At 41.6% G+C, this 57671-nt stretch carries 56 protein-coding genes (1 of these 56 running past the window's edge); 13 read left to right on the forward strand and 43 right to left on the reverse strand.

Going from position 1 to position 57671, the window contains the following annotated elements:
- Window positions 1–104 precede the first annotated feature (104 nt).
- The 5 genes from Q0E03_RS08095 to greA form a co-directional block, all read right to left on the reverse strand.
- Window positions 105–389 carry a transcriptional regulator gene (locus Q0E03_RS08095; RefSeq protein WP_367270258.1) on the reverse strand — a complete coding sequence of 95 codons (285 nt, stop codon included), beginning with the start codon at window positions 387–389 and terminating at the stop codon, window positions 105–107.
- A 479-nt stretch (window positions 390–868) separates the two neighbouring features.
- Window positions 869–1294 (reverse strand): N-acetyltransferase, encoded by a 426-nt coding sequence (locus Q0E03_RS08100; RefSeq protein WP_297131455.1) that lies wholly within the window; start codon window positions 1292–1294, stop codon window positions 869–871.
- Between the two features lie 184 nt (window positions 1295–1478).
- Complete coding sequence (locus Q0E03_RS08105) at window positions 1479–2243, reverse strand: zinc ribbon domain-containing protein (protein WP_297131458.1); 765 nt, start codon at window positions 2241–2243, stop codon at window positions 1479–1481.
- Between the two features lie 337 nt (window positions 2244–2580).
- Window positions 2581–4065: a lysine--tRNA ligase gene (gene lysS / locus Q0E03_RS08110; protein ID WP_367270259.1), complete on the reverse strand. Its 1485-nt coding sequence runs from the start codon at window positions 4063–4065 to the stop codon at window positions 2581–2583.
- A 372-nt stretch (window positions 4066–4437) separates the two neighbouring features.
- Window positions 4438–4905 (reverse strand): transcription elongation factor GreA, encoded by a 468-nt coding sequence (greA, locus tag Q0E03_RS08115; RefSeq protein WP_297131461.1) that lies wholly within the window; start codon window positions 4903–4905, stop codon window positions 4438–4440.
- Between the two features lie 330 nt (window positions 4906–5235).
- On the opposite strand from greA, the gene Q0E03_RS08120 reads away from it, so the two are divergent.
- Window positions 5236–6444, forward strand: coding sequence for a DUF4417 domain-containing protein (locus Q0E03_RS08120; protein WP_297131464.1), 1209 nt, complete (start codon window positions 5236–5238; stop codon window positions 6442–6444).
- A 108-nt stretch (window positions 6445–6552) separates the two neighbouring features.
- A complete protein-coding gene (locus Q0E03_RS08125; RefSeq protein ID WP_297131468.1) occupies window positions 6553–6879 on the forward strand; it encodes a hypothetical protein in 327 nt (108 codons plus the stop codon).
- Window positions 6880–6948: 69 nt separating this feature from the next.
- Here Q0E03_RS08125 and Q0E03_RS08130 read toward each other — a convergent pair whose 3' ends face one another.
- From Q0E03_RS08130 to Q0E03_RS08160, 7 genes are all read right to left on the reverse strand, one after another.
- The gene (locus tag Q0E03_RS08130) at window positions 6949–7200 is read right to left on the reverse strand and encodes a PspC domain-containing protein (RefSeq protein ID WP_367270255.1); all 252 of its coding nucleotides are present in this window, start codon (window positions 7198–7200) and stop codon (window positions 6949–6951) included.
- A gap of 24 nt (window positions 7201–7224) precedes the next feature.
- Window positions 7225–7938: a LiaF transmembrane domain-containing protein gene (locus Q0E03_RS08135; RefSeq protein ID WP_297131471.1), complete on the reverse strand. Its 714-nt coding sequence runs from the start codon at window positions 7936–7938 to the stop codon at window positions 7225–7227.
- Between the two features lie 519 nt (window positions 7939–8457).
- Window positions 8458–9666, reverse strand: coding sequence for an aspartate kinase (locus Q0E03_RS08140; protein WP_297131474.1), 1209 nt, complete (start codon window positions 9664–9666; stop codon window positions 8458–8460).
- 55 nt (window positions 9667–9721) lie between these two features.
- On the reverse strand, window positions 9722–10939 hold the full coding sequence (locus Q0E03_RS08145; protein ID WP_297131477.1) for a homoserine dehydrogenase: 1218 nt from the start codon (window positions 10937–10939) through the stop codon (window positions 9722–9724).
- Window positions 10940–10950: 11 nt separating this feature from the next.
- Complete coding sequence (locus tag Q0E03_RS08150) at window positions 10951–11379, reverse strand: ACT domain-containing protein (RefSeq protein WP_294837368.1); 429 nt, start codon at window positions 11377–11379, stop codon at window positions 10951–10953.
- A gap of 172 nt (window positions 11380–11551) precedes the next feature.
- Entirely contained in the window at window positions 11552–12700 is a 1149-nt protein-coding gene (locus Q0E03_RS08155; protein ID WP_297131481.1) for an ATP-binding protein, read from the reverse strand.
- Window positions 12697–13371, reverse strand: coding sequence for a response regulator transcription factor (locus Q0E03_RS08160; RefSeq protein WP_297131484.1), 675 nt, complete (start codon window positions 13369–13371; stop codon window positions 12697–12699). The genes Q0E03_RS08155 and Q0E03_RS08160 overlap by 4 nt, the downstream gene beginning before the upstream one ends.
- Before the next feature lie 141 nt (window positions 13372–13512).
- Here Q0E03_RS08160 and Q0E03_RS08165 point away from each other — a divergent pair, with 141 nt between their 5' ends.
- The 3 genes from Q0E03_RS08165 to Q0E03_RS08175 are packed head-to-tail and all read left to right on the forward strand — an operon-like array spanning window position 13513 to window position 15602.
- Window positions 13513–13659: a CD1871A family CXXC motif-containing protein gene (locus tag Q0E03_RS08165; protein ID WP_297131486.1), complete on the forward strand. Its 147-nt coding sequence runs from the start codon at window positions 13513–13515 to the stop codon at window positions 13657–13659.
- A gap of 16 nt (window positions 13660–13675) precedes the next feature.
- Window positions 13676–14620, forward strand: a complete 945-nt coding sequence (locus Q0E03_RS08170; protein WP_297131617.1) for a 4Fe-4S binding protein — start codon at window positions 13676–13678, stop codon at window positions 14618–14620.
- 13 nt (window positions 14621–14633) lie between these two features.
- Window positions 14634–15602: a TlpA disulfide reductase family protein gene (locus Q0E03_RS08175; RefSeq protein ID WP_297131489.1), complete on the forward strand. Its 969-nt coding sequence runs from the start codon at window positions 14634–14636 to the stop codon at window positions 15600–15602.
- Between the two features lie 61 nt (window positions 15603–15663).
- Here Q0E03_RS08175 and ytvI read toward each other — a convergent pair whose 3' ends face one another.
- From ytvI to Q0E03_RS08205, 6 genes are all read right to left on the reverse strand, one after another.
- Complete coding sequence (gene ytvI / locus Q0E03_RS08180) at window positions 15664–16944, reverse strand: sporulation integral membrane protein YtvI (RefSeq protein WP_297131491.1); 1281 nt, start codon at window positions 16942–16944, stop codon at window positions 15664–15666.
- Between the two features lie 61 nt (window positions 16945–17005).
- Window positions 17006–18901, reverse strand: coding sequence for a heavy metal translocating P-type ATPase (locus Q0E03_RS08185; RefSeq protein WP_297131494.1), 1896 nt, complete (start codon window positions 18899–18901; stop codon window positions 17006–17008).
- 21 nt (window positions 18902–18922) lie between these two features.
- Window positions 18923–19141, reverse strand: coding sequence for a cation transporter (locus Q0E03_RS08190; RefSeq protein WP_297131497.1), 219 nt, complete (start codon window positions 19139–19141; stop codon window positions 18923–18925).
- Between the two features lie 154 nt (window positions 19142–19295).
- Window positions 19296–19481 (reverse strand): DUF6472 family protein, encoded by a 186-nt coding sequence (locus Q0E03_RS08195; RefSeq protein ID WP_078768247.1) that lies wholly within the window; start codon window positions 19479–19481, stop codon window positions 19296–19298.
- Window positions 19481–19888, reverse strand: coding sequence for a protein-export chaperone SecB (locus Q0E03_RS08200; RefSeq protein ID WP_294837352.1), 408 nt, complete (start codon window positions 19886–19888; stop codon window positions 19481–19483). Before Q0E03_RS08200 ends, Q0E03_RS08195 begins: the two co-directional genes overlap by 1 nt.
- A 16-nt stretch (window positions 19889–19904) precedes the next feature.
- On the reverse strand, window positions 19905–21281 hold the full coding sequence (locus tag Q0E03_RS08205; protein WP_297131500.1) for a glycoside hydrolase family 28 protein: 1377 nt from the start codon (window positions 21279–21281) through the stop codon (window positions 19905–19907).
- 111 nt (window positions 21282–21392) lie between these two features.
- Here Q0E03_RS08205 and Q0E03_RS08210 point away from each other — a divergent pair, with 111 nt between their 5' ends.
- From Q0E03_RS08210 to Q0E03_RS08220, 3 genes are read left to right on the forward strand one after another with little or no spacing between them, the layout of a single operon-like run.
- Entirely contained in the window at window positions 21393–22172 is a 780-nt protein-coding gene (locus Q0E03_RS08210) for a heparan-alpha-glucosaminide N-acetyltransferase (RefSeq protein WP_297131502.1), read from the forward strand.
- 25 nt (window positions 22173–22197) lie between these two features.
- Window positions 22198–22866: a tRNA (guanosine(46)-N7)-methyltransferase TrmB gene (gene trmB / locus Q0E03_RS08215; RefSeq protein WP_297131504.1), complete on the forward strand. Its 669-nt coding sequence runs from the start codon at window positions 22198–22200 to the stop codon at window positions 22864–22866.
- Window positions 22867–22882: 16 nt separating this feature from the next.
- On the forward strand, window positions 22883–25069 hold the full coding sequence (locus Q0E03_RS08220; RefSeq protein ID WP_297131507.1) for a SulP family inorganic anion transporter: 2187 nt from the start codon (window positions 22883–22885) through the stop codon (window positions 25067–25069).
- Window positions 25070–25133: 64 nt separating this feature from the next.
- On the opposite strand, the gene Q0E03_RS08225 is transcribed toward Q0E03_RS08220, so the two are convergent.
- On the reverse strand, window positions 25134–26294 hold the full coding sequence (locus tag Q0E03_RS08225; RefSeq protein WP_297131510.1) for a phosphoglycerate dehydrogenase: 1161 nt from the start codon (window positions 26292–26294) through the stop codon (window positions 25134–25136).
- A gap of 27 nt (window positions 26295–26321) precedes the next feature.
- Window positions 26322–27407: a 3-phosphoserine/phosphohydroxythreonine transaminase gene (gene serC / locus Q0E03_RS08230; RefSeq protein WP_297131513.1), complete on the reverse strand. Its 1086-nt coding sequence runs from the start codon at window positions 27405–27407 to the stop codon at window positions 26322–26324.
- Between the two features lie 277 nt (window positions 27408–27684).
- Here serC and Q0E03_RS08235 point away from each other — a divergent pair, with 277 nt between their 5' ends.
- Complete coding sequence (locus Q0E03_RS08235; RefSeq protein WP_297131515.1) at window positions 27685–28089, forward strand: Fur family transcriptional regulator; 405 nt, start codon at window positions 27685–27687, stop codon at window positions 28087–28089.
- A gap of 26 nt (window positions 28090–28115) precedes the next feature.
- Window positions 28116–28652, forward strand: a complete 537-nt coding sequence (locus tag Q0E03_RS08240; RefSeq protein ID WP_297131518.1) for a ferritin family protein — start codon at window positions 28116–28118, stop codon at window positions 28650–28652.
- A gap of 85 nt (window positions 28653–28737) precedes the next feature.
- On the opposite strand, the gene Q0E03_RS08245 is transcribed toward Q0E03_RS08240, so the two are convergent.
- The 17 genes from Q0E03_RS08245 to Q0E03_RS08325 all read right to left on the reverse strand — a co-directional run bounded on the left by Q0E03_RS08245 (window position 28738) and on the right by Q0E03_RS08325 (window position 49315).
- Complete coding sequence (locus Q0E03_RS08245) at window positions 28738–30642, reverse strand: beta-propeller domain-containing protein (protein WP_297131521.1); 1905 nt, start codon at window positions 30640–30642, stop codon at window positions 28738–28740.
- Window positions 30629–31153: an RNA polymerase sigma factor gene (locus Q0E03_RS08250; RefSeq protein WP_297131524.1), complete on the reverse strand. Its 525-nt coding sequence runs from the start codon at window positions 31151–31153 to the stop codon at window positions 30629–30631. Before Q0E03_RS08250 ends, Q0E03_RS08245 begins: the two co-directional genes overlap by 14 nt.
- Window positions 31154–31307: 154 nt before the next feature.
- Window positions 31308–33716 carry a leucine--tRNA ligase gene (gene leuS / locus Q0E03_RS08255; RefSeq protein WP_297131527.1) on the reverse strand — a complete coding sequence of 803 codons (2409 nt, stop codon included), beginning with the start codon at window positions 33714–33716 and terminating at the stop codon, window positions 31308–31310.
- Between the two features lie 31 nt (window positions 33717–33747).
- Entirely contained in the window at window positions 33748–34113 is a 366-nt protein-coding gene (rsfS, locus tag Q0E03_RS08260; protein WP_297131530.1) for a ribosome silencing factor, read from the reverse strand.
- Between the two features lie 66 nt (window positions 34114–34179).
- The gene (yqeK, locus tag Q0E03_RS08265; RefSeq protein WP_297131533.1) at window positions 34180–34764 is read right to left on the reverse strand and encodes a bis(5'-nucleosyl)-tetraphosphatase (symmetrical) YqeK; all 585 of its coding nucleotides are present in this window, start codon (window positions 34762–34764) and stop codon (window positions 34180–34182) included.
- The gene (gene nadD / locus Q0E03_RS08270; protein WP_297131534.1) at window positions 34757–35344 is read right to left on the reverse strand and encodes a nicotinate (nicotinamide) nucleotide adenylyltransferase; all 588 of its coding nucleotides are present in this window, start codon (window positions 35342–35344) and stop codon (window positions 34757–34759) included. The genes yqeK and nadD overlap by 8 nt, the downstream gene beginning before the upstream one ends.
- Entirely contained in the window at window positions 35341–35793 is a 453-nt protein-coding gene (locus Q0E03_RS08275; RefSeq protein WP_297131535.1) for a YhbY family RNA-binding protein, read from the reverse strand. The genes nadD and Q0E03_RS08275 overlap by 4 nt, the downstream gene beginning before the upstream one ends.
- Window positions 35790–36413 carry an RdgB/HAM1 family non-canonical purine NTP pyrophosphatase gene (rdgB, locus tag Q0E03_RS08280; protein WP_297131536.1) on the reverse strand — a complete coding sequence of 208 codons (624 nt, stop codon included), beginning with the start codon at window positions 36411–36413 and terminating at the stop codon, window positions 35790–35792. Before rdgB ends, Q0E03_RS08275 begins: the two co-directional genes overlap by 4 nt.
- Window positions 36413–37414 (reverse strand): signal recognition particle-docking protein FtsY, encoded by a 1002-nt coding sequence (gene ftsY / locus Q0E03_RS08285; RefSeq protein ID WP_297131537.1) that lies wholly within the window; start codon window positions 37412–37414, stop codon window positions 36413–36415. The genes rdgB and ftsY overlap by 1 nt, the downstream gene beginning before the upstream one ends.
- A 282-nt stretch (window positions 37415–37696) precedes the next feature.
- Window positions 37697–41269 carry a chromosome segregation protein SMC gene (gene smc / locus Q0E03_RS08290; protein WP_297131538.1) on the reverse strand — a complete coding sequence of 1191 codons (3573 nt, stop codon included), beginning with the start codon at window positions 41267–41269 and terminating at the stop codon, window positions 37697–37699.
- 5 nt (window positions 41270–41274) lie between these two features.
- The gene (locus Q0E03_RS08295) at window positions 41275–42252 is read right to left on the reverse strand and encodes an elongator complex protein 3 (RefSeq protein ID WP_297131539.1); all 978 of its coding nucleotides are present in this window, start codon (window positions 42250–42252) and stop codon (window positions 41275–41277) included.
- On the reverse strand, window positions 42249–42926 hold the full coding sequence (gene rnc, locus Q0E03_RS08300) for a ribonuclease III (RefSeq protein WP_294837319.1): 678 nt from the start codon (window positions 42924–42926) through the stop codon (window positions 42249–42251). The genes Q0E03_RS08295 and rnc overlap by 4 nt, the downstream gene beginning before the upstream one ends.
- Before the next feature lies 1 nt (window position 42927).
- Window positions 42928–43923 carry a phosphate acyltransferase PlsX gene (gene plsX / locus Q0E03_RS08305; RefSeq protein WP_297131543.1) on the reverse strand — a complete coding sequence of 332 codons (996 nt, stop codon included), beginning with the start codon at window positions 43921–43923 and terminating at the stop codon, window positions 42928–42930.
- The gene (trmFO, locus tag Q0E03_RS08310; RefSeq protein WP_297131546.1) at window positions 43920–45200 is read right to left on the reverse strand and encodes a methylenetetrahydrofolate--tRNA-(uracil(54)-C(5))-methyltransferase (FADH(2)-oxidizing) TrmFO; all 1281 of its coding nucleotides are present in this window, start codon (window positions 45198–45200) and stop codon (window positions 43920–43922) included. Before trmFO ends, plsX begins: the two co-directional genes overlap by 4 nt.
- Before the next feature lie 2 nt (window positions 45201–45202).
- Window positions 45203–47311: a type I DNA topoisomerase gene (gene topA, locus Q0E03_RS08315; protein WP_297131550.1), complete on the reverse strand. Its 2109-nt coding sequence runs from the start codon at window positions 47309–47311 to the stop codon at window positions 45203–45205.
- A 25-nt stretch (window positions 47312–47336) separates the two neighbouring features.
- Window positions 47337–48545, reverse strand: coding sequence for a DNA-processing protein DprA (gene dprA / locus Q0E03_RS08320; protein ID WP_297131553.1), 1209 nt, complete (start codon window positions 48543–48545; stop codon window positions 47337–47339).
- Complete coding sequence (locus tag Q0E03_RS08325) at window positions 48542–49315, reverse strand: RNA methyltransferase (RefSeq protein WP_297131556.1); 774 nt, start codon at window positions 49313–49315, stop codon at window positions 48542–48544. The genes dprA and Q0E03_RS08325 overlap by 4 nt, the downstream gene beginning before the upstream one ends.
- A gap of 225 nt (window positions 49316–49540) precedes the next feature.
- Here Q0E03_RS08325 and Q0E03_RS08330 point away from each other — a divergent pair, with 225 nt between their 5' ends.
- Together Q0E03_RS08330 and Q0E03_RS08335 are read left to right on the forward strand one after the other, a co-directional pair.
- Window positions 49541–50269 (forward strand): hypothetical protein, encoded by a 729-nt coding sequence (locus Q0E03_RS08330; RefSeq protein ID WP_297131559.1) that lies wholly within the window; start codon window positions 49541–49543, stop codon window positions 50267–50269.
- Entirely contained in the window at window positions 50262–50936 is a 675-nt protein-coding gene (locus Q0E03_RS08335) for a DUF4430 domain-containing protein (protein ID WP_297131562.1), read from the forward strand. Before Q0E03_RS08330 ends, Q0E03_RS08335 begins: the two co-directional genes overlap by 8 nt.
- A gap of 55 nt (window positions 50937–50991) precedes the next feature.
- Here the strand turns inward: Q0E03_RS08335 and sigK are convergent, their stop codons facing one another.
- Window positions 50992–51675, reverse strand: a complete 684-nt coding sequence (gene sigK / locus Q0E03_RS08340; protein ID WP_294837305.1) for an RNA polymerase sporulation sigma factor SigK — start codon at window positions 51673–51675, stop codon at window positions 50992–50994.
- A 96-nt stretch (window positions 51676–51771) separates the two neighbouring features.
- On the opposite strand from sigK, the gene Q0E03_RS08345 reads away from it, so the two are divergent.
- Window positions 51772–52575, forward strand: coding sequence for an acyltransferase domain-containing protein (locus Q0E03_RS08345; RefSeq protein ID WP_297131566.1), 804 nt, complete (start codon window positions 51772–51774; stop codon window positions 52573–52575).
- A gap of 304 nt (window positions 52576–52879) precedes the next feature.
- Here Q0E03_RS08345 and Q0E03_RS08350 read toward each other — a convergent pair whose 3' ends face one another.
- The 5 genes from Q0E03_RS08350 to Q0E03_RS08370 form a co-directional block, all read right to left on the reverse strand.
- The gene (locus Q0E03_RS08350) at window positions 52880–53803 is read right to left on the reverse strand and encodes a DMT family transporter (protein ID WP_297131570.1); all 924 of its coding nucleotides are present in this window, start codon (window positions 53801–53803) and stop codon (window positions 52880–52882) included.
- A 42-nt stretch (window positions 53804–53845) separates the two neighbouring features.
- Complete coding sequence (locus tag Q0E03_RS08355) at window positions 53846–54592, reverse strand: amino acid ABC transporter ATP-binding protein (protein ID WP_297131573.1); 747 nt, start codon at window positions 54590–54592, stop codon at window positions 53846–53848.
- Window positions 54576–55250, reverse strand: coding sequence for an amino acid ABC transporter permease (locus tag Q0E03_RS08360; protein WP_294837297.1), 675 nt, complete (start codon window positions 55248–55250; stop codon window positions 54576–54578). The genes Q0E03_RS08355 and Q0E03_RS08360 overlap by 17 nt, the downstream gene beginning before the upstream one ends.
- 136 nt (window positions 55251–55386) lie before the next feature.
- Complete coding sequence (locus Q0E03_RS08365) at window positions 55387–56190, reverse strand: transporter substrate-binding domain-containing protein (protein WP_297131575.1); 804 nt, start codon at window positions 56188–56190, stop codon at window positions 55387–55389.
- A 169-nt stretch (window positions 56191–56359) separates the two neighbouring features.
- On the reverse strand, window positions 56360–57671 hold the 3' end of the coding sequence (locus Q0E03_RS08370; RefSeq protein WP_297131578.1) for an insulinase family protein. It continues 1550 nt past the right edge of the window; the window shows 1312 of its 2862 coding nt (coding positions 1551–2862); the start codon falls outside the window, past its right edge; the stop codon is at window positions 56360–56362.

The raw sequence follows: 57671 nt of genomic DNA on the forward strand, positions 1-57671 counted from the left end.
ATTATCAACGGGAGGAAAATTGAACAACACAAAGAGGATTTTGTGTTGAATTCAAAAACTCACAAATTTCGATTTGTATTTCTGTTTGTTTTAAAATCAGCATATCAAAACATCAAGGAATTTACATCAACAAGTTTTTTCTTTTTAGGTGTCGGGAGTTCGTCATACATTGCATTGAAAAGTCCTGTTAAAAGCTCTCTGTTGTCGACATTGTCCACAAAAAGCATTTCTTTTGCACCGTTATACGGCAATTCATAAACTGTTTCGGGCATATACATAATTGCTGATTTAACAGGTTTTACAAGCAATCGGTCATCATAAATACCACCGACAATGTTTGTGACAAGGGTCAAAATCGGAAATTCCGTTTTAACGGGTATCAAACTTATGGCATAGCGTAAAACCGCACCGAGCGCACCGCCAAGTGCTACAAACAAAAAATTCATTTTAGTCTCCTTAATTATTAACAAATATCATTATACCATAAGAAAAAGTTTTATACAACCGTGGCATAATAAGGTTTATCAACAGTCTAAAAGACCTTCGAAAAAAGGATTCAGCATGTCGAAAAAGTATTTTTGACACGCTGTAGGCTGTTGAGAAAGGTTCTGAATTTCGTTTTCTTGCGAACTTTGCTGTACGATGGTACCGCTTGTGAGCAAAAAACGAAAAACGCCAAAAATGCTGTAAGTATCAAACTTACAGCATTTTTAAAACCCCACCGTCAACACTTTGTGTTGCCACCTCCCCTTTTGCTAAAAGAGGAGGCATTAAGCGGTTAGTTTATTTTATTGGCGTGATTCAGGGGCTTTATCGACAGTCTGAAGCCTTTGAGAAAAGGATTTCTCCTCTTTCAAAGGTCAAGTTATTATTTTGATTGCCACATCATTACAAATTCTTTTTCTCCGGTAGCTTCGTCTGATGCTTCACGCCTGATTTCAAAGCCTTCTCTTTGATAAAATGATATTGCACGGATATTTTTCTGATACACATTTAAAGACAATTTAGGTTTCTTATTTTTTATATAATTCAACAGCAAACCGCCTATACCCTGCGACTGATTTTCGGCAGAAACAAAAATACCCTCAATGAATTCGCCGTTCAGTCCTATAAAGCCTTGTATTTTCTGATTATCTTCATAAACATAGACTTCAGCCTGCAACAGCATTTCTTTCACTATTTCAAAATTATTTCTCCAATATTGAGCAAGAACAAAAGAATGCGCCTTTATATTTGTGTCCAACCATATGTCGGCAACCCTGTTTAAATCTGCTTTTTGTAATTTTCTAATCATAACAGAACTCTCCTGTGAATTCTTATTGCTTCCTGCTTATTTTAAAATCAGCTTATCAATACATCAAGAAACTTACATCAACAAGTTGATAACATTATAATCACATATATAAGTTAAGTCAAATAAAAAGCGGACACATATCCGCATACATCAATTTAAAGAGAACTGTGTTCGCCTAAACATTTTACCTTTTCTTATATAAAACAAGTTCGGGATTTGTTCCGTTTTCTTCGTAAGTCGAAATCAAAATAAAATCCATATTGGCAAGAACTCCAAAGCACCTGTCGCCTCCGAATTTACATTCAAGCTGATTGCCGAGATAAGTTGCATTGTCATCCAAAAACTTCACCGATTCGCCGTTTGGAAGCCTGTATTCCAAATTAACATAACTCCCCACAAGTGCATTTAGTTTTGTCAACTTCGGCATACCGTCAATATTAAGAGCATTAATTTCATCAATCAAGGCAGATTTGAATTCATCAAAAGCACCGTCATCACCGAGTTCTTCGTATCGTTTCCAATAATCAAGAGTCGGAAGCATTTGGTGCAAATAAGCACGCACATTATCTGCCGAAAACTCATCATTAGCCATATTTTTCACGCAAACCTCAATCAAGTCATCCATATCGCTGTACATATACTCACCGTCTGCATAACACCACTTGCAATAATTCTCATTCAAAAATCCGTCTTTTTCTCTGCTGATAATTTCGTCTTCCAACGGCATACCGCAACATTGGCAAATCATTTTTCTCGGCGAGCCGAGAAGTGTATTGATTGACACATCAAACAGCTTTGAAAGAAGTTTTAATGTTTCGGTATTAGGAACGGTATCACCGTTTTCCCAGCGAGAAACAGCCTGCCTTGTGACAAACACCTTTTGAGCAAGTTCGTCTTGAGAAAGTCCTGCTTTTGTTCTTAAATCAAAAATAATATTCTTTGTTTCCATAACATTCACCGCCTTTAAGTTCATTATAATATATCAACGGTTCTTACACAAGCAACACGCTGTTGCTATATAAAATTAATAGGCGAACACAGTTCGCCCCTACGGCGTTTTATATCATTCGAACAATTTAAAATGAATCGAATCTCGTAGGGGCGACCTGCGGTCGCCTGACTTTATTACATTTTGATTATAAATATTTAACGGCACGCTTTATCTTGTAACAACAGTTTTTTCTTCTGCATATAACAGCGATGTCAAGCCACCGGCAACTTTGATTTATATTCCTGCTTATTTTAAAAAACAGGCAATCCTATTTGAACTGCCTGTTGAAAAAATATTATTCGTTGATTGGCTTCATTGTCGGGAACAAAAGAACATCACGGATTGAATAGCTGTCGGTGAGGAGCATAACAAGTCTGTCGATGCCGATACCGAGACCGCCTGTCGGAGGCATACCGTATTCAAGAGCCATAACGAAGTCGTTATCAATCATATTTGCCTCGTCATCGCCTGCTTCACGAAGCTTCATTTGAGCCTCAAAACGCTTCATCTGGTCGATTGGGTCGTTAAGCTCGCTGTAAGCGTTACCGTATTCACCGCCGAGAATGAAGAGCTCAAATCTCTCGGTGAGTTCAGGACAATCAGGCTTTCTCTTTGTAAGCGGGCTGACCTCAACAGGATAATCCATAATGAATGTTGGCTGTGTGAGATTTTCCTCAACAAATTCCTCAAAGAATGAATTGAGAATGTCGCCCCAGGTTGCCTTGCCCGGTGCAATTTCAATATCCTTTTCCTTTGCGATGGCAACAGCCTTTTCGTTGTCGCCCATAAATGAAGCAAAGTCTATACCGCTGAATTCCTTAACAGCATCAACCATTGTAAGGCGTCTGAACGGACTTTCAAGGTCGATTTCTGTGCCGTTGAACACAATATGGAGGCTGTCGCAAACCTCGTTAGCTGCGTTGCGGATAAGAGCCTCTGCAATGTCCATCATACCGTGATAATCGGTGAATGCCTGATAAAGTTCAATGCAAGTGAATTCAGGGTTGTGACGAACATCCATACCCTCGTTACGGAAGTTTCTGCCGATTTCATATACTCTTTCCATACCGCCAACAATAAGACGCTTAAGATAAAGCTCTGTTGCGATACGGAGATACATATCCATATCAAGAGTGTTGTGGTGAGTGATGAACGGTCTTGCAGCTGCACCGCCCGGAATAGTGTTGAGGATAGGTGTTTCTACCTCAATAAAGCCGAGATTATCAAGATATGAACGGATTGAAGAAATAATCTTTGAACGCTTGATGAAAGTATCCTTTACATCAGGATTCATAATCATATCAAGATATCTTCTGCGGTATCTTGTGTCTGTGTCGGTAAGACCGTGGAACTTTTCAGGAAGCGGAAGAAGTGACTTTGAAAGAAGTCTGAGTTCCTTTGCGTGAACAGAAATTTCGCCTGTTCTTGTTTTGAAAACAAAACCCTTGATTTCAACAATATCGCCGATGTCCCAAGTTTTGAATTCCTTGAACACTTCCTCGCCGACATCGTTCATTCTTACATAAGCCTGAATTCTGCCGTTTCTGTCTTGAATATCAATGAAGTTTGCCTTGCCCATATCACGCCAAGTCATAATTCTGCCGGCGATAACAACATCTTTTTCCTCAAGCTCGTCAAAGTTCTCAACGATTTCGTTTGAGTGATGTGTTTGGGTTGCGATTGTGATTTCAAACGGGTCGTTGCCTGCGTTTTGAAGAGCAGTGAGCTTGTCAATTCTGATTTGCTTTTGCTCGTTTTCGCTGAGGACAACCTCTGCCATTGTCATCTGTGCGGCATTTGCATTGTTGCCGATTTTTTCAATAATCTCCAAAGCCTCTGCCTCACTGTCGGCACTGCCCTCAAGTGCAACAGCACCTGTCTGCAAGAACAAAGTGAACTTAACCTTGTCGCCGTCAGCCTCTACCAAATACTTTGGATTTGTCTTTTCCTCGTCACCGGCAATAGCGTTTTGAACTTTCATACGAGAGTTCTTCTTTACTGCCTTGACGCCACGCTTGCAAGCATCTTCCTTGTCAAATTCAGGAGAAGTGCCGACAACCTTTTCGTCTACTATAAATTCAAATGTGAAAGCGCTGTCACCGTGCTTGGTGATTTCAAACTTTCCTGCCATAGTTTTTACCTCTTATTTCAATTAGTCGATTGATTTGATTTCAAATTCCAAGTTGCCGATAGGAGCTTCAACAACAACTGTTTCGCCTACGCCTGCACCGAGAAGTGCCTTGCCTACCGGGCTTTCGTCAGAAATTTTGCCTGCTGTCGGGTTGCTCTGTGAGAAACCAACGATTTCGTAAACAAACTCTTGATTGTCTGTTTTGCGAAGAACTGTTACCTTTGAGCCCATCGAAACCTTGTCGCCTGCTGCCGAATCAACGATAACCGCATTTTCAAGCTGATATTCAAGTTCTTGAATTCTTGCTTCAATCTTTGCCTGCTCTGATTTTGCTTCATCATATTCACTGTTTTCACTAAGGTCACCGTATGAGCGGGCAACTTTAAGTTTTTCTGCAATGTCAACTCTGCCTTCTGTTTTAAGTTGTTCAAGCTCTGCCTCAAGTTCTGCCTTACCTGCCGCAGTCATTGTAAATGTTTTTGCTGCCATATTGAAAACTCCTTAAATAAATTTATAAAAATATACTTTTTAACTAAATAATTATATATTATATTATGCACAATGTCAACAACAAAAAATTTGACGGCGAATTTATTTAAAGTAATAAAAAATTAATTTTTCAAAAATTTATCCTATTTTGTTCACTTTATATACTATATAGTGCATGCATTATGACCGATTAAATGTACCTATGGTTGCAGCGGCTGATTTCGTTCACTAATATGGAAATTATCAAACAAAAAAGGAGGAATTTCTATTACAAGTTACGAATTCAGAAACGACGCAATGTTTCTCAGAAATCAATTCAAAAGCGTTGGGATGTTTAAGCTTCCGCTTATAAAAAAACAAGAAATTGGTCTTGAAGATGTAAGCCTAATCGGTTATGATAAAATTAATCAAAGTAATGATTACAAAAGTACAGTACATTTCTTTCTTGACGATTACAGATTTGAAAGCATATATAACAATCCCGAAAATAAAATTGAAACGCTCAAAAAATACAACGCTGTTCTTTCACCCGATTTCAGTATGTTTGTTGAAATGCCGATTACTTTGCAGCTTTTCAGCACATTCAAAAACAGATGGGTCGGTGCTTATCTGCAAGAACAAGGTATAACTGTTATCCCAACCGTTCGGTGGGGTGATCTAACAAGTTTTAATTTCTGCTTTGACGGAATTGAAAAAGGTTGTGCAGTTGCAGTTTCAACAATCGGGGTAAAAAAAGAAAAATCACATTTTATGCTCAGTTATAATGAAATGCTGAACCGCATAAAGCCAAGCAAAATTATTTGTTACGGTAAGCCTTTTGATGAAATGAAAGGCGATATAATCGAAGTTGATTATGCCAAAACAAATAATTTGTCAAAAGGCTACATAAAAAAGTTTTTCGGTTACATTTCCAATAAAGGCGGCGGTTCCGCTGACGGTCAAAGTTCGGGCAATCCGGAGCCGAAAGAAACTTGGGTTCCAAAAGATGAAGAAGCCAAAAGATTTTTAGGCAAGCCAGGAGAAATAATTGAAACGATTGATAAAAACGGTGAACGAAGATTAACTAAAATAGGCAAAGACGGCAAAGCTATCAAAGAAAGACACTATTCTGATCACAGAAAGGGACATAAACATACTAATCCTCATGATCATAATATTGATTGGGTAGATGGACATCCAAAGCCATCTCCACCGATAAATTATCCGAAAGATAACATTCCTGAATTCAAGTCAAAGGAGATATTAAAAATGTATACCAAAAACGACCATATTCTTGAATATCCCAAATACAAAAGCATAAATGATTTTAAGGAAAGTTTAATTTACGGCAGAGAAATTGTGATAAAATGGAACGAAATTGAATATTCGATAGAATACGAAAACGATTCTATGAATGATTTTTCTATATGTGAAGCATACAAGCCGGAAACCGAAATTCACTTTAAATCAATCAACGAACTGCTAAATTCAAAATTAAATTCAAGCACCTGCTTAAAAGATGTGATAACCGAGGCAGAAATCACTTGGAGAAACATTTAAAAAGGATTAATACAGATAAAACGATATGAACAAATTATACAAGATGACTGCAAAAGAATTTGAAGAAAAAAAATTCTTTACAAACACAGCGACACAAAATATATTGTTATGGACGGAAACGGCATAACAACATACGAAGAATATTTTGACAGGCTTTGGCAAGCATTCGGCTTCAGCGATTTGCCCAAAGGATGGAAAAAAGATAATCACAGTGAATATGATTTTATGACTGATGATGATTTTTTACCCAATGATAAATATGTTTTTATTATAAAAAACTATGAACAATTTTTGAAAAGTAATCCAACAGAAAAGAGTAAAATCGAGAAAAGATATAACAATTATCTGTTGCCGTTTTGGGATGAAGAGGTTGAACGGGTTGTTGTCGAAGGCAAAAGAAAAGATTTTGACATCTATCTTGTATCAAATGAATAGTTGTTCCTAAAAAAACGCAATCTGTTAAAAAGAGGTTATCTCAAATTAATGAGACAACCTCTTTTCTTATTAATTGTTTTGGTTATTGCCCGAATCATCGGTCGGAGCGTAATACGGGTCTTGGTAATTTGCGTTGAACGGCTCATCGGGAATAACGAGAGCACACACAACATAGGCAACAACACCTGCACCGCCGACAAAGGTAATAAGTGCCCACAAAAGCCTTACTACTGTTGGGTCAATGTTGAGATAATTTGCAATACCCGCACAAACACCACACAACTTTCTGTCTGTGGTTGATTTATATAATTTTTTACTCATAATTTTATTCTCCTTTTTTACAGTTCATTTTATATCAGTTCCGCCAAAAATATTGGTTGCGTTGACAAAAATTGTTTTTGCGTCAGGCGGAAGATTTTTGTTACTTTCATCCGAAATTCCGCCCAAAAAGCTGTTTGATTTTACAACAACTCTGACATCTTGCGGAACATAAATATCCATTCCGCCAAAGATAGAATTTGCGTTAATTACGCAGTTATGCACTATGTCCGCATTGCGAATATCCAGCTTTATTCCGCCAAAAATCGCACTGAACTTGCCACCTGCAAAGCCGTTTTCAAAACGATAATCTTCGCCCGAAAATACCGCACTGTACTGCTGATTTCCCTGTGGAATATAAACAGGCTCGCCGTATGTATTAGGGTCTTGCACGTCCTGTCCGTCAACCTGCGGATAATCCGTTTTTTTATCAAAAATATTGCCGACAATCACGCTCGCACCGATAATTACAATAATGAGCGGAAGCAAATAATTTTTAAATCTCCAAAGGTCGAAATATTCATTTGCAAACAAAGCCAATCCGACCGCAAGGCAAATCAAACTGCCTTTTTTATTCTTTTCCGTGATAAGACCGATAACCGACGGAATGATGATGAACAAAGTCCACCAGCCGTCAAAATAAAGATTCGAAAGCACAATGACATTCGCTTCTTTAAGTCCCCACAAAATGCCGAGTGCGATGATAAACACGCCCCAAATTATGCCTTTTGTTTTTTTCATAACTATCCCTTCCTTGTAATTTATTAGCATAGCTTCTTTATTACACAATAGCATATTTGTCCATAAAATACAACAATATCCGCTAATAGTTAATATAAAGTTTTTATATTACGGAATTGTGACCTCTTTATTACAATTTATTCACATTATAAACGGCGGTTCATAAAACAAAGCAAAGCAAATATTAAGATTTGGCAAAGAAAAAAATGAGAGTGTATCAAAAAGTATTTACGGCACAATACAGGCTGTTGAGAAAGGTTCTGAATTTCGTTTTCTTGCGAGTGGGAGCTGTACATGGGTACCGCCCCCGAGCAAAAAACGGAAAACGCCAAAATGCCGTAGGTTCAATACCTACGGCATTTTTAAAACCCCACCGTCAACACTTCGTGTTGCCACCTCCCCTTATAAATAAGAGGAGGCAAATCGGTTAAATATATCTGACGTGTTTCAGGAACTTTATCGACAGACTAAACGGCTTCCGAAAAAGACGGAAGCCGTGATAAATCCTATTGATTTTAATTAGTCATTAGGGATAAATGCGTTGTGAACAGCAGTAACTGCTCTGTCTGCATCGTCTGCATCGATGATAACGGAAATCTTGATTTCCGATGTTGAAATCATACGGATGTTGATGTCTCTTTCATAAAGAGCCTCGAACATCTTTGTTGCAGTGCCCGGATGAGATTCCATACCTGCACCAACGATTGAAACCTTGGCAACATTTGTGTCACAAACAATCTTTGCTTCCTGAAGATGTGAAGATTCTTCAAGGAGTTTAACAGCAACAGGACCGTTGTCCTTGCTTACTGTGAAAACGATATCCTTTGTATTATCTCTGCCGAATGACTGAAGAATGATGTCTACGTTGATGTTCTTTTGTGAAAGTTTTGAAAACACATTGAATGCAACACCCGGATTATCCTTAACACCCAAAACTGATACAAGAGCTACATCCTTATCCTTTGTTACGCCTCTGATTAACATTTTTTCCATTTTTGCTACCTCCTTAACGATTGTACCCGGAACCGGGTTAAGTGATGAAAGAACTTCAAGTTCTACTGAATATTTCTTTGCCATTTCTACTGAACGGTTGTTGAGCACCTGCGCACCCAAAGTTGCAAGTTCAAGCATTTCATCATAAGTAATTTCCTTGAGCTTACGAGCATTTTCAACCTTTCTTGGGTCTGCTGTGTAAACGCCCTCAACATCTGTAAAAATCTGGCATTTGTCTGCGTGAAGAGCAGCAGCGATTGCAACAGCCGATGTATCTGAACCGCCTCTGCCGAGAGTTGTGATGTCGTCATATCTGTTAAGCCCCTGAAAGCCTGCCACAACAACAATGTTGTGTCTTGCAAGTTCTGCCTGCAATCTGTTTGTTCTGATATTCTTAATTCTTGCAGAGCTGTATGCGGAATTTGTGTTAAAGCCTGCCTGCCAACCCAAAAGGCTGATTACAGGGAATCCCAATGATTCAATAGCCATTGCAAGAAGTGAAATTGAGATTTGCTCACCTGCAGCAAGAAGCTGATCCATTTCTCTGCTCTTTGCCTTTGGATTAATTTCCTTTGCCTTTTCAATAAGGTCATCTGTTGTGTCGCCCTGTGCGGATACGACAACAACAACTTCGTTGCCTGCCTTATAGGTATCCGTAACAATCCTTGCAACATTCATTACACGCTCGGCATTTGCTACTGATGAGCCACCGAACTTCTGGACAATAAGTGACATAATATTCCTCCTAAAATCAATTTATTGAAATGCGGATAACCGCAATAATTACTTATTAATAATTTGTTACCTTAATCTTGTTGATTACATTTACGCCCTCAAGCTTTTTATCAAGAGCATTTTCGGTCATTGAATCTGTGATAAATGCAACTTCATCTGACGGCTGACCTGTTCTTGTGAGGAACTTGACATTGTGGAACAATGCAACAGCTTCGCTTTCGGTTGCCTTTGCTCTGACATAGAACGGCATTTCGAGAGCAGATTTTTCGTCAACTACATAATCCTCTGCGCCTGCGCCCCAACCGAAGTTCTTTCTTCTGTTAACATGAACGGCACAATCTACCATATCTGCAACAACAGCAGAAGCTGTCGGGAGCTTGCCTGCGCCTGCGCCGTAGAAGCAAACGTCTCCTACTGCGTCGCCACGAACAAGAATAGCGTTGAACACACCGTTTACGCTTGCAAGCTGTGAGCCGTGGAAAACAACTGCAGGGCTTACAAATGCAGTAATCTTGTCGTCATCAATCTTCTTGATTTGACCAAGGAGTTTGATTACACCGTGAGCCGATGAAATATATTCAACATCTTCAAGAGTGATTTTTGTGATACCCTCTGCTCTAACCTGATTTGGATATACATGCTTGCCGAATGCAAGAGAAGCAAGGATACAAACCTTACGACAAGCGTCAAATCCCTCGATATCTGCCGTTGGGTCTTTTTCCGCATAACCGTTATCTTGTGCGAGTTTGAGTGCGTCCTCAAATGTCATACCGTCCTCAATCATCTTTGTGAGGATAAAGTTTGTTGTGCCGTTGAGAATGCCTGCAACGCCCTCGATATTATTTGCCGCAAGACATTGTGCCATAGGTCTGATAATAGGAATACCACCGCCTACGCTTGCCTCGAACAAATAGTTTACACCATGCTTTTCAGCTGCTTCAAGAAGTTCAAGACCTTTTTGAGCAACAAGTTCTTTGTTTGAAGTGACAACGCTTTTGCCTGCTTCAAGAAGTTTCATTGTGAAATCAAATGCAGGATTAACTCCGCCCATTGTTTCTGCAACAACCTTTGTTTCAGGGTCGTTGAGAATATCGTTGAAATCCTTTGTGAACAAATCCGCATGCGGGTCATTCGGAAAATCACGCAAGTCAAGAATATGGCTTACCTCAAGCATTTCGCCTGCTGTGCGGTTTTTGATACTTTTTTCGTGAGTTTCGATTACTTCTACTACGCCCGAGCCTACTGTTCCGTAGCCCATAACTGCAACTTTCATATTTTATCCTCCTATACTAACTCGGCAGACTTAACACCGCCGACTGATTTTATTTTTTCCAAAACATCTTCTGTCATATGACCCGACTGAGCAAAACTTACGGTTATTGACACATCTGCAATATTATTTACAGGTATGCTCTGATTAACCGCCAAAATGTTTGCCCCTGCCAAATATAACTCATTCATAACCGAGCTGAGCACTCCGGCATTGTCCTGAAGTTTGGCGTTGATTGTTGTGACATCGTCGCCCTGTTCGCTGTACTCAAATATTTTATCCTTATATTTATAGTATGCCGAGCGAGATATTCCTGCCATCTTTACAGCCTGCGAAGCATTTGCCGCTTCTCCCGACTGCAAATAGCCTTTTGCCTCAATCACCTTTACATAAACCTCAGGCAGAACGGACATATCAACAAGCAGATAATTAACTTTTCCCATAGTGTACACCACCCGCGGACAGTTGTATTACTGTGAAAAACACTTTTCATATATTATCACAAAACCTGCATATAATCAAGGGTTATTTTTCATTTTGTGAAAAATAAATAAAAAAGTGGCTCAAATACCAAATTCAAACCACTTTTTTGCATATGTTTCGTTCTGTTTAGGACTAATCATCCTTACATTCTCTGTTCAAGGGAAATGTAACCGCCATAACGGTTCCGCTTTCCGTGCTTTCTTCTGCCTGCACTTTGCCGTCGTGAATATCGGCAATTTCCCAAACCAAAGAAAGACCGAGACCGACACCGCCATTTTCTCTGCTGCGAGATTTGTCCACACGGAAGAACGGCTGAAAAATGCTTTCTTTATACTTATCGGGTATTCCGCAACCTGTGTCGGCAACCCTGATGACAAGATTGTCGCCCTCCTGTGAAACCGAAACTCGCACCGTTCCGTCAGGTCGGTTATATCTGATTGCATTTTCGGTCAAATTAAATATCAAGCGATAAATCAATGTGTCACTGCCCACCATAGTGCCATTGCCTTCATATTCAAGAGTGACGCCCTTTTTTTCTGCCACCGGAGAAAGATCGGCAAGGATTTCCTCAATCATAGGAGCAAGTTCGATACAGTCGTTGCAAGGCACAGTGCGAAGTTCGCTCATTTCAAGCAAGGTCTTTGTAACCTGCGACATTCGCTCGGTTTGTTCTTGCAACAATTTGAGGAACTCGGCACTTTCCGCATCCAAATTGGGATGTTCAACAGAAAAAAGTTCAAGCTGTGCCTGAAGCAATGCAAGAGGGGTGCGCAATTCGTGTGCCGCATTTCCCGTGAATTGCCGTTGTGCCGTGAATCCCTCATCAAGTCGGTCAAGCATCTGATTAAAAGAAACGCTGAACTGCTTGAATTCGGCAGGCACATCATCGGTTATTTTCATATCCGGCAAGTTATTCGGCTGAACATTCTCGACCCTTGAAGCAAAAGTGTGCAAAGGCTTCAATGCCCTACCGCTTACAAAATAAGCAAGCACACCGCCAAGCAATGTAACAATCGCCGTTATGCACCAATTTGTGTTAACAAACGACTCCTGCGCACCGTTAACTATAATAGTTACCTCTTCGTTAAGTCCTGAATTTTCAGGGTCAAAATATTCCTGCTCACCTTTATTAGTATCGCTGTTGGCGGAAATATCGCTGCCGATTGAATCCATATAATGTGTGCCTGAATAACCGATAAGGCAATTCATCGACACGCAGGTTATACCTATTAGTATTGCAGTCATCAAAGTTATTCGCCATTGGAGAGAAATTTTTTTCATTCTTCTTCCTCCATTGTATAGCCCTCGCCGATTCGATTGCGAATCGGGTCATATCCAAGAGCAGTGCGAAGCTTCTTCCTTAAAGCGGAAATATGTACCCTTATCGAATTGCTGAAATTATCAACGCTGTTGTCCCACACATGCTCAATGAGTTCTTCCTGACTTATCGGGCGGCCTCTGTTGACCATAAGATATTCGAGTATGCCTGTTTCCTTGCGAGTGAGCGGCAAAGGCTCACCGCCGACAATAGCCTTGCGTGATTTTGTATCAAACGACACATCACCGCAGGTCAGCACAACATCATTTTGAGTGAACTGTCGGAGGGTAAGGCTGCGAATTCTTGCGGCAAGTTCTTCCAAATGAAACGGCTTTGCCAAATAGTCGTTTGCCCCTGCGTCCAAACCGTCAACTTTGTCGGACACTTCACTGCGTGCAGACAAAATCAATACCTTTGTGTCACGGTCGTTTTTTCTGAGTGTTCTCAAAACTGTCATACCGTCGGCACCCGGCAAATTCAAATCAAGCACAACGAGGTCGAAACTGTCGTCAGCAAGCATTTGCATTGCGGTTAATCCGTCATAGCAACAGTCAACGCTGTATGCAAGACGCTTCAAACTGCGTGCAATCGTTTCGCACAATGTTCTTTCGTCCTCAACAACTAAAATGTGCATAAAAACTCTCCTTGCTATAAATTGTTTTTCAATTATGATTATAGCACAAAAACATAAAATTTGTGTTAAATTTCTGTTCTTAACGAAAAATTTATATCCGCTGTGCTACAATAACCGCAGAAAACGAAAGGAGTGATTGAATTGACCAAGGTTAAAAAAGCTTTATCACAGGCTGTGTTGCTTGTTTCGGGAGCTGTTATGTTGGGCTTCGGAGCAATGCGTGGCGAGGTCGAAACCGTGCTGAGCAAGGCAATCAAACTGTGTTTGGAGTGTGTAGGTATTGGATAAAAAGAAAAGAAAAAATATAAACCATAATAAGAAAAAACAAACGGCTTCTAACCGATTAGCCAAATTTCGTGGATGGATTCAGGCAGGGGCGACATTGCTCACAAACATTCATCTGCCGAATTTCGTCAAAGGCGGAATTTATCAAGGCAAAGGCAAAGCCGTTTGTGTGCCGGGTCTGAACTGCTATTCCTGTCCTGCCGCATCGGGCGCTTGCCCAATCGGCTCATTTCAGGCGGTAGTCGGCTCGTCAAAATATAAGTTTTCCTATTATATAACAGGATTTCTCATTCTGCTGGGAGTTCTGCTCGGACGCTTTATCTGCGGATTTTTATGTCCGTTCGGTTGGTTGCAGGATTTGTTGCATAAAATCCCGACCAAGAAACTCTCAACCAAGAAGCTCAAACCGCTGACATATATCAAATACGCAGTACTGCTGTTTGCAGTTGTTTTATTACCGGTGCTCATAGTAAATGATTTGGGGATGGGCGACCCGTATTTCTGCAAATACATATGTCCGCAAGGTGTGCTTGAGGGTGCATTACCGCTTTCGGCAGTCAACGAGGGAATCCGCTCGGCATTGGGAAAACTGTTTTCGTGGAAACTTGTTGTGCTGATTTCGGTAGTCGTTTTGAGCGTGCTGTTTTACAGACCGTTCTGCAAATGGCTCTGTCCGCTCGGTGCATTTTATGCGCTGTTCAACAAAGTTTCGCTGTTTGGGATGAAGGTAGACGAGCACAAATGCGTTTCGTGCGGAAAATGTGCAAAGGTGTGCAAAATGGATGTTGATGTTACAAAAACACCGAACAGCACCGAATGTATCCGATGCGGAAAGTGCATAAGTGCCTGTCCTACCGAAGCGGTCAGCTTTCAATACGGCTTCGGCTTGCTTGGAAAGACAGTAGACGAAAACGCAAAAATCGAAAATAAAACAAACAAAAATGAAACAAAAGAGGAATTATAACGGAGGAATAATTATGAAGTTTTCAAAGCTTTCAAAAATCTTAACAGTAGTATTATTAGTTTCTGTGTTGGCAATCAGCCTTATTGCTTGCTCAACAACAAAAGACAACAAAGACGAGAAACAGTCAACAGACTCAAGCATTTCAACCTTGATGGCAACAGAGCCGAGCAACGCCGACGAGGCTTCAAAGCTCTACAAGCAGCTTATGGAAAAAGAAAACGAAATTTTGTCAACAGACAAAAAACTTTGGGAAAAAGTATTTTTAGCTTCAAACAAAGAAAATCCTATGATTGAGGACGGCACAAACTACGGCGACTTCCTCCTCAAGACAATCGAGGGAGCAAAAGACCAATTCACAGACGAAGAATACAAAAAAGTCGTTGCCGGTGCAGAACAAATCAAGGAAATTGAGGGCAAACTCACAATCTTGGAGCAGAAATATCCTGAATGTGCAAACGCACCTTCAAACGGCGACAGCGTTCCGGCAGACAGTAACGGCGTTGTTTCAGACAGCGGTGACGCAACAAGCTTCCCTTCATTTAACGGCAAGGACCTTGACGGCAACGATGTAAAGAGCAGCGACCTTTTCGCAAACAGCAATGTAACGGTTGTTAACTACTGGTTCAGCACTTGCAAGCCTTGTGTCGGCGAACTTTCCGAATTGGAAGCACTCAACAAGAAACTTGCAGAAAAAGGCGGTCAGGTTGTCGGAATCAACACATTCACACTTGACGGCGACAAGACTGCGATTTCCGAAGCAAAGGACATTCTCTCCAAAAAGGGTGTAACCTACAAGAACATTTGGTTTGATTCAAACAGCGACGCAGGCAAGTTCACATCAGGCATTTTCTCATACCCAACAACATATGTTGTTGACAAGAACGGCAACATTGTAGGCGAGCCAATCGTTGGTGCAATCACCGAAAAGAATCAAGCAAAAACACTTGAAAAACTCATTGACCAGGCTTTACAGGTTAAATAATAAAACAACACAGCAAAGTAAAACCTCTCCCGAAACTAATTCGAGAGAGGTTATTTTTTCGTTATTTACTTTTTGATTTTAATCTCTTTTTCTTTTCCTTTTTCGGAGGCTCGGCTTCCTTTTCGGGTGAGATTTTCCAAATATTAATTCTGCCTGCGTCATTGAAGGCTTTAAGCGTCATAACAGTCAATGGCACAAGAAACATACCGATAAATCCGAAAAGTTTAAGACCAAAGTAAAGTCCCATAAGAGTCACAATAGGATGAACTCCAAGTGAACTGCCGACAATCTTCGGTTCGATATACTGACGAATTACGGTGATGATAACATACAACAGGATAAGTCCGACAGCCTGCTTATAATTGCCGTAAACAAGCGAGAACAACGCCCACGGAATGAGGATACCGCCCGAACCCGCAACAGGCAAAATATCGAACACGGCGATTGCAAGTGCGATAACCGCAAAGTAGCTGTTTTTCATAATACCCATAAGCGAGAGAATCGAAAAACCGAGGAACAATTCGCTAAAAGTTATGCACATAATTATGCCGTAAGCCTTGAACATTGTGAGAATTGTTTTTGAAAAGACTTGCTTGAATTCAACGAGTACATTCTTTTTGTCATCTGGAAGTTGTCTTTGTATAAATCTTACAATATAATCGTAATCTTTTGTGAAAAGTATCCAAGCAACAACGCCGATAACTATACCGATGAGAATTGACGGAACGCCTTTTACAACCGAATAAACATTTGACACACCGGAGGTAAGCTTGTTTGTGAGATGACTCAAATCGAGATTTGAAAGAAGTCCTGCCGAAGAAGCCGCACCCGCCGCTGCATCCGGTTGAAGCTTATCAAACCATTCGGTAATTGTGGTTGATACCGAACTGTAGACCGTCTTTGGCAAAAACTGCAAGGTGTTGAGCACCCAATTTTCCACCGTTGACAGGAATGATGAAATGTCCCTCAACTGTTCGGCAAGATAATTGATGAAGTCGGATATTTTTCCGAATATTGCCGCAAGAATAAATGAAAGAGGCACAATGATAACTGCGATAGAAGCCACTACCAAAAAAATCGACCAAAAGGTGTGCGCCTTTTTGTTTGTCTTTTTATCAAGATAACGAAGCGGTTTTTGTAGGATTACCGCAAAAAAGAACGACAGCAAAAACGGTGCTGTTATCCAAAACAGAAATTTAAAGAACACATAAATAAGTGCCAAAATAACTGCAACAAATGCAAAATCTATCAAAAACGCCCGTCTTTGTTCAACATGGCTGTTCATAGCAAAAAAGTCCTTTCTGTTATTATATTTATATGATAACCCCAAAACCCGTTTCATTCAAGACTTTTTTAAAAAAATTAAGGATGTGTTCATAACAAAACACATCCTTGAGAAAGTATCAAAGTTTTTTAACCGAAAGTGCACGAATTGCATTGAGTACGGCAAGCACCATAACACCGACATCGGCAAAAATCGCAACCCACATATTGGCAATTCCGACAGCGCCGAGAATCAGGCACAAAGCCTTAACGCCGAGTGCGAAATAGATATTTTCGTTTACAATTCTGAGGCACTTAGATGAAATTTTGATTGCCTTTGAAATTTTCATCGGGTCGTCGTCCATAAGGACAATATCGGCAGCTTCAATGGCAGCGTCCGAACCGAGTGCTCCCATTGCAATACCTATATCTGCCCTTGACAAAACAGGTGCGTCATTGATTCCGTCACCGACAAAGGCAAGTTTTTCTTTTTCGCTTTTATCTGCAAGAAGTCGTTCAACCTGACTAACCTTGTCGGCAGGGAGAAGTTCGCTGTATACCTCGTCTGCACCGAGTTCTTTCGCAACTTCATCGGCAACTTTTTTTGAGTCACCTGTAAGCATAACGGTTTTTCTGACACCGCATTTTTTTAACTCTCTGACAGCGGAAACCGAAGTCGGCTTGAGTGCATCTGCAATAAGGATATATCCGCAATATTTGCCGTCAACAGCGACATAAACAACCGTGCCGACCTTATCGCAAGCGGTGTATTCCACGCCTAATTTATCCATAAGCCTGCTGTTGCCAACTGCAACCTTTTTGCCGTCAACAATCGCAGAAACACCGTTGCCGCTGATTTCGTTTACATCAGAAATCTTTGAGGCGTCAATTTCCTTGCCGTAAGCATCCTTGATTGACCTGCTGATTGGGTGAGATGAATAGCTCTCCGCATACGCTGTCAATCTGAGAAGTTCGCCCCTGTCAATGCCAATCGGTGCAATTTCCGTCACTTCAAATTTACCTTTTGTCATAGTGCCTGTTTTGTCAAACACAACGATTTTTGTTTTTGAAAGCGTTTCAAGATAATTTGAACCTTTTACAAGCACGCCCTCTTTTGAAGCACCGCCGATGCCTGCAAAGAACGAAAGCGGAATAGAAATAACAAGTGCGCAAGGACAGCTGATAACAAGAAATGTCAACGCACGATAAATCCAAGTAAGCCACATTGCCTCATTGCCGATAATCAGGCTGACAACAGGCGGAATCAAAGCAAGTGCAAGTGCGCCGCCGCAAACCGCCGGAGTGTAAATCCTTGCAAACTTTGAAATAAACTGCTCGCTCTTTGATTTTTTTGATGACGAATTTTCAACAAGGTCAAGAATTTTTGACACGGTTGACTCGCCAAACGGCTTTGTTGTGCGAATTCTTACTGTGCCCGAAAGATTGATACAACCACTGATGACCTCGTCGTTTTCTTTTGCATTTCTCGGCACACTCTCGCCCGTGAGAGACGAAGTATCAAGAGTTGTCGAACCCTCAACAATCACGCCGTCAATCGGGATTTTTTCGCCCGCCGACACAACGATGATTGAGCCGACCTCAACCTCGTCAGGGTCAACCTGCTGTGTTTTGCCGTCAATCTCAAGATTTGCATAATCGGGACGAATATCCATAAGTTCGGATATGCTCCGTCTGCTTTTGCCGACAGCATAGCTTTGGAACAACTCACCGATTTGATAGAAAAGCATAACGGCAACAGCCTCGTTATACGAGCCGTTTTCGTACACCGCAATGGCGACAGCACCGAGGGAAGCAACAGCCATAAGAAAGTTTTCATCAAACACCTGACCCTTGATTATGCCCTTGAATGCCTTTTTGAGTATGTCATAAGAAATCACAAGATACGGCACCATATAAACGGCAAAACGCAAAATCCTGCTTGTTATCGGCACAAATTTTTCAAAAACGAACAAACCTGCAAACAGCACAGCCGTCACAATGATGCGAACAAGCATCTTTTTTTGTTTTCTGCTCATAAAGCCACTTCCTAACTCAATTTAGAAGAAAATATCGCAATCGTCCTCAACTTTTCTGCAAGCCTTGAGAACCTGCTTCATAGTTTTCATTTCGTCTGCGCCCTCTTCAAATTCAACAATCATTTTGAGGAGCATAAAATTTACGGTTGCAGTTGCAACACCGTCAACCTTGTTTGCGGCATCCTCCATTTTGTTGGCACAGTTTGCACAATCCACATCAATTTTGTATGTCTTTTTCATTGTTATACCCTCAATTTCTTAAATTTAATTATTCAACATATGAACAACTATTCATATGTTCAACTGTATTATACCATATTATATGTCAATGTCAATAGAAAAGTTAAAAATAAAATCCTCTCTGTTCAAATTACAAACAAAGAGGATAGTTTTTTTAATTTTGTTTTCTTACAATGCCGTATTCTCCGACATCCTTGCGGTAATATTTGCACGGCTTGCCCTGACGCTCACGAATGAGAAGCTCGCCGTATTCGTCTTGGTCAAGTTGAAGGTCGCACATATTTGTATCGGCTTCCTCATCATAAACATTATACCAACAAGTATCACACAAATCAGCCATTAGTTGAGCATTTCTCCGTCATCGTTATTTTCAGGCTTACCTACAGCAACAGTGTCCCTATTGAGCTTCATCATAGGAATCATAAGACCCGGCATACCTGCCATTGATGTTGTGTTGTTGATGATTTGGCGAACAAACGGGAAAAGCTGGTCGAACGACTCAACATGAATGTCAGGCTTTTCATCTGTGTTTTCAAATGAGAATTCTGCCGCCATTTCAAGATTGATTTCGAACGGTTGCATATCCGCATCCTCAACTCTGAAGTGGAGAATACCCACGCATCTGTTTTCCGAATCAATATAATTCACATTGTATTTCACATGATTTTGGAGCTTCAACTGAGTTCCGTTTTCAACCTTGTTTTCAAATTCAAGCGAATTAATCTTATAACCTTTCATTTCTATCATAATATTATACCTCCGATTATTTTACCATTTTTACATTGTTGAGCTTTATGTCATCAACAAGCGAAGAAACCGCCTTGCCGTCAAATCTGACAAGCTCAAGATTTTCTACATTTTCGGCATCTATTGCGTGCTTGTAGCTGTCGCAAAGATTGCCCCACATTGTCTGAGTTTTTTCAATAAGCACATTTTTTGCATATCTGATGAAAAATGCGGAATTGTCGTATTTTTCAACTCCCCAATCAAGGCAAGGACGCAAATCATACATTCCGCAATCCCATTTTGATGTTTTGGTGAGAGTGATTTTGCAATTTTCAAAGGTGACATCTTCAATGATGTTTTCGGCATTGCCGTGGATGAGCACACCATTCTCGCCTTTTGCGGTGACATTAAAAAATCTAATATTTTTGATTGTGCCGCTTTTTGTATTTTCATCTCTGTTAAATGTCGTGATTACAACAGGCTCCGCCGTGCCCCACCAATCAGGACAAAATCTTCGTGTTTCGATAATAATATTTGAATACGAAACATTTTCAACACATCCGCCGTCACGAATTTGGATTGAAAGCCCTCTGTTTGAGCGTGAAATAATACAGTTTGAAACAATAACATTTCTGAAATCGCCCACACCCTCCGTACCGATTTTGATTGCGGCAGAGGTTGAAACAAGAGTGCAACCGTCAATAATAATATTTTCGCACGGACCGTATTCGGCATTGCCTTTGCTTGCCTTGAGGCAAATACAATCGTCCGCACAAGTTACATGGCAACCCAAAATTCTAACATTACTGCAATGGTCAGGGTCGATACCGTCTGAATTGGCAACATCCAAATCGTTGAGGATACGAATTCTGTCAATAAGAACATCATCACAGCCCGCCGGATGAAGAGTCCAAAACGGAGCGTCGACAACCGTGAATTCCTTGAATGTGATGTGATTGCTTTTTTCAACATACATAACGGTCGGACGAGGATAAAAGTCACCCGTCACATAGTATCTGTCCTTTCGCTGAACAAATGCGTGACCGTTTGCATCAATAGTTCCCTCTCCGCTGATTGTGCAATTATCCGCTTCATAAGCATAGATGAACACAAAACTCGGCTTGCCTGTTACAGGATTACCGATAAGTGCGGTTTTTGGGTCGTTTATCAATTTATTCGGACGAATATATCCGTCAATATTACTTGTTGCTTTGAGCCTTGCACCTTTTTGGATATGCAAATCGACATTTGCCTTGAGCTTGATTGAGTCACTGTAATAAACTCTGCCCGATGGCAAAACAACCTGTCCGCCTCCGTTTTTTGCGCAGTCATCAATAGCGTGCTGAATGGCAAAAGCATCATTGGTTTTGCCGTCGCCCTTTGCTCCGTATTGCAATATGTTATATATCTTCATAAACCTGTACCTCAAGTTGTAATATACAATGTTATAATAACATATAAAATTTATATTTACAATATTTTTTAAATGATATATTATATACTTAATAATCAAACGGAGTGAAATATGGAAGCAAAGAAAAAAAGAATAGAATTGCTTGACGAGTTGAGGGGATTTGCGACATTGGCAATGATTGTGCACCACTTCTTTTTGGATGTCGGCGATATACTTCAACTTGATTGGGGATACAAGATATTCAACGAGTTGTGCACCGTTCAGCCGATATTTTGGGCAATATTCATCATCATATCGGGAATATGCTCACGGCTGTCACGAAACGCAGTTAAGCGAGGATTAATCGTGTTCGGTGCAGGATTGGTCATCACCTTTGTAACGGTTGTGATAATGCCAAGACTGATGGGGATTGACGGGGCACAAATATATTTCGGCATACTTCACTGCTTGGGTGCTTGTATGATAATCACGGGATTGGCAATGCCGTTGATAGAAAAAATCGATGCACGAATCGGGGTGCTCATCTGTGCCGTGCTGTTTTCGGCAACATACGGAATAAGCTCCGGCAGTCTTTTGTTCGGCTTGATAAAATTGCCGACACCGTCAACGAACGCACTTATGCCGCTCGGAATATTCAACAACAGTTTTGAAAGTGCGGACTACTTTGCACTTTTCCCGTGGCTGTTTATGTTTTTGATAGGAGCGTTTTTGGGAGAATATGCCAAAGACGGAAAGTTCCCGAGTTGGACATACAAAAAACATTCAAAGGTGCTTGCCTTTGTGGGACGAAACAGTCTGTGGTTCTATCTTGGACATCAGGCAGTTTTGTACGCTATACTGTTCGCCTTTTTAAAAGGTGTTGAAATCTATTACAAATTAAAACTACGATAATTAAGGAACGGTAAAAACTATGAGAATGAGACACAAAAAGAACCTTGACGAAAGGCTCGACAAGGTGAGCGAATACTTAATCACATTGAGAAACGAAAGTTTGAACTTCAACGATGTTGAAAACGAAAAGCATCTTCTTGATTTGAAAGAACTTTTTGGCAACGACAACCCTGTATATCTTGAAGTCGGTTGCGGAATGGGCACATTCGGCGTGACATACGCAAAGCAAAATCCCGAAATCAACCTCATTTGCGTTGAAAAGGTGAGAGATGTAATCTGCACCGCTTGTGAAAAAGCAAAGGCAGAGAACTTGACAAACATCAAATTCTTGGACTGTGCAGCCGAATATCTGCCGTCTTATTTGCCGGCACACAGCATTAGTTTGATATTCCTCAACTTCTCTTGCCCATATCCAAAAAAGAGCCACGGCTGCCACAGATTGACAGCAGACAGATTTTTAGGCATCTACAAAGAGCTTATGACCGATGATGCGGCAATTTTTCAAAAGACCGACAATATGCACTTCTTTGAATTTTCGCTTGAAAGTTTCAGCAAAAACGGATTTGAACTTTCAAACATCAGTTTGGACTTACACAACAGCGACTTTGAGGGAAACATCGTGACCGAATACGAAGCAAGATTTTCATCACAAGGCTTCCCTATTTACAGAGTTGAAGCAAGACTAAAAAAATAAACGAGATGATGTTATAATGTTTGGTGGACTGAAAAAAGCAAGGTTCAAAACCTTGCCAAATGACATAATAAGCGGCATAATCATTGCACTTGTATCTATTCCGATATCAATGGGATATGCACAAATTGCAGGATTGCCGCCAATATACGGACTGTACGGCTCAATACTGCCGGTGATAATATTTGCGTTGTTCTCTTCATCGCCGCAATTTATATTCGGTGTTGATGCGGCACCTGCGGCACTGGTAGGCGGAGTGCTTGCAACTCTCGGCATATCGGCAGGCAGCGAAGATGCACAAAAAGCAGTACCCCTCCTTGCATTTTATACGGGCATATGGCTGTTTTTGTTTTATATATTCAAGGCAGGACGGCTGACCGAATATGTATCCACTCCTGTTATGGGCGGATTTATCAGCGGAATTTGCACAACAATCATACTTATGCAAATACCAAAACTTTTCGGCGGCGTATCCGGCACAGGTGAAATTCACGAGCTTGCGGTTCACATAGTTAAACAGGCAAAGCTCAATTTCAGTTTGTCGTCGCTTATACTCGGACTTACAACGCTTGCTTTGATTTTGATATGCAAAAAATTTGCACCAAAGTTTCCCATGCCGGTACTCATCATGATTGCGGCAGGTGTACTTCAGTACTTCTTTAACTACTGCACGCCGTTTGAAATCAGCACGCTGCCCAAGGTTACAAACAGCCTTGATAACTTCAGCCTGCTTGATTTTTCGGCTGTCAGTCCGATAAAAGGCATGGGGTTGTCGCTCACAATAGCCGTTGTTATAATGGCAGAAACCCTGCTGTCGGAAAATAATTTTGCAATAAGAAACGATTACAAAATCAACGACAACAACGAGGTGCTCACATTTGCACTGTGCAATATTTCGGCTTCTGCGGTCGGCTGTTGCCCTGTTAACGGCAGTGTTTCAAGGAGTTCAATGAACAATCAATTTGGCGGCAAAAGTCAAGTAACATCAATTACCGCCGCCGTTATTATGCTTGTTATCGTAACATTTTGCACAGGATTTATTCAGTATTTGCCCGTGCCCGTATTGACGGCAATCGTTATATCGGCTTTGCTGGGTGCAATAGAATTTGACCTTGCAAAAAAGTTGCGTAAAATCAACAAAAAAGAATTTTTCATCTTCCTTGCCGCATTTTTCGGAGTGTTGATTTTCGGCACAATCTACGGCGTTATCATCGGTGTTATTCTTTCTTTTGTAAATGTCGTAATTCGTGAAAGCAATCCGCCACGCTCATTTTTGGGAGTTGTACCGAACAGAGGCGGCTTCTTTGATTTGAACACGAATGAAAATGCAAGACCGATTAAAAATGTTGTTATATACCGCTTCAGGGCAAATCTGTTTTTTGCAAATGTAAAAGAATTCAGAGAAGACATAGAAAATTCCGTAAAGCCCGACACCAAATGCGTAATAATTGATGCAAGCAGTATCGGAAGCATAGACACAACGGGTGCGGCAACACTTGAGGGCATATATACAAAGCTAAAGCAAAACGGAATTCGTTTTTACTTAACAGAGCATTCGCACACTCTCAATGATGAACTCAGACAGCTTGACTTGGGTCACATAATAGAAGAAGGCGGAGTAAGGCGAACAATATCAGCAGCTCTTCGTGCACAAGGTATTCAAAAGCCGTATGAGCTTGAACTCGGTGAAAATGACAACGAAACAACCGTTACACCAAACTTTAAAGAGCAGTTACTGCACGAATTTGAATGGGCTTTCGGCGACTCGGCTGAGGAACGAATTGAAACCTACACCGAGGATATTCTCAAAAATGCAAAAAATGCAAACCTTAATGAAAAAAGTCTGCTTGAACTCACAGACCTATGGTCCGGACTCGGCTCATTTGATGAAGACATTCTTCTTGAATCGCTCGAATTACATTTGAGTGAACTTTCAAAATCAACAGGAATCGATGAAGACAAACTTGCAAAGCAAATTGAGGAACGCCGAGAAACTCTGTACCAATATGTAAAAGAAGAGGACGAGGAAGCGTTCAAAAACTTCCGCGACCGCCGTCACGAACATATGCACCTGCTTCGTGACAGACAACCCGAACTTTACCGCAAGCTCCACGATTACCACGAAGAAATCGTTGAAAAGCGAAAAGAACACCTTGACGAACTTGCAGAAAAGCACAAAGAACGCCAAAGAAAAGATAATCAATAACAGTAAAAGCACCTTAAACCTAAGCAGTTCAAGGTGCTTTTTAAATGCTCAAATTATATAATAATTACTTTATTACACGAACACGAATAACGCCGTCAATAGCTTCAATTTCCTTTGCAGCAGCGTCTGTTACATCACTGTCACACTCAATGATTGAGTAAGCAATGTCGCCTCTGCTCTTGTCCTCAAAAGATGCGATATTAACGCCGTCCTTTGAGAATGTGTCTGTAATTGTGGCAATCATATTCGGCTGGTTTTTGTGAATGATTGTTACACGAGCAACACCGGTTCTCGGCATAAATACAGGTGGCATATTAACAGAATTTTTGATGTTACCGTCAACAAGATAATCAATAAGTTCCTGTGCACCCATAGCAGCGCAGTTTTCTTCACTCTCAGGAGTTGAAGCGCCGAGGTGAGGAATGGCAATTACACCGTCAACACCGATAAGCTTTGCATCCGGGAAATCGGTTACATAACAAGCCATTTTGCCCTCGTCAAGAGCCTCGATAACAGCGTCACTGTCTGCAAGGTCGCCACGGGCAAAGTTCATAATACGAACGGTGTCTTTCATCTTTGCGATTGAATCACGGTTAATCATATGCTTTGTGTCCGGTGTAAGCGGAACATGAACCGTGATATAATCGGCAACAGGGAAAATCTCGTCCAAATTATTATTAACAGTAATTCCCTTTTTAAGAACTGCGTCCTCAGGCAAATACGGGTCGTAACCGATTACATCCATACCAAGGTCAACCGCAACCTCAGCAACAAGTCTGCCGATAGCACCAAGTCCGATAACGCCGAGAGTTTTGCCCTTGAGTTCGGGACCTGCAAATGCAGACTTACCCTTTTCTACGGTTTTGCCTACATTGTCGCCCTCATCCTTGATTGTTTTGCACCAATCAATAGCCTTTGTTACCTTTCTTGATGACAAAAGCATACCCAAAACAACAAGTTCCTTAACTGCGTTTGCATTTGCGCCCGGTGTGTTGAAAACAACAATGCCCTTGTTTGCACAGTCTGCAACAGGAATGTTGTTTGTGCCTGCGCCGGCTCTTGCGATTGCAAGGAGTGATTCAGGCATTTCCATATCGTGCATTGATGCAGAACGCACCATAATTGCATCAGGATTTTCCATATCATCGGAATATGCAAATTCCTTTGTGTCGAACTTTGAAAGTCCGACATTTGAAATCTTATTTAAAAGTTTAATATTATACATATTATTTACCTCTATATAACTCGAAAATTATTGATTTTCTTTCTCGAATTTTGCCATAAACTCAACAAGCTTTTCTACACCCTCGATTGGCATAGCATTGTAGATAGAAGCTCTCATACCGCCGACAACTCTGTGACCCTTGAGGTTTACAAAACCTGCCTCTGTTGCTTCCTTAATGAACTTTGCATTGAGTTCATCGCTGTCGGTAACAAAAGGAACATTCATAAGGCTTCTGTCCTCAGGAACAACCGTGCCATGGAACATCTTTGAATTGTCAAGGAAGTTGTAAAGAATAGCGGCTTTCTTTTCGTTATGAGCTTTCATTGCTTCAAGTGAGCCGAATTCTTCCTTAATCCACTCAAGAACAAGCTTGCAGATGTAAATTGTCCAGCATGGAGGGGTGTTGTAAAGAGAATCTGCGTCTGCCTGAACCTTGTAGTTCATCATAACCGGGCAAATATCTCTTGCGTTGCCGAGCAAATCCTCACGAACGATAACAACAACCAAACCGGCAGGAGCAACATTCTTTTGAGCACCGAAATAAACAACGCCAAACTTGCTGATGTCGAGCGGCTCGGAAAGAGCACATGATGAAACATCGGCAATGAGAACCTTGTCGCCGACAGGTGGAAGTTCTTTGTATACAGTACCGAAGATAGTGTTGTTCATACACATATAAACATAGTCTGCATCTTCTCTGAAATCTTCAGGCTTTGTCTTTGGAATATATGAAAATGTCTTATCGGCTGAAGAAGCGGCGGCAACAACATCGCCGTACTTTTGAGCCTCCTGAAAAGCCTTTTTAGCCCATTGACCTGTAATAATGTAATCTGCCTTACCCGAACCGTTCATAAAGTTGAGCGGAATAGCTGAGAACTGTGCAGAAGCACCGCCCTGCAAGAACAAAACCTTGTAGTTATCAGGAACTTGATAAAGCTCTCTCATAAGCTTTTCAGCGTCTTTGATGATGTCGTCAAACCACTTTGAACGGTGGCTCATTTCCATAACAGATTGACCGCTTCCGTGATAATCCATAATCTCTGCGCCTGCTTTTTCCAAAACGCTTACAGGAAGTGTTGATGGACCGGCACTGAAGTTATATACTCTTGACATTTTTCTTTACCTCTCTAAATATAAAAGTTTATAATATGGTTACTGCTTTTTTGCATCGCCTATATTACATTATATAGATGTTAATTTTTTTGTCAATGTTTATTACCGAACTTTGTCACAATTGACAAGACTTTGTGATTTTTTTGTCAATATCGTTTAAATTTCATAACATTATTTAAAATTGTCGCAATTTCAAAATATTTTTCAAAAAAGTATTGACAATTGAGTGAAAGTTGTGTATAGTTAGATTGTAATCATTACAATGTAGGTGACAAAAATGACTGAACTTCAAATTCAAAAAATGTTCAAGAGTCATTCTTACAGAGCCACCCCACAGCGTATTGCGATATACAAATATCTGAGTGAGCATCCAACCCACCCCGATGTTGAAGAAGTGTATCAATTTATGCTAAAGGACAATCCCAACACATCAAGAACTACAATATACAATGTGTTGCAGTCGCTCGAAAAAGAGGGATTGATATTGGCAATCAAGATTGACAACGAACGCATCCGATACGACGCAGACATCAAACTGCACGGTCACTTCAGGTGCAACGGATGCAACAAAATTTTTGACTTTTTGATTGATGACATCAAGTGCACAGGCATTGATGATTTTGAAACAAAAACAAAAGATGTGTATTTCAGCGGCTTTTGCCCGAAATGCAAACAAAAATAATTTTTAAGAAATAAGGAGTATTTGAAATGAACAAGAAGTATTATTGCCCTGTATGTGGCTACGAAAGTGACGAACCAATCGATGTATGCCCTCTCTGCGGTGCTAAAATGGCTGTCAGAGATGACAATGCAAGCAACGACTGGGCTGCTGAGCACAAGGTTGGCATCATTGACGGTGTTGACGAAGAAATCGTAAAGGGTCTTCGTGACAACTTCAACGGTGAATGTTCAGAAGTTGGTATGTACCTTGCAATGGCAAGAGTTGCACACCGTGAGGGTTATCCTGAAATCGGTCTTTATTGGGAAAAGGCAGCTTACGAAGAAGCAGAGCACGCTGCAAAGTTTGCAGAAATGCTCGGTGAAGTTGTAACCGATTCAACAAAGAAAAACCTTGAAATGAGAGTAGCAGCTGAAAGAGGCGCAACAGAGGGCAAGACTCAGCTTGCACTCCTTGCAAAGAAAGCAAACCTTGATGCAATCCACGACACAGTTCACGAGATGGCTCGTGATGAGGCTCGTCACGGCAAGGCATTTGAGGGACTTCTCAAGAGATATTTCGGCTAATTAATAATTCGAATTAACCAAAACGAAAAATAAAGCGGACTGCGATTTAGACTTCATTGAAGCCGAACGCAATCCGCTTTTAATTTTATTTCAATTTGAACGACGAAACATCAAGTGCGTTATCAAGAAGATAATAATAATCACCAACATAAGTGACTCTTGTGTTCATACCGCCGTATGAACTTTTTTTGAGTTTAGAAGTGTAATTTTCTTTTTCTATAATCTTGCCGTCCTTAACAGACACAACAATTGCACCCTTTTGAGTGTTTTCATCATTTACGACAGGAACAGCATAATATCCCTTTTCCCTGTTTTCAACAAGTGCCTTTGGGTTATACTGCGCCTCACTTGAAACCGTGCGATAAACTTTTTCATCAAGCACCTTTGGTTCAAGCGGATTTGAAACATCAAACAGCACAAACTTCAATCCGTCTGTTCGTTCAATATTTTCATCATCAAAATATGTGTTGTACCCAATTCCGAGGAGTTGGTCATCACCGACATTCACAAGCATAGACGAAAATCCGTCAACTTCAACATTGCCCATAAACTTCGGCTTTTTCACATTTGAAAGATTGATAATAAACAGCGGGTCGGTGTTTTCATATGTGATTACATAAGCATAATCATCAATATACTTAACCGCTTTTATAGATTCACCTTTTGCAAACGCTTCGGACTTGTAGACCTGCTTTAAATTTGAATCAAAAACATAAAGATAATTGTTTTCCTTGCCCTTAACCGTCTGAGTTGTGAACACGCAAAGATGATTGTCCTTTTCGGCGAAAGAATACTGATTGTTTACCGAGCCTTTGATTTTTACATAATCGCAGAACTTGACGCCGTCCTTGAGCGAAATTTTTGCAATAGTGGTGTTAGGTTCATTGTCATTAAGGTCATAGCCGTAAACATAAAGATAATCTTTGTTACTGTAAACATCCTCACCGCAACCGAGCACAGCCTTTGTTGTGCCGATAGTTTCGCAAGTGTTTACATCAAGAGCGGTCACAACAATATAACTTGTGCCGACTCCGTTTTTTGCATAATAAATATCTTTTGCTCTGAGCTTGTCTGCATCGTTATCACCGGTGCAGGTTGACGGAATATAATCCTTAACCGTTGAAGATGAACTGATGTTATAACTTGACACGATATAAAAAATATCGCCGACAAGCCTTGAAGAAATATACACACCCGACTGTTCAAATGAATTAATCTCGGTTGGATTTTCCTTGTCACTGATATCATAAACTATTGCCTTGGTGGCATTGTGATAACTTACGCCCTTTTTGCTCACCGTTGGACTTGAAAAACTGGTGCAGTTTACAACAAGCTTTTCGTCCGACACAAACATATCCTCAATAACGCTGTTCTCATCATTGAAGTCAATTGTGTTGGCAACAGTTGCCTTGCCTTTTTTTGTTTCAATCACATTGACGGTGCGTTTGTCAACGCCTGCTTCCTCGTCAAACGAACGATTGATGTAATAAATATCATTGCCGCTTGTTTTGATAATATCGGCTTCGTCAACGCCCGATTCCTGAACATAGGTTTCGGCGCTGTCAGAATTAGAATTCGGATTTGTTGCGGTTGTTGACGATTCCATATACTGAATCAATTCTGGAGACGGTTCTCCTTTTGCCACAGAATTATAACCGTGTCTTTCTTTTTTTTGGCTCTTTTTGATGTATTTTTCAACCTTTTCATAGCTTTCAAAATTTTCAAGTGAGCTTGCCGAAGTAACTGCCTCGTCCGACCTGATTCTGTAATCAATATCGGAAATATTTACGGTTGTGATAACCATAACAAAAACGGCGATGCACGCCGCTATACTCATTCCTGCCTTGAACGCAGTTGTTTGTCTGAACTTTATTTTTACAGGGCGTACATTATTGAGTTTTGATTGCACTCTTTTGTCGAGTTCATCGGGCACTTCGACCCGTGCTTCATCAAATTGGGCTTTGATGAAGTCAAAATCATTGTTTTTCATACTTACCCTCCAAGAAATCACGCATTTTTGCCAAAGCTCGTGACAGTTTTGACCTTGTTGCTCCAGAGGTATAGCCGGTGACTTTGGCAATTTCCTTGCTGTTAAAACCCGATACTGAAAGAAGAACTATGTCTTTTTCGACATCATTCAGTATGGCTAACGCTTCTCGCAATTCAAGTGCTTTAAAGTCACCGTCACTCGCCGAAAGACCGCTTTCGACTTCGGACAGATCTTCGCTCTCCTTTGCATTGATGACATCCTTCACATAGTGAGAACAACTGACAGCGTGAATACGAAACAAATATGTGGAAAAAGCTTTTGGATTTTTTAGCTTTCCGATTTGTTCGAGAGCCGTCAACATAGTGTCGGACACAGCATCCATAGCATAATCAGGGTCGCCAATCTTATACCACGCATAGCGGTAAAGAGAGTCTTTATATTCAAGGTAGAGCTGTGAAAAAGCCTCCCTGTCACCCTGTCGAGATCTAATTACCAAGCTTAGATCCGCCATAAATTCACCTCTTTGAGATCTCTCTCATAATAATAGTACAAAAAAACTTCAAAAGTGTTGCAATAAAATTGAAAAAAATTCAAAAATTTTTAAAAACTTCCATAACACCCTGTTTTACCTCCTCCGTCAACGACAAGAGGAGGCTGTTTTTTTATTAAAGTGCAACGAAATTAACAAGCTTGCCCGGAACATAAACTTCCTTTTTAATTTCTTTGCCGTCAAGGAGTTCTGCAATTTTTGGCTCAGCCTTTGCTGTTGCCAAAACATCATCCTTTGCCATATCAACAGGCACGGTAATCTTTGCACGAACCTTGCCCATAATCTGAATAACGATTTCAACATCGTTTTCCTGTGTCTTTGCTTCGTCGTATGTCGGCCACTTTGCCTGATTAACCATACCGCCGAAGCCCATAACATCCCACATTTCCTCTGTAACGTGAGGTGCAAACGGGTTGAGCAAAATTGTAAGCGTCTTGAGTTCTGCCTTGTTGCAGCCCTTTGCCGAAAGTTCGTTTACCAACGACATCATTGCAGCAATAGCTGTGTTAGCCTTAAGGTTGTCAATATCATAAGTAACCTTCTTGATTGTCTTGTGCATAAGTGCTTCCATTTCAGGAGTGAACTCGTCGCCGTCAACAACCTTTTCCTGAAGATTCCAATACTTTTCAATAAATCTCTTGCAACCCTTGATAGAATCAGAATTCCAAGGAGCAGCCTTTTCAAAGTCACCGATGAACATCTCATAAAGACGCATTGTGTCTGCACCGTAGGTGTCAACAATTTCATCAGGGTTAACAACATTTCCTCTTGACTTTGACATCTTTTCGCCGTTCTGACCCAAAATCATACCGTGAGAAGTTCTCTTTTGATACGGTTCGGAAGTAGGAACAACACCGATGTCGTAGAGGAACTTGTGCCAAAATCTTGAATAAAGGAGGTGGAGAGTTGTATGCTCCATACCGCCGTTGTACCAATCAACAGGTGTCCAGTATTCAGCAGCTTCTTTAGAGATAAGTTCCTTGTCGTTGTGTGGGTCGCAATATCTGAGGAAGTACCACGATGAGCCTGCCCATTGTGGCATTGTGTCAGTTTCTCTCTTTGCAGGAGCACCGCAACAAGGACAAGTTGTGTTCACCCAATCTGTCATCTTTGCAAGCGGTGATTCGCCTGTATCGGTTGGCTCATATGATTCAACATTCGGAAGTGTAAGAGGAAGCTGACTTTCGTCAAGAGGCACATAACCGCACTTTTCGCACTTAACGATAGGAATCGGCTCGCCCCAATATCTTTGACGAGAGAATACCCAGTCACGGAGTTTGAAGTTAACCTTTTGATGTCCCTTGCCCTCTTTTGTGAGCCACTCAGTGATGGCAACCTTTGCGTCCTCAACCGACATACCTGTGAGGAAGTCGGAATTTGTCATAACACCTGTTGCACAATCGGTGAACGCTTCGTTTTCAACGCCAACCTTTGAACCGGCAACAACTTCAATGATAGGAAGGTCGAACTTCTTTGCAAATTCCCAGTCACGAGTGTCGTGAGCAGGTACAGCCATAATTGCGCCGGTTCCGTAAGAAACGAGTACATAGTCTGAAATGAAAATAGGAATTTCTGTGTTATTTACAGGATTGATGCCCATAACGCCCTGAAGTCTTACACCTGTCTTGTCCTTGTTAAGTTCTGTTCTTTCAAAATCAGACTTATGAGCAGCCTCATCTTGATACTTGCGAACTTCATCAATATTAGTGAGTTTGTCTGCCCACTTTTCAATATAAGGGTGCTCAGGAGAAATAACCATATATGTTGCACCGAAAAGTGTGTCGGGACGGGTTGTATATACGGTGAGAGTGTCGCCGAGAGTTGTGCCGAAATCAACCTCTGCACCTGTTGAACGACCAATCCAGTTGCGTTGTTGAGTCTTAACTCTGTCGATGAAATCAACATCATCAAGGTCCTTTACAAGACGGTCTGCATATTCTGTAATTTTGAGCATCCATTGGCTTTGGTTCTTACGGATAACTTCACTTCCGCAACGCTCGCAAACGCCGTTTACAACTTCTTCGTTTGCAAGAACGCACTTACAAGATGTGCACCAGTTGACAGCCATTTCCTTTTTGTATGCCAAGCCTTTTTTGAAGAGCTGAAGGAAAATCCACTGTGTCCACTTGTAGTAAGACGGGTCTGTGGTGTTGATTTCTCTTGTCCAGTCAAATGAGAAGCCGAGAGATTGAAGTTGCTGTTTGAAGTGAGCAACATTGTTCTTTGTTACCTCTGCCGGATGAATGTGATTTTTGATAGCAAAGTTTTCGGTAGGAAGTCCGAAAGCGTCCCAACCCATAGGATAAAGAACATTGTAGCCCTCAAGTCTTTTCTTACGGGCAACAATATCAAGAGCCGTATATGAACGAGGGTGTCCGACATGCAAGCCCTGTCCGCTTGGATAAGGGAATTCTACCAAGCAATAATATTTTGGCAAGGAGAAATCCTGCTTTGCGGCAAATGTGTTTTGGGTGTACCAAACATTTTGCCACTTTGATTCGATTTGTTTAAAATTATATTCCATTATGTCAGTCCTCCATAGGAATTATTTACTGTTATTCTTTGACAATAATATCGTCAATGTCGATTTTTTCGCCGTCCTCCCAGAGGCGCTCGATTTGATAAAATCCACGCTGTTGCTTGAGAAGAATGTGAATTACACAGCCTGCATAATCAAGGCAAACCCACTCACTGCGTTCGCCCTCAATGTGATGAGGCTCATAGCCTGCCTCTGACAACTTATATTCAACCTCATCGGCAATAGCCTTGAGCTGTGTGTTTGAATTTGCTGTTGCAATAACAAAATAGTCGGTTAAAACCGTGATGTCCGAAACCTTGATAAGTTCAATATCGTCACCACGCTTGCTGTCGATTGCCTTTACGGCTATCTGTGCAATTTCCAAATAATTTTCCTTGTCCATAGTCATTCCTTTATTATAAACATTATATATTGTTTAGGCAAGGCGAAGCCCTGCTGTTATTTTTATTTAATCCGCCTGTCCGTTTATTGCCTTTTGAAGCACCCAATTGTAGCAATAAAGAGTGTCGGGATGAATCAGTTTGTTCTTATTTGCCAAATCGGTTATCGTAAACCGAGTGGCACAAAGCATTGCATCTGTAAGCGAATTGTCGGCAAGTTTTCTCACGCTTTCAACATCCGGATAGCTACGCTCCGCACTTGTCAAATCGGCAAGATAAATCACCATTTCAAAGTCTGTCATTTCTGCGTGACCCGTTGTGTGATAACGGATTGCACTCAAAACTTCCTCGTCATCAATGCCGAGAACGCTCTTGACATAGCAAGACCCTGAAATTTGATGATACACCAATTTGTTACTTTTTTCAAGTTCTGTGGGGATAATGCCTAAATTATCCATATATTTTTCCTGCTCGGCATAATCCGTTTCTTTGGTGATGTCGTGCAGAATTCCCGCAAGATACGCTTTGTCCTCATCAAGAGAATAAATCTTTGCAAGTTCCCTTGCCCGCTTCGCAACATTCATACTGTGGGTATAGCGATATTCGGACAATCTGCTTTTTATCAGCTTTTCGTACTTTTCAAAATCATACATAGAGCCTGTGCTCCTTTATATATTCGTTTACACTTTCGGGGATATAGTACGACACATCATCGCCGTTTTTTATCATATCCCTAATCTGTGATGACGAAATGTCGATAACATCAAATTCCGACACAACAATATCCTTTAATCTTGGATGTTCCGCCTTGAACACCAGCATTTCATCATACTGATTTTTTTCTCGTGCCGCTGTGACAACCGTGCAGGCAGAAAGTATTTCTTCAAACTTATACCACTTTTCAAAATAGAAGAATTGGTCTGCTCCGACAATCAAGTAAAATTCATCATCGGGATACTTTTCTTTCAGTTCACAAATTGTGAGATATGTGTAGCTTTTGCCGTCACGCTTAAATTCAATGTCGCTGACAATTTCATCCTCGCCCACACACAGCCCCAGCATATTTATTCTGTGCTTTCCGTCAATCAAACCGTCAGACGATTTGTGCGGTGGATTTGCAGTCGGGATAAATATAATCCTGTCAAGCGAAAGTGTTTTTTTATATTGCTCGGCAAGTGCCAAATGCCCGTTGTGAACAGGATTGAACGCTCCGCCGAATATGCCTGTTTTCATCGGCTGTTACCCTGCTTTTTGTCACGGTCGTTGCGATAACGAGGGCGGTCATAAACAGCATAAGGATTTTTGGCTTCCTTTTCTCTCTGTCTTTGACGAAGTCCCTTAATCTTAACTTTCTTCTTTGCCTTGGCTTTTGCCGTGCCCTGACCTCTTGCCTTTTTCTTTGCCTGAATTCTCTCGGGGTCAGCCTCTCTGTAAAGAACAATAATTCCGCCGATAACCTGAATTACCTCAGCGTCCAATCTTTCTGCAAGCTGCGGTGCAAGCTCTTTCGGAGTTTGCGGTGCAGTTTCAAGGTGAACACGAATTTTGATAAGTTCTCTTACATCAAGGGTGTCGTCAATCTGTGTAATAAGATTGTCGGTGATACCCTCTTTGCCTATTTGTATAATAGCCTCAAGAGAATTTGCCTTTGCTCTCCAAGCCGCTCTTTCTTTTGATGTCATAAAATATTCTCCAATTCCTTTGTTAACTTTCTTAATGCGTTGCCTCTGTGAGAAATCTTGTCTTTTTCTTCTCCCTCATATTTGCCAAACGACTTGCCGTTGATGATGAACAACGGGTCATATCCAAAACCTGCGTTGCCGTCACGCTCAAAGCCGATTGTTCCGTGGCACTCGCCTCTTACTGTGATTTCCTTGCCGTCGGGAAAAATGCAACAAATGGTGCAAACATAATATGCCGTACGCTCCGACTCCTCAACACCCTCAAGTTTTTTGAGAAGAAGATTGTTGTTTTCCTCATCGTCTGCATTCTTTTCGTTGTCAACATTCACGCCGTTGTGAGTTTCGATATTTGCAAAACGAGCCGAATAAATACCGGGTGCACCGTTAAGGTAATCAACACAAAGACCGCTGTCGTCTGCAATGGCAGGAAGTCCTGTAATCTTACAAGCCGATTCAGCCTTGATTTTTGCGTTAGCCTCAAATGTGTCGCCGTCCTCAACAACTTCGGGAAGTGTAATTCCGAGCATTTTTGCTGTGACAACATTTATATCGAGCGGAGAGAGAATTCTCTGCATTTCCGCAAGTTTTTTCATATTATTTGTCGCAAGAATAAAATCCATTACTTTTTATCCTCCTCTGTCGGCTCTTCCTCGGTTTTTACACTTTCGTTGATGAAATCGGCGATTGTATTGTCGTCATCGTGAGTTGGCTTTATATCAAACATTGCAGATGCAAAAGCCTCTGCGTCAAACGGTTGCAAATCGTCAATCTGTTCGCCGACACCGACAAACTTAACAGGAACATCAAGTTCGTTGTTGATTGCAAGAACAACACCGCCACGAGCCGTGCCGTCAAGTTTTGTGAGGATAATACCCGTAATGCCTGCTGCCTCCTTGAAATCTTTTGCCTGATTAACGGCATTTTGACCTGTTGTTGCATCAAGCACAAGGAGAGTTTCACGGCTTGCATTCGGAAGTTCTCTGTCAATTACACGGCTGATTTTGTTAAGTTCATCCATAAGATTTTTCTTATTGTGAAGTCTGCCTGCCGTGTCAATAATGATTACATCCGCATTTTTTGCCTTGCCCGACTGAATTGTGTCGTAAACAACGGCAGCCGGGTCTGCGCCCTCGCCGTGTTTTACAAGCGGAACGCCTGCTCTGTCAGCCCAAACCTGCAACTGCTCGATAGCGCCTGCACGGAAGGTGTCGGCTGCGCCCAAAACAACGCTTCTGCCCATAGATTTTAATCTCATTGCAAGCTTGCCGATTGTGGTGGTTTTGCCAACGCCGTTTACACCGATTACAAGAATGATTGACGGCTTGGTGCGAAGTGCAAGATAGCTACCGCCCCAAACAACACCGGCAACAATATCCTTGAGTGTTTCCCTAACCTGCGGAACGCTTGTGATGTTGTCGTTGGCAATTTTTTCTTTAAGGTCACCGATTACTCGCTCTGCTGTCGGAAAACCGACATCGCCCATAATCAATACCTCTTCAAGCTCGTCAAAAAGCTCGTCTGTTATTTTTTCGTGAGATTCGATGGTTTCGTTAATCTGCTTAACCATACCCTCATCACGAGTTTTTCTAAGACCTTTTCTGAATTTATCAAACAAACCCATATGTTAATTCCTCGCTGAAATATGATACTTTATTTTTTTGTATTAAGAAATCTTTTAGATTGAGGAGAACGCGTTTAAATTTCGTTTTCTTGCGAGTGGGAGCTGTACATAGGTACCGCCCCCGAGCAAAAAACGGAAAGCACCAAATATATTTTGTACTCGATGTACAAAATATATTTCCAATCCCTCCGCCAACACTTTGTGTTGCCGCCTCCATTTACACAAAAGAGGCAAAAATCAGTTAGATTATTTATGGTGCGTTTTAAATGCGTTATCGTCAATCTACGCTTCTAAGCCCATTTGCTGGGCAAGTTCTGCCGACTGAAGTTCAAGAAGTTTTGAAACGCCCTTTTCCTGCATTGTAACGCCGTACAAAACATCCGCCTCTTCCATTGTGCCTCTACGGTGAGTGATGGAAATAAACTGTGTTTTGTCTGTCATACGGCGCATATATTTTGCAAAACGCTCAACATTGACATCGTCAAGTGCCGCCTCAACCTCGTCATAAATACAAAACGGTGACGGCTGAACTTTGAGCACGCTGAACAGCAACGCCATTGCCGCAAGCGACTTTTCGCCGCCGGAGAAAAGATTGATGTTTTGCACCGACTTGCCCGGCGGTTGAATCTTAATTTCAATAGCCGATTCAAGGCAATTATCAGGGTCTTCAAGAATAATCTCGCCGTTGCCTCCGCCGAAGAAATCGGCAAAGCAAGTTTTGAATTCTGTGTTAATCTTATTGAACTGGGTCATAAACTTTTCGCTCATAGATGAGGTCAAATCGTCAATTATCTTTGCAAGTTCTTTTTTGCTCTGCTCAATATCGTCCGTCTGTTCCTTGAGGAAATTGTATCTTTCTGATACTTCCTTGTATTCCTCGATTGCGCCGACATTGATTGAGCCGAGTCCTCTGATTGCAACCTTGATTTCGTGGAGTCGCTTTTTAGCCTCCGCCATATCGTCAATCACAATTCCGAGTGCCTGTGCCTCGGGTTTTGTAAGTTCATACTGTTCAAACAGCATATCGCCGAGTTCGTCATATTCTTTTTTCATATTAGCCTTGCGTTCTTCAAGTCTGACAATATCGCCCGACAATTTTTCCTTATCGGTAAGAGTTGCCTTTTCTTTTGCACGAAGTTCGTTTGAACGTTTTTCAAGCTCGTTTCTGTCGCCGATTTTTTGAGTTACGGCATCGTTGCTTTCGCTTGCCTTTCGGCGAAGTTCGTCAGCCTGCGCCTTGACATCATTGATAGAAAGCAAAAGATTTTCGTTTTTGGCTTTAATCTCGTTTATTTCATCTGTGATGTTCTTAACCCTGTCGGACTGAGTTGACTTGCGAAGTTCCAATTCTTCAACCGAAAGTCTTGCCGCCTCGCTGTCCTTGGTTAAAGTTACAAGGTCAAGGTTAATTTGTTCCGTCTTTTCTCTGATTTCATCACGCTTTGACGAAAGTTCCTTTGCACCTGTCGAAACATTGTTAAGTTCGGCTTCGGTATCTGCCATTTGCTTTTCGATTTCAACAGCCTCTTGCTTTGCATTTTCAACAGCTTGATTGAACAAAAGAATTCTGCCCTCGCTGTTTTCCTGCTCTCTGCACATCGTATCTCGCTGATTGATGAACGATTGAAGCTTGTCCGAAATAAGCTTTGCGTCACCCTCGGCACGAATGTACTCTTCCTTTGCGTTGCGTAAATCCGCATCCGCACCTTGCAAATCGGCTGCCGCAAGATTTGCATCCTCAACCGCTTTTTTGAGTTCTGCCTGAACTTCTTTAAGTTCATCGCCGATTTTTTGAGCCTCTGCCTTCAATTCTTCAATAAGATTTGCACGAGAAAGCACACCGCTTCCCTTACCCTTTGAACCGCCGGACATCGAACCGCCCGGATTCATCACCTGACCGTCAAGGGTGACAATCTTATATCTATTTTTGTATCTTTTTGAAATTGCGATGGCACAATCGATATCCTCAACAACCATAACTCTGCCGAGCAGATTTTCAACAATATCTCTGTACTGTTCATCACATTCCACAAGATTTGATGCAACATCGACAAAACCGAAATTGTCATCAAGATTTTTTTCTTCCATATATCTCGGCTTGATTGCGGAAATCGGGAGGAATGTTGCTCTGCCGACATTGTTCTGCTTCAAGTAGTTAATGGCACGCTTTGCGTCACTTTCGGTCGACACAACCACATTTTGCATTGCCGCACCGAGAGCGATTTCAATAGCGGTTGAATTCTCATTGTCAACAGTGATAAGCTGTGACAATGTGCCGTGAACACCCGGAAGTGCCTTGCTTTGGCTTTGCTTGAGCACCGCCTTTACAGCACCCGAAAATCCCTCCATATTCTTTTCCAAATCCTCAAGAACACGGGCACGGTCGCTCTTTTCCGCCATTTGGCGTGCAAGCCTTTCGGCTTCCTGCTTAATCTTTTCCGCCTTTTGCTTTTTGGCGTCAACTTTCATTTGATAACCGCCGAGAGAGTTTTCGTATTCGTCAATTCTTTCTTTCAAGAATTCAAGATTTTTGTTGCTCTCATCCGCCTGACTTTGGGTGTAATCAATATCCTTTTGAGTAGCCTCGATTTGCGAAGCAATAGTGTCCTTGCGAGAATTGATTTCCTCAATAGACGAAGTCGCCTGCGACATTTTCACCTTGCTGTCGGAAAGTTTTATGGTAAGAGCAGTAAGCATTTGATTGAGTTCAACCGTCTTGTCCGAAATTTCCATATTTTCGTTTTGGACTTTGCTGAGTTCGTTTGCAACGCTTTCAAGCTCTGCCTTTTTGTCTGCTATTAATTTTTCATTTTCTGCGATTGTTTTATTTTTCGCCTCTATCTGCTCATCAATGGTTGCACCCGTGCCGTCCGCATCGGTGATATCAGCCGTGAGTCTTTCGATAGTTTCGTTATTATGTTCAAGAGTTGCATTAAGAACGCTGATTTCACCGTCTTTTCGGAGTGCTTCTTCCTCATATCCCGAAGCACCGAGTCTGCTTTGTTCAATCGCCAAATTGATTGAAGTGACCTTTTCTGCAACTTCTTCAAGTTCTTTTTCTATATCGGCAAGGTCGTTTTCGGAAATTTCATACGAAGCCTTGACAGCGTCAATCTTATGCTCCTGCTCTCTCAATTCAACGGTAAATCTGTTGATTTTGTTGAGCCAAACACCGATTTCAAGAGTCTTTTTTTCCTCGCTGTATTCAAGGAACTTCTGTGCTTTTTCGCTCTGCTTTTTAAGAGGACCAACACGGCTTTCCAGTTCGCCTAAAATATCAAGAAGTCTAACAAGATTTTCCTGCGCCTGGTCAAGTCTACGTTCCGCATCTTTTCTCTTATGACGGAAACGAGAAATACCTGCCGCTTCTTCGAACAGTTCTCGTCTGTCCTCGTTTTTGGCAGAAATGATAGAGTCGATTTTGCCCTGACCCACCATTGAATATCCGTCCGAACCGAGACCCGTGTCCATAAACAGCTCGTGAATGTCTTTTCTTCTTACGCTTTCGCCGTCAATCTTATATTCACTTTCGCCCGAACGATAGTATCTACGGGTTACGGTGACAATTTCGCCGTGGTCTTTGAGTGTTCCGTCAGAATTGTCGAGAGTGAGCATAACCTGTGCAAAGCCGAGAGCCTTACGCTTTGATGTTCCGCCAAAAATAACATCTTCCATTTTTGAACCACGAAGCGATTTTGTGCTCGTTTCGCCGAGAACCCATCTCACCGCATCGGAAATATTACTTTTGCCCGAACCGTTAGGTCCGACAACAGCGGTAATACCCTTGCCGAAATTTAATTCTGTTTTGTCAGGGAACGATTTGAATCCCTGCATTTCAAGTGATCGTAGTAACATATCTTTTACCGTCTTATAATCTTTAAATCGTCCTTTGCAACCTTGTCGGTTACAGTAACCTTTATGTTATATCCCTCTTCCATAAGGAAGTATATATTGCGTTTTTGCTGACCCTTTAGTTGAGATACCGAGCGTGGATTGACCATAATCTCGTAATCTCCGGGTCTTAATTTAAGTATCTTATTGAGCATAAATCTGCTCTTGACTATCTCGCCGAACGACTCGTGATAAGCACCTGCCACGGCATTTTTCTTTATGTCGTTTGAAGCGTGAAGTCCAAGTCTTATAATCTTTATCCCTGCTTCTTCAAACATAGGAACAAGCTTTGTGCAAAGATTTGCCGCATCGTCAACTGTTTGCGGATTAAACACCTCGTCCTCATAAAGTTGTGCAAGCATTGTGCCCTTTAGCACAACAGTCGGATAAATTCTGACTGTTGCCGGCTGAAGCGCAATAATTTTCTTTGCGGTTTCTATTGCCTTTTCGTCCGTATCAAGATAAAGCCCCGTCATCATTTGAAGTCCAAGTTCAAAACCATAGGACTTGATGAGATTTGAAGCATTGACAACATCCTGCGCCGTGTGTCCACGAAGATTTGCCTTGAGCACCTCGTCATCCATACTTTGAGCACCGAGTTCTATTGAAGTCACTCCGTATTCTTTTAAAACAGTGAGCACCTCGTCATCAATAAAATCAGGTCGTGTGCTGATTCGGATTCCGTTCACCCTTCCGTCCTCAACATAAGGATAAGCGGATTTCAAAAGCGTGAGCATATAATCTCGGTCAATCGCAGTGAACGAACCGCCGAAAAATGCAATTTCGTATTCGTAGCCTTTTTTCTTCAATGCAATTTCAACCGCTTCTCTCACATCATCGGCTGTCGGTTGCTTGACATTGCCCGTGATTGTTTTTTGATTGCAAAACGAACATTGTTGCGGACATCCGAGATGCGGAATAAAAATGCTGATATTTCCTTTTTTCATATAATTCCCATCAACGAAAGTGCTTCTTTCGCCGCCTCCTGCTCCGCCTGCTTTTTGCTTCTGCCGACACCTCTGCCGACAACATTTGAATTGAGGTGAACCTCCGCTTCAAATACTTTGTCGTGGTCAGGACCTTTTTCGCCGACAATAACATAGTTGAGGGTTTCGTCTTTGTTCTGCTGAATAACCTCCTGCAAGGTGGTTTTGTAATCCTTGAACAAAATGTGATGAGTGCTTACATCTCTTGCAAGGAAGTGAAGAATGTGCTTTTTAGCAGGTTCCATACCACCATCAAGATAAATTGCGGCAATGAGCGCCTCGAAGGCATCCTCAAGATTTGAATCCCTGTCCTTGCCACCCATTTTTTCCTCGCCTCTGCCCAAAAGCAAATAATCACCGAGGTTAATCTCTCTTGCAAAATTTGAAAGTGACTGGGTGCAAACAAGGGATGAACGAAGTTTTGACAACTCGCCCTCTGCCATGTCCGGAAATTTATGATACAAATACTCTGCCGACACAACGCTCAAAACAGCGTCGCCCAAAAACTCCATTCGCTCATTATTAAATTTCTTTTGATTATCGTTTGCATATGAGGAGTGAGTAAGCGCTTCCTCAAGATAAATCTTTTTCTTAAAGGTGTAGCCTATTTTTTCTTCTAAAGTTGAAATATCCATTTTACTCTTCGCTTTGTAATTCTTTTTCTATTTTTTCTATCAAATCGGTTTGAACAAACTTAACCGCTTGCTTGATTGCATTTTTAAAACAACGAGCGTCTGCCGAGCCATGAGCCTTGATAACAGGCTTTTTAACTCCGAGCATAACAGCTCCGCCGTATTCTTTGTAGTCAAACTGTGCTTTCATATCATTTATGCCCGAACGAACGCCGAGATACGAAAGTTTGCTAAATGTATTTTTATAAAAAGCGTTTTTAATACCCTGCATAAGAGCCTTTGCAACGCCCTCATAAGTTTTGAGAATTAAGTTACCCGTAAAGCCGTCCGCAACAACAACATCTGCATCACCGAACGGAATCTGTCTGCCCTCGATGTTGCCGATAAAATTATACGGTGCAGACTTCATCAAATTGTACGCTTCTTTTACGATCGGTGTTCCCTTGGTTTCCTCCGTGCCGTTGTTTGCAAGTGCCACGGTAGGATTTGGAACGCCGAAAATATTTTGCATATATATTGAGCCTAAAAGCCCAAATTGATAAAGATATTCGCTTTTGCATTCTGCGTTTGCACCGCAGTCCATAAGCACAAACGGTTTGCTTGTGCTCGGCATAACCGAAGCAATTGCAGGTCGCTTGACGCCCTTAATTCGCTTTGTTATAAGAGTTGCACCAACTGTGATTGCACCTGTGTTGCCTGCGCTGACAAATGCGTCGCCCTCACCGTCATTGAGGAGTTTGAAACCGACAGCCATTGAACTGTCAGGTTTGCCACGGAGCACAACCTTTGCATCATCACAGTTGTCAATAACCTGCGTGCAGTTGATTACTTTCGTGTTTTTCAATGCAATATTGTTTTCCTTAATGCAAGAATTGATTGCATTTTCATCACCGAGAAGAATAGCCTCATCAATGCCAAACTCATCCACCGCAAGCATCGTGCCTTTGATTATTTCAAGCGGAGCATTATCTCCGCCCATTGCGTCAACTATAATTTTCATAATTGCTCCAAAGCTCTGTTTGCAAGAGCCATATATCTTTCTCTCTTATCTCTGATTTTCGGCTCAATCGGAGGCAAAACACCGAAGTTTGCACCCATCGGCTGAAAATTCGTTACACTCTCATCGCTTATATACTGCGAAAGAGCACCAATCATATTGTATTCCGATAAAACAAGCGGTTCTTCGCCCTCTGCTCGTCTTACGGCATTTATGCCTGCCATAATTCCCGAAGCTGCAGATTCCATATATCCCTCAACGCCCGTGATTTGACCTGCAAAAAATATGTTTGGATTGCTTCTCAAACTAAAATCGGCATTCAATAACTTTGGCGAATTAAGAAACGAATTTCTGTGCATTACGCCGTATCTGACAAACTCCGCATTTTCAAGTCCCGGAATCATAGAGAACACTCTCTTTTGCTCACCGAACTTCAAATTGGTTTGAAAACCGACAAGGTTGAACATTGTGCCCTTGCTGTTTTCTCTGCGAAGTTGAACGCACGCCCACGGTCTATGCCCTGTGTTCGGGTCAACAAGTCCGACCGGTTTCATAGGGCCGAATCGAGGAGCGTCAAGTCCTCTTTTTGCAAGTTTTTCAATCGGCATACAACCCTCGTACACATCAAAATCGTGCACAACTGCACCCTCGGCATTGACAAGTTCATCAATAAACGCTTCGTATTCTGCCTTGTTGAACGGACAGTTGATATAGTCGTCATCTCCGCCTCTGTCATATCTTGAAGCACCGAACGCCTTTTGCATATCAACGCTGTCTGCCATAACAATCGGAGCGGCGGCATCATAAAACGACAAATAATCTCCGCACAAATTTTGGATTGCTTCGCCGAGTTTGCCCTCGGTGAGAGGTCCTGTTGCGATAATCAGGATTTCGTCATCATCAAGTGAAATTTCCTCAACAAGTTTATTTTCAACCGTGATGTTCGGATGCGAATTAATCATATCCGTTATGGTTTGAGAAAACTCATTTCTGTCAACCGCAAGAGCACCGCCCGCAGGCACCGCACAATTCCTTGCAACAGGAACAGTGAGTGAGCCGAGTCGAGCCATTTCCTCTTTGAGCAAACCTGCTGCGCTGTCAATTCTTGATGCCTTGAGTGAATTTGAACAAACAAGCTCTGCAAAATTTTTATTTTTATGTGCCGGTGAGAACTTTTCAGGCTTCATTTCAAGCAGAGTGATTTCGTAGCCCGCTTCGGCTATTTGCCACGCCGACTCGCAGCCTGCAAGTCCGGCACCGATAACTGTAAATTTTTTCATAATCACTTTTTCTTTGAGGCAGGCTTTGTGAATCCACAGCCCTCTGTGTCAGGACAATAAAGTACATTGCCTTTTCTTCTGAACAGCGACTTGTTGCACTTTGGACAAACCTCATCGGTTGGTACGTCCCAAGTCATAAAGTTGCATTCAGGATAATTTGAACAGCCGTAGAACGGTGTGCCCCTCTTTGTTTTCTTTTCTATAACATCACCGCCGCAAAGAGGACATTTTGCCTTTGTCTTTGTGATGAGCGGTTTTGCATTTTTACATTCAGGGAAGCCCGGACAAGCAAGGAACTTGCCAAATCTGCCAACCTTGACAACCATTTTTCTGCCACACTTTTCGCAGACAACATCGGTTTCTTCTTCCTTGAGTTTAATCTTAACGCCCTGCATATCTTTCTTTGCTTTTTCAAGCGGTTCAACAAAATCATCATAATAAAGGCGAATCATATCTATATAATCTTTTTCGCCCGAGTCAATTTTATCAAGGTCATCTTCCATCTTTGAGGTGTACTTAACATTTACAATGTTTGGTATTCTCTCTTTAAGAAGATTTGTAACCGCTTCGCCGAGTTCGGTAGGAACAAACTGCTTGCCCTCACGAACAACATATTCCTTTGATAAAATTGTTGAAGTGATTGTTACATATGTTGACGGACGACCGACGCCGTTTTCTTCAAGTGCCTTTGTAAGAGATGCTTCCGTGTATCTCGCAGGCGGCTGAGTGAAGTGCTGATTGCCAAGAATACTCTTGAGTTTGAGCACATCGCCCTCTGCAACAGGAGGAAGCGGAGATTCGCTGTCTTTCTTCTGTGCGTCATCGGTTTTTTCCTCATACAAAGCTGTGAAACCGTCAAACTTAACCGTATATCCGCTTGCTGTGAAAACATAGCCGTTTGCCGTGATTTCAACTTTCATGGTTTCTTGCTGGCAAGATGCCATAAGTGAGGCAATGAAGCGTTCCCAAACAAGCTTGTAAATCTTATATTGGTCGGAAGTAAGCGAATCCTTAACCGATTCAGGAGTCACACCCGGCATTGACGGACGGATAGCTTCGTGTCCGTCCTGTGCGTTGCCCCTTGTTTTGTAAAATCTCGGAGTTGACGGAAGATACTTTTCACCATAGGTTTGCTTGATAAAATCATTACCCGCATTTCGAGCTTCGTCGGAAATACGAAGGGAGTCGGTTCTCATATATGTGATAAGTCCGACTGTACCGAGATCTTTGACATCAACACCCTCGTACAATTCCTGTGCGGCTTTCATAGTTCTTCTTGCTTGGAACGAAAGTCGACGAGAAGCTTCCTGCTGTAAAGTTGAGGTGATAAACGGAGGTGCAGGGTTCTTCTTTCTTGTACCCTTCTTAACTCCGGTTACAACATATTCGGCATTTTCCAAATCGGCAAGCATTTTGTCTGCCTCTTTCTTTGACGGAATCTTGTTCTTATCTGTGCCGACCTTGTTGCCCTCTTTATCCTGAACCATGGCAGCCGCAAAGCTCTTTCTTTCGGGAGGGTTGGTGAATTTTGCATCAATAGTCCAATATTCTTCAGGCTTAAATGCACGGATTTCGTTTTCTCTGTCAACAACAAGGCGGAGAGCAACGCTCTGTACACGGCCTGCCGAAAGACCTCTTCTGATTTTTTGGCTTACGAACGGAGAAAGCTTGTAGCCGATAAGACGGTCAAGAATTCTTCTTGCCTGCTGAGCGTTTACAAGGTCAATATCAATTTGACGAGGATGCTCCATACCGTTTTTTACACCGGTTTTTGTAATTTCATTGAATGTAACTCTGTTCTTGTCATCAAGTTTCAAACCGAGCAAATTTGCAAGGTGCCAAGAAATTGCCTCTCCCTCACGGTCGGGGTCGGTTGCAAGATAAACACAATCGGCTTTGTGAGCCTTTGTTTTGAGTTCATCAACAAGAGCCTCTTTGCCTTTGATTACGGCATACTTCGGCTCAAAATTATGTTCGATATCAACACTGAGTCTTGCGGCAGGAAGGTCACGAACATGTCCCATTGACGCAATAACCTCATATCCCTTGCCAAGATAACCTTTGATATTCTTAGCCTTGGCAGGTGACTCCACAATTACTAACTTTGACATATATCATTTGTCCTTTCGGTTAAATTCAAGATTGTTTTCTTCTGTATCGCTTGCCCATACCGGACTCGCAAAGCCCGTCAAGTTCAAGCATTGTCAGGGCGACAAGCACGGAATTAATATCAAGCTTGGCAACATTTGCAATGCTCTCAACATCCTTAAAATCATCGTCCATAGCATCAAACACCGATTTTTCATCACCGACAAGCTGTCGTGACTGTTCGTCAATCCTTGTTCGGTTTTTGCGATGTTTTTCTATATTTTCAAAGGTGATTTCCTCATCCTGTTCAGGGGTCAAATCACGCTTTTTGTATTCATCATTCAGCAGTTCGTCAACTGTTGCAAGTTTTGACATATCAAGAGTTGCATACTTCTCCGTGTAGTAAGAAATAACCGACTCCACTTCAACAACAGGCACAGCACCGTCAGAAATCAATTTGTTAGTTCCGTTGAACCTTTTGTCAAAAATCGAAGCTGCGGTTGCAAACATATCCCTGTTTTGCGACACGGCAAAGTTTGCTGTGATAAGCGAACCGCTTTTTGTCCCCGCTTCGGCAACAAACACACCGTCCGCAAGACCGCTGATAATTCGATTTCTCATCGGAAAAGTAAATCTGCTTGCAGGAGTAAACGGCGGAAATTCGGAAATGACCGCACCTTTTTCGGTTATTCTACGTCTTAAATCTTCGTTTGAAGCAAGGTAGTTTGAACCAAGTCCGCAGCCCATAACCGCAACCGTGATTCCTCCGCATTCAAGAGCACCGATATGTGCCGAGGTGTCTATTCCGAGTGCCCCTCCGCTGACTATCACGGCGTTGCACCTTGCAAGACCTTTTGAGATAACCCTTGCAACGCTTTTTGCATAATTTGACGGCTTACGAGTGCCGACAACCGCAATGCTTAGCATTTTGTCTAAATCGGGCATTTTGCCGTCAATATACAAAACCGCGGGAGGGTCAAATATTTCCTTTAGTTTGTTGGGATAATTTTCATCATCAATCGTAATTATATCCCAGCCGTTGCGTTTGCACACTTCAATTACTTCATCCGCTTTTTCAATCGGAGTACATTCCATTGCATCAAGCATTTTGTCCGTCACATTCGGGCAAACCTTACGCTGAAGATAATTGCTGTTATATAAATTTTCAGCCGAGCCGAAATAATCAAGTATCGGCTTGATCGGTTTGCCTGTGCCTACGGTAAGTTGAAGCCATATGAGATATCTTGCATTCTTCATCTAAGCATCTCCCACATAGTTATTGCGCCGGCAACACCTGCATTGAGGCTTTCCGCCCTGCCGAGCATCGGTATTGTAATAAGTTCATCGCTTACAGCTTTTATATTTTCCTCAACTCCGTTTGCCTCGTTGCCTATAACCGACACAGCATTGCCGGAAAAATCAATATCGGTAATTTTAACAGCAGAGGAACTCGGAACGGTTGAATACACCTTAAAGCCCTGCGCCTTCATATCGATCAGCGTTTTTTCCAAATCAGTGCTGTCAACAATATTCATACGAAGAATCGAACCCATTGAAGCCCTGATTGCCTTTGAGTTGAACACATCGCAGCAGTTATATGTAACAATTCCGTCAATACCGAGAGCCTCGGCGGAACGAATAATCGCTCCGACATTTGCCGGGTCTTGCACATTGTCAAGCGCAACGATTTTGCCATTGTCGATTGCCTGCCCGCCGTCACCCATTTCAACGGTCAGGAACACACCCTGAGGGGATTTGGTTTCCGACAGTTTTTCCGAAACCTGCGAATTGATGACATAAACTCGCTTTGCCTCTTTTGAAAGTGCGTCAATCTCGCTCGGATATTTTTCGTATATATCTTCTGTGTAAAACAATGAATCGGGCTTATAAACAGAATTAAGGACATCAAAACATAGCCTTGCCCCCTCAAGTGCAAAACGACGGTTTTCGTATCTTGCCCTTGAAGAAGTAAAAAGCTTTTTTGTGTCCTTAACGATAATGTTATTTTTGCTTGTGATTTTTTCCATACACATCTCCGTTGCGTGCCAAAAATTTTGCAGTTCTGCATTTTAGTTTAAATAAATCACTCAGATATTATTATATTTTAATATAATATACATTATAATAAAAAATTTTTCAATAGTTTATTTGAATATTTATCACATATTTTTTATTATTCACTTATTTGGTTGACTAAAGCAGACTTTTATTTTATAATAGACAATAGAAAATTATGCAAAGGAACAAATATTATGCCATATTACGACATTGCAGGATTAAGAGTAAAAATGAACAATTGCGGAGGCAGAAGCGAAAAACAGGCTGTGCCTTACCTTGCCGACAATCAATCGGACGATATAGCACCGGACATTGACATTTTTGTTGACGACAAAAGAGTTCAACAAGCTGTGGCTGATCACCCCGAGCTTTCGCAAGGCGACTGGGAATATATGCTCACAGGCTCCGATTTTTACACAGAATTAATCAAATATGACGGTATTCTTTTGCACTCGTCCTGTGTTGTTGTTGACGGAGTTGCCTACACATTTTCTGCCGACAGCGGAACAGGCAAATCAACACACACCCAGCTTTGGCTCAAAAAATTCGGCGACAGAGCATACATTCTCAACGACGACAAGCCGGCAATCAGAATTATAAACGGCAAAGTTTATGCCTGCGGCACTCCATGGAGCGGCAAGTATGATTACTCCACCCCAGCCGTTGTGCCTCTTGCAGGAATTTGTTTCCTCGAAAGAAGCGAGGACAATTGGATTAAGCCTGCCGACACAAACAAGGCTATATTCAACATTTTCAGCCAAACCGTTCGCCGACTCGGTGAAGCTCAAATGAACAAATTGATGGATAACCTCAATGTAATTTTCAAAAAAGTGCCAATCTACGAGCTTGGATGCAACATTTCGGAAGAAGCCGTAGACTGCTCTTACAACGCTATGAAAAAGGAGCTTTCGGACTTTGAATAAAAAAATATGTGCATTGCTGCTGTCTGTGGCAATGTGCTTTTGCTTTACGGCTTGTTCAGGCAATTCAACAGAACCAGCGGAGCAAAGCACACCATCCACAACAACACAAACAACCGCCTCTGCAACAGAAAATGCGACATCAACAACAGAGGCAACAACGAAGAAAAAAGATGTCACAACAACTTCGGCAACCACCGTTAAAGTTACTGCGAGTGCAAAGAAAAAAACAAACAAAAAAGCTGAAAAAACTACCGACAAGATTGTTGAAACAACCACAAAAAAGAAGAATTCAAAAGTCGGTTGCACCGTAACGGTTGAGTGCAAATCAATCCTCGACCATATGGACGACTTGAAAAAAGGACACGAAGAATTTGTGCCAAGTGACGGTTACATAATCAAGAATTACACCTACAAAGGCAAGTCGGGCTACACCGCATATGACGCATTAAAATCAGCCTGTAACAGCAACGACATCAAGTTGACTGCTCAAAAAACAAGCTACGGCATTTACATTTCGGGCATAAACAATCTTGACGAATTCGACTGTGGCAAGCAAAGCGGTTGGATGTACAGCGTGAACGGAATTATGCCGAACACCACCTGCGGAAATGTGACCGTTGATGACGGCGATTCAATCGTTTTCACCTATGTTTGCACTTTTCAATAAACCGAATAACAGCACAAAACGCAACGCAAGAAATCAATCCTGTGTTGCGTTTTTATTAATTAACTTTCTTTTTCAAATCCTGAAGTATTTTCTTTTCTATTCTCGACACATAGGAGCGAGAAATGTTAAGCCTCTGTGCGACTTCCCGTTGAGTGAGCGGTTTTGCATTGTTCAATCCGTAACGCAAAATGATGATTTCCTTTTCCCTCTCGTCCTCCATATTTTCAATGAGTTTCTTAACCTCCAGCCAACGGCGCTTTGTTTCGATTTCCTCAACAATATCCCTGTCATCGCTGATGACATCCTCGACTGTCAGCGGATTTCCGTCCTTGTCGGTATCGATTGCGTCGCCCATAAACACCTCTCCGTTCTGCTTTTTGAGAGAACGAAAATACATAAGAATTTCGTTTTCAACACAGCGTGAAGCATAGGTTGAAAGCCGTGTACCCTTTGAATAATCAAACGAGTCCACCGCCTTAATCAGTCCGATAGTGCCGATAGAAATCAAATCGTCATTGTCATTTGTTTTTGAATAATACTTCTTGCAAATATGGCTGACCAAGCGGAGATTGCGTTCAATCAAAACCGCCCTTGCGTTGAGGTCGCCGTTTGCCATTTTTTCGAGTTGTTCCCGTTCTTCCTTTGCGGTGAGCGGTTTTGGAAATCCCGAACCGTTTTGGATGTGCAAAAGCAAAAATAACAGGCTTGAACCGATTGCGGTAAGTAATGCAGAAAACATAAAAACCTCTCCTTATCAAATCACAATACATACTATGACGATAAGAAATGATTAATACCGTTGACAAGCCTATAGTTTTAATGATACACTCAACTTATGGAAAGATATATTAAATTTGCAGGTCTTGATGCCGACCTTGAAAAACGGCTGATTGAATACATAAGCAGTCACGAAAAGAAAATAAATTCACTTGCAAAGAAGTGCAAAAAGCACGGTTTTTCGTGCCTTGCAAGACACAGCGATATGATGAGGCTTGCCGTTTGCATTGCATACATCAAATACACAGAGGACTCATACAAAGAACTCGGAATTGACGAAAGCATGCTGAAAGAAACTATGTCCGACATCGGAATTTGGTGCAGAAACAACGACAACAAGGGGCTGAAAAATTATCCTTGGATAAAGAATCACCTCAAGGCAGAATTGTTCAAAATCGGCAGACTTCAGTATCAGCTTTTCAAGTGCAACTATGTCACTTTTGACTATTCAAAACTGCCGTTCAAAAAAGGCGAACAAACCGTATTTATCCACATTCCGCAAGGCGCTCCGCTTGTAAAATCGGAATGTATCGAGTCGCTGAAAATGGCAAAAGAATTCTTTGCAAAGCATCTCCCTATGTACAAATTTGATTACTTCGTGTGCAAAAGCTGGCTTTTATATAAGGACAATCACCTGTTTATGAAGCCGTCAAGCAATATTTTGCAGTTCCAAACGCTGTTTGAAATCGCTTTTACAGACCACGCAGACAGTTATGCAATAGAGCGAATTTTCGGCAAAAAACAGTTCAACAAAAAGCGGTATGCAGAAGCCACCTCACTTCAAAAAGGTGCAAAGGAATATATGATTAGCGGCGGAAAATTAGGCGAAAGCTTCGGCTACATTCCGCTAAGCAAGATATAAGAAAAACGGAAAGTCATTCAATACTTTCCGTTCCAGCGTGTCGAAAAAGTGTTTTCGACACGCTGTAGGCTGTTGAGAAAGGTTCTGAATTTCGTTTTCTTGCGAACTTTGCTGTACGATTGTACCGCTTGTGAGCAAAAAACGAAAAACACCAAAAATGCTGTAAGTTAGATACTTACAGCATTTTTAAAAACCCACCGTCAACACTTCGTGTTGCCACCTCCCCTTTTAAAAAATGGGAGGCATAATTCGGTTGATTATATTGGCGTGTTTCAGGAGTTTTATCGACAGTCTGAACGGAAAGTTATATACTTTCCGTTCTTTTTTTATTAGGTAGTTGAGCTATAACAAGTGCAACAAAAATAATAGCACAGCCTATAAGTTCTTTGACAGTCAATTTGTCGCCGACAATCAGCCAGCCTGCAAGCACAGCAAACACCGATTCGGTGCTCATAAGCAATGACGAAACCGTTGGGTCAACATATTTTTGAGCAACATTTTGCACCGTGAATGCAAATGTTCCGGCAACCACGCCTGCATAAAGGAGTGACATCCACAACGCAGATTGATTTATGCTTGCACACCATTGCGAAAAATTTCTCATTTCGGATATAGCCATCGGCACAGTCAAGAACAGCGATGCCGAAAAGAACTGCACACATGCAAGTTTGATAATATCCGTTTTGTGCTTGAAGCGGTCAACGGCGATAATTCTCGCCGCATTCATAACCGAGCAAATGAGCACCAACACATCCGACATCTGCACACTGAAACCGTCATTTACACACAACAAATACAGTCCGCAAACAGTCACAACGATTGACAGCCAAACATTCCATTTGATTTTTTCCTTAAAAAACAAGCAGATAATCGGCACAAAAATCACATTGCACGAGGTCAAAAATCCTGCCTTGCCCGACGGTGTGCCCGCAAACAATCCGAGCTGTTGAAACGCTGATGTGCCTGCAAGGAAAAATCCGCACACAAAGCCGTCACGGATAAGTTCCTTTGTATTGTAATCCGTTTTGGGTTTGTCGCTCTTTTTCTCCCTTGAATCGAGAAAAGCGATTATCGGCAAAATGGCAATTCCTGCAACAAGGAAGCGGAAAAAGCCGAATGTAAACGGTCCGACAAGGTTTCCGCCCTTGCTTTGTGCAACGAACGAACCGCCCCACGCAATAGAAATCAATATCAGCAAAAATGATGAAACTATCTTTTTTGATTTCATAATATACTCCAAAAAAACCGAGGACATCCTCGGTTTTGTTTTTTATAATACCTTGTTAAAGAAGTCCTTTGCTCTCTCTGTTTGAGGGTCATAAATAACCTCTTGAGGTGTGCCCTCTTCAAGAATTTTGCCGTCATAGATGAACAAAACTCTGTTGGCAACCTCACGGGCAAAGCCGATTTCGTGGGTAACGATAACCATTGTCATACCCTCCTCGGCAAGTTCACGCATAACATTGAGAACTTCGCCTACCATTTCAGGGTCGAGTGCAGAAGTCGGCTCGTCAAAAAGCATAATATCAGGATTCATACAAAGTGCTCTTGCAATGGCAACACGCTGTTTTTGACCTCCTGAAAGCATAGACGGATACGCCTCAGCCTTATCTTCAAGACCCACCTTGCCGAGCATTTTCATGGCAAGTTCCTTTGCCTCGTCCTTTTTCATTTTCTTAACCTGAATAGGTGCAAGAGTGAGGTTATCAATTACATTTAAGTTATTGAAAAGATTGAAATGCTGGAACACCATTCCCACATTTTCTCTCGCCTTGTTGATGTTGATTTTTTTGTCATCCATATGATGGCCGTCAACAACCATATCACCTGCAGTAATATCCTCAAGGCGGTTGATACAGCGGAGAAATGTTGACTTGCCACAACCCGACGGACCGAGAATAACAACAACCTCGCCCTCATAAATATCAGTTGTAATATCTTTTAAAACTTCGAGTTTTCCAAAATTCTTTTGGAGATGTGAAGCATGAATTTTTACATTATTATAATTTGCGGCCACGGTTCAATCTCCTCTCAAGCATTTTTGCTGCATATGAAAGCAAAGTAATAATAATCAAGTACATAACGGCTACAACGCCCCAAACCTCAAACACGCTGCCTGTATTGGCAACAACATTTTTTGAGGTGTTAACAAGCTCCGGAAAACCGATAACAGAAAGGATTGATGTATCCTTAAGTGTAATGATGAACTGATTGATGATTGACGGAATCATTGTTCTGATAGCCTGCGGAAGAACGACCTTGCGCATAGCCTGTGAATAACTCATACCGAGTGAACGGGATGCTTCCATCTGACCGATATCGACCGATTGAATACCGGCACGAATAATCTCTGCCATATATGCACCGCAGTTAAGCGAAAGGCAGACAGTACCCGCCTGCAAAGCAGAAAGTGTGAACGATGCTGCTGATGATTTGTTGATGATATACGGAACGCCGAAATAAACAAAATACGCAAGTACAATCATCGGAACGCCACGAATGACATCAACGAACACTCTGTAAATTGCATTGCAAACCTTGTTTTTAAGCACAGACAATATGCCGAAAAGCAAACCGATTAAGCAAGCAAAGAACAATCCGCACAATGCCAGGGTAAGCGTTTTGCCCATAGCCGCAAGAAGCAATTGTCCGTATGTTTCAATAATTTGTTGCATTGGGTGAAAATCTCCTCTCATAGTAGAATGATGTAAAAATATGTCGACATCATTCAGCAAGAAAGCCACCGTTGCCCGTAAAAAACAGGCAGGTGGCAAACTTTCCTAAACAGAATTACTTTAATTTTTGCCGATATTAGCCAAGATACTTTGCGATAATCTCGTCATACTTTCCGTTAGCCTTGATGTTTGCAAGACCTGCGTTGAACTTGTCAAGAAGTTCTTGCTTGTCAGCTGAGAAAGTAGCCATACCATAGCCGGCACCATCATTTTCAGAACCTTCTACGATTTCCATATCAAGATTGCCGTCCTTAATGGAAGCAGCCATAATAGGAGTATCCTCGAAGCAAGCAGCACACTGACCGCCTGTAACAGATTGATACATTGTTGGGCTGTCCTCAAAATATGTAAGCTTAAGGCTGTACTTATCCTTGAGTTCTTCTGCATAATCGGCACCCTTTGTACCTGTCTTAACAGCTACTGTTACGCCCTTGAGGTCGTCAAGTGATTTAATGCTTGAACCTTTCTTTACTGCAACGCTTTGTGTTGCTGTGTAGTATGCGTCAGAGAAAATCCAACCTTCTTTTTGTCTTTGGTCGGTGATTGATGCACCTGCAATCATAGCGTCAGCCTGACCTGACTTGCAAGCTGCGATTGATGCGTCAAAGCCAAGTGATTTAAGTTCATACTCGAAGCCCTGATCCTCTGCAATAGCTGCAAGAATATCCACATCAATACCAACAAAGTTGCCTGAAGCGTCTGTGTATTCAAAAGGCTTGAATACTGTATCGGTTGCGATAACATACTTCTTTGCGGAAGCATCTGTTTTTGCATCATTATTCTTGTCATCATTTGAGTTGTTTGAGCATCCTGCAAATGCAAATACTACTGTAAGTGCTGCAAGAACAAGAGCCAATACTCTCTTCATTGTCTTTTTCATTTTCATTTTCCTTTCAAATGATTAATTAAATCCGTTTAGGATATATTAAGGTTTATTATAATAATTTTTTGCTGCCTTGTCAATACTCACAGAGTTTTACAAGACAGCAAAGCGGGAAAAATGAACGATATTTTTATGTTTTTTTATACATTATGACGAATATTTATAGTTATAATGAAAATTTGTTATCAAGGTTTTTGAACAAATCAACCTGCTTTTTTGAGCCGACTACACAGAAAGAACTGTCGTTAATTGCACTTTCAAGAGTGTCTGCAAGAGCCAAAAAGTCGCTCTTTTGTGTTTCAACAATCTGCTTGCGGAGCAACAATCTGCTTTCTTCCGATATGCCCCTAATGTAGTTGCCGTCAGCACCTATGGCAATTTGACGAGGAGTAAGAAGCGGAGAGGCACTCGACATTGCACCTATGATAAAGCCGACAAGGCTTCTGTCGGAATTTGCAAATGTGCGAAGATAATCCGCAATTTTATAATAGGTTTCAATAGAAGCCTTTGCATTTGGGTCACGGAATGAATATGCAAAAACAGAGCCGTTGGCAACAGCCTTGAGTCCCGTGCCGTAAGCACCACCCTTTACACGCACCTCGTTCCACAAATAATCAAGCGAAACAATGTGGCTCATAAGCATAGTTTTGCCGTCATAAAGTCCACTGAAATCAGCCGCCATACCCGAAAACGAAATATCACCCGGAATAACAACGGCGTCATTTGATTTTTTCCACGGCTTAATTTTAAGTTCGTGAGAAACGGTTGACTCACCAAGTGACGCAATAAATGATTTTATGCGGTCGTCAAATCCGTTTGCATCATCTGCGCCGATACCTATAAGCACATTATCAGAGCCGAAAATACTTCTTGCAAACCCTTGAAGTTCGGCAATGACGGTAGGTTCAGTTTCCTGTTCTTTAAGCCAATAATAAAACGAAAAGCCCTTTGTAACTTCGTCAACAACAGCGTCATATGCAAAAGCTGTTGAGCTTCTCTTTGCCGCATACATTGATCCTGCCATAATGATTGACTGATATTGAGCTTGACGGTTTTGCTTGATTATGCCCATTATTTGCGACTCGTTGTCAAATTTGGTTGATGTTAATATTTCTTCGACAAGTTCAAGTGCTTCGCCTACATATCTGTTGAGTGCGCTGAACGAAACAACAAACTTTATTTTGCCGTTCTTTGACGAATTGTATTCCGCAAACGGCAAAACAGAAAACGAGATGTTTCCGCATTTTGCCATAAGCTCTGTTTTCAAATCCACAGCGTTGTGATGAGCCGTGTCAAGTTCACCCAAAAGTTTTGACAAAAGCGAAAGTTTTGGCAAATCAGCCTCCTCTACGCCCGTAATGTCAAAATACATTTTTATATATGCAATACCGTCAGTTTGGATTGAGTGCTTGATGAGTTTGCCGTCAATCTCTGTCGGAAGCGGTTCGGGCTTAACCTCAATATCGTCAAGAGTAATC

Source organism: uncultured Eubacterium sp. (assembly GCF_934525195.1).
In the GTDB taxonomy this organism is placed as follows: domain Bacteria; phylum Bacillota; class Clostridia; order Oscillospirales; family Acutalibacteraceae; genus Eubacterium_R.

Excerpts from the sequence above, each read along its gene's own strand:
- Q0E03_RS08275 (WP_297131535.1), bottom strand. The coding sequence starts at position 35,793 with ATGACATCAAAAGAAAGAGCGGCTTGGAGAGCAAAGGCAAATTCTCTT.
- Q0E03_RS08210 (WP_297131502.1), top strand. The coding sequence starts at position 21,393 with ATGGAAGCAAAGAAAAAAAGAATAGAATTGCTTGACGAGTTGAGGGGA.
- Q0E03_RS08345 (WP_297131566.1), top strand. The coding sequence starts at position 51,772 with ATGGAAAGATATATTAAATTTGCAGGTCTTGATGCCGACCTTGAAAAA.
- ytvI (WP_297131491.1), bottom strand. The coding sequence starts at position 16,944 with ATGAAACGGGTTTTGGGGTTATCATATAAATATAATAACAGAAAGGAC.
- nadD (WP_297131534.1), bottom strand. The coding sequence starts at position 35,344 with ATGAAAACAGGCATATTCGGCGGAGCGTTCAATCCTGTTCACAACGGG.
- Q0E03_RS08160 (WP_297131484.1), bottom strand. The coding sequence starts at position 13,371 with ATGCACATTTTAGTTGTTGAGGACGAAAGAACATTGTGCGAAACGATT.
- Q0E03_RS08175 (WP_297131489.1), top strand. The coding sequence starts at position 14,634 with ATGAAGTTTTCAAAGCTTTCAAAAATCTTAACAGTAGTATTATTAGTT.
- yqeK (WP_297131533.1), bottom strand. The coding sequence starts at position 34,764 with ATGTATGATTTTGAAAAGTACGAAAAGCTGATAAAAAGCAGATTGTCC.
- rdgB (WP_297131536.1), bottom strand. The coding sequence starts at position 36,413 with ATGGATTTTATTCTTGCGACAAATAATATGAAAAAACTTGCGGAAATG.
- Q0E03_RS08235 (WP_297131515.1), top strand. The coding sequence starts at position 27,685 with ATGACTGAACTTCAAATTCAAAAAATGTTCAAGAGTCATTCTTACAGA.
- lysS (WP_367270259.1), bottom strand. The coding sequence starts at position 4,065 with ATGGCAGAGGTTGTCCTCAGCGAAAACGAGCAAAAGCAAATCAGAATT.
- Q0E03_RS08330 (WP_297131559.1), top strand. The coding sequence starts at position 49,541 with ATGCCATATTACGACATTGCAGGATTAAGAGTAAAAATGAACAATTGC.
- Q0E03_RS08220 (WP_297131507.1), top strand. The coding sequence starts at position 22,883 with ATGTTTGGTGGACTGAAAAAAGCAAGGTTCAAAACCTTGCCAAATGAC.
- Q0E03_RS08295 (WP_297131539.1), bottom strand. The coding sequence starts at position 42,252 with ATGAAAAAAGGAAATATCAGCATTTTTATTCCGCATCTCGGATGTCCG.
- dprA (WP_297131553.1), bottom strand. The coding sequence starts at position 48,545 with ATGAAGAATGCAAGATATCTCATATGGCTTCAACTTACCGTAGGCACA.
- Q0E03_RS08195 (WP_078768247.1), bottom strand. The coding sequence starts at position 19,481 with ATGGCTGATTTGTGTGATACTTGTTGGTATAATGTTTATGATGAGGAA.
- smc (WP_297131538.1), bottom strand. The coding sequence starts at position 41,269 with ATGTTACTACGATCACTTGAAATGCAGGGATTCAAATCGTTCCCTGAC.
- Q0E03_RS08130 (WP_367270255.1), bottom strand. The coding sequence starts at position 7,200 with ATGAGTAAAAAATTATATAAATCAACCACAGACAGAAAGTTGTGTGGT.
- Q0E03_RS08140 (WP_297131474.1), bottom strand. The coding sequence starts at position 9,666 with ATGTCACTTATTGTCCAGAAGTTCGGTGGCTCATCAGTAGCAAATGCC.
- Q0E03_RS08325 (WP_297131556.1), bottom strand. The coding sequence starts at position 49,315 with ATGGAAAAAATCACAAGCAAAAATAACATTATCGTTAAGGACACAAAA.
- rnc (WP_294837319.1), bottom strand. The coding sequence starts at position 42,926 with ATGGATATTTCAACTTTAGAAGAAAAAATAGGCTACACCTTTAAGAAA.
- Q0E03_RS08200 (WP_294837352.1), bottom strand. The coding sequence starts at position 19,888 with ATGATAGAAATGAAAGGTTATAAGATTAATTCGCTTGAATTTGAAAAC.
- rsfS (WP_297131530.1), bottom strand. The coding sequence starts at position 34,113 with ATGGACAAGGAAAATTATTTGGAAATTGCACAGATAGCCGTAAAGGCA.
- Q0E03_RS08100 (WP_297131455.1), bottom strand. The coding sequence starts at position 1,294 with ATGATTAGAAAATTACAAAAAGCAGATTTAAACAGGGTTGCCGACATA.
- Q0E03_RS08360 (WP_294837297.1), bottom strand. The coding sequence starts at position 55,250 with ATGCAACAAATTATTGAAACATACGGACAATTGCTTCTTGCGGCTATG.
- trmFO (WP_297131546.1), bottom strand. The coding sequence starts at position 45,200 with ATGAAAAAATTTACAGTTATCGGTGCCGGACTTGCAGGCTGCGAGTCG.
- Q0E03_RS08125 (WP_297131468.1), top strand. The coding sequence starts at position 6,553 with ATGGACGGAAACGGCATAACAACATACGAAGAATATTTTGACAGGCTT.
- Q0E03_RS08135 (WP_297131471.1), bottom strand. The coding sequence starts at position 7,938 with ATGAAAAAAACAAAAGGCATAATTTGGGGCGTGTTTATCATCGCACTC.
- Q0E03_RS08185 (WP_297131494.1), bottom strand. The coding sequence starts at position 18,901 with ATGAGCAGAAAACAAAAAAAGATGCTTGTTCGCATCATTGTGACGGCT.
- plsX (WP_297131543.1), bottom strand. The coding sequence starts at position 43,923 with ATGAAAATTATAGTTGACGCAATGGGCGGAGATAATGCTCCGCTTGAA.
- Q0E03_RS08250 (WP_297131524.1), bottom strand. The coding sequence starts at position 31,153 with ATGGCGGATCTAAGCTTGGTAATTAGATCTCGACAGGGTGACAGGGAG.
- Q0E03_RS08205 (WP_297131500.1), bottom strand. The coding sequence starts at position 21,281 with ATGAAGATATATAACATATTGCAATACGGAGCAAAGGGCGACGGCAAA.
- Q0E03_RS08245 (WP_297131521.1), bottom strand. The coding sequence starts at position 30,642 with ATGAAAAACAATGATTTTGACTTCATCAAAGCCCAATTTGATGAAGCA.
- ftsY (WP_297131537.1), bottom strand. The coding sequence starts at position 37,414 with ATGGGTTTGTTTGATAAATTCAGAAAAGGTCTTAGAAAAACTCGTGAT.
- Q0E03_RS08105 (WP_297131458.1), bottom strand. The coding sequence starts at position 2,243 with ATGGAAACAAAGAATATTATTTTTGATTTAAGAACAAAAGCAGGACTT.
- serC (WP_297131513.1), bottom strand. The coding sequence starts at position 27,407 with ATGTCAAGAGTATATAACTTCAGTGCCGGTCCATCAACACTTCCTGTA.
- Q0E03_RS08240 (WP_297131518.1), top strand. The coding sequence starts at position 28,116 with ATGAACAAGAAGTATTATTGCCCTGTATGTGGCTACGAAAGTGACGAA.
- greA (WP_297131461.1), bottom strand. The coding sequence starts at position 4,905 with ATGGCAGCAAAAACATTTACAATGACTGCGGCAGGTAAGGCAGAACTT.
- Q0E03_RS08365 (WP_297131575.1), bottom strand. The coding sequence starts at position 56,190 with ATGAAAAAGACAATGAAGAGAGTATTGGCTCTTGTTCTTGCAGCACTT.
- sigK (WP_294837305.1), bottom strand. The coding sequence starts at position 51,675 with ATGTTTTCTGCATTACTTACCGCAATCGGTTCAAGCCTGTTATTTTTG.
- trmB (WP_297131504.1), top strand. The coding sequence starts at position 22,198 with ATGAGACACAAAAAGAACCTTGACGAAAGGCTCGACAAGGTGAGCGAA.
- Q0E03_RS08120 (WP_297131464.1), top strand. The coding sequence starts at position 5,236 with ATGTTTAAGCTTCCGCTTATAAAAAAACAAGAAATTGGTCTTGAAGAT.
- Q0E03_RS08225 (WP_297131510.1), bottom strand. The coding sequence starts at position 26,294 with ATGTATAATATTAAACTTTTAAATAAGATTTCAAATGTCGGACTTTCA.
- Q0E03_RS08145 (WP_297131477.1), bottom strand. The coding sequence starts at position 10,939 with ATGAAAGTTGCAGTTATGGGCTACGGAACAGTAGGCTCGGGCGTAGTA.
- Q0E03_RS08150 (WP_294837368.1), bottom strand. The coding sequence starts at position 11,379 with ATGGGAAAAGTTAATTATCTGCTTGTTGATATGTCCGTTCTGCCTGAG.
- Q0E03_RS08190 (WP_297131497.1), bottom strand. The coding sequence starts at position 19,141 with ATGAAAAAGACATACAAAATTGATGTGGATTGTGCAAACTGTGCCAAC.
- topA (WP_297131550.1), bottom strand. The coding sequence starts at position 47,311 with ATGTCAAAGTTAGTAATTGTGGAGTCACCTGCCAAGGCTAAGAATATC.
- Q0E03_RS08350 (WP_297131570.1), bottom strand. The coding sequence starts at position 53,803 with ATGAAATCAAAAAAGATAGTTTCATCATTTTTGCTGATATTGATTTCT.
- leuS (WP_297131527.1), bottom strand. The coding sequence starts at position 33,716 with ATGGAATATAATTTTAAACAAATCGAATCAAAGTGGCAAAATGTTTGG.
- Q0E03_RS08155 (WP_297131481.1), bottom strand. The coding sequence starts at position 12,700 with ATGAAAAAAATTTCTCTCCAATGGCGAATAACTTTGATGACTGCAATA.